General features: G+C 42.0%; 63 protein-coding genes, 2 pseudogenes and 2 riboswitches (2 of these 67 running past the window's edge). Of the genes and pseudogenes, 24 read left to right on the top strand and 41 right to left on the bottom strand.

Features of this window, described 5'->3' with window-relative positions:
• From P7J49_RS00625 to lysS, 6 genes are all read left to right on the top strand, one after another.
• Positions 1–14: the 3' portion of a glycoside hydrolase family 25 protein gene (locus P7J49_RS00625; RefSeq protein ID WP_408551839.1), read on the top strand. 841 nt of this gene lie to the left of the window's left edge; the window shows 14 of its 855 coding nt (coding positions 842–855); its start codon lies off the left edge, out of view; the stop codon is at positions 12–14.
• 23 nt (positions 15–37) lie between these two features.
• Positions 38–133, top strand: a riboswitch (TPP riboswitch).
• A gap of 58 nt (positions 134–191) precedes the next feature.
• Positions 192–740 (top strand): energy-coupled thiamine transporter ThiT, encoded by a 549-nt coding sequence (gene thiT / locus P7J49_RS00620; protein WP_029186321.1) that lies wholly within the window; start codon positions 192–194, stop codon positions 738–740.
• A gap of 102 nt (positions 741–842) precedes the next feature.
• On the top strand, positions 843–1685 hold the full coding sequence (locus tag P7J49_RS00615) for a DUF368 domain-containing protein (RefSeq protein ID WP_408568771.1): 843 nt from the start codon (positions 843–845) through the stop codon (positions 1683–1685).
• Positions 1685–2167, top strand: a complete 483-nt coding sequence (locus P7J49_RS00610; RefSeq protein ID WP_408568769.1) for an aminoacyl-tRNA deacylase — start codon at positions 1685–1687, stop codon at positions 2165–2167. Before P7J49_RS00615 ends, P7J49_RS00610 begins: the two co-directional genes overlap by 1 nt.
• Positions 2168–2169: 2 nt before the next feature.
• On the top strand, positions 2170–2793 hold the full coding sequence (locus P7J49_RS00605; protein WP_002940177.1) for a histidine phosphatase family protein: 624 nt from the start codon (positions 2170–2172) through the stop codon (positions 2791–2793).
• Between the two features lie 89 nt (positions 2794–2882).
• Positions 2883–4373: a lysine--tRNA ligase gene (gene lysS / locus P7J49_RS00600; RefSeq protein ID WP_024380363.1), complete on the top strand. Its 1491-nt coding sequence runs from the start codon at positions 2883–2885 to the stop codon at positions 4371–4373.
• A 272-nt stretch (positions 4374–4645) separates the two neighbouring features.
• Here the strand turns inward: lysS and P7J49_RS00595 are convergent, their stop codons facing one another.
• The 4 genes from P7J49_RS00595 to P7J49_RS00580 all read right to left on the bottom strand — a co-directional run bounded on the left by P7J49_RS00595 (position 4646) and on the right by P7J49_RS00580 (position 8923).
• Positions 4646–5710, bottom strand: a complete 1065-nt coding sequence (locus tag P7J49_RS00595; RefSeq protein WP_408568767.1) for an LLM class flavin-dependent oxidoreductase — start codon at positions 5708–5710, stop codon at positions 4646–4648.
• Between the two features lie 122 nt (positions 5711–5832).
• Positions 5833–7080 (bottom strand): ABC transporter permease, encoded by a 1248-nt coding sequence (locus P7J49_RS00590; protein WP_408568765.1) that lies wholly within the window; start codon positions 7078–7080, stop codon positions 5833–5835.
• Positions 7081–7776, bottom strand: coding sequence for an ABC transporter ATP-binding protein (locus P7J49_RS00585; RefSeq protein WP_029172991.1), 696 nt, complete (start codon positions 7774–7776; stop codon positions 7081–7083).
• Positions 7757–8923 carry an efflux RND transporter periplasmic adaptor subunit gene (locus P7J49_RS00580; RefSeq protein WP_408568763.1) on the bottom strand — a complete coding sequence of 389 codons (1167 nt, stop codon included), beginning with the start codon at positions 8921–8923 and terminating at the stop codon, positions 7757–7759. Before P7J49_RS00580 ends, P7J49_RS00585 begins: the two co-directional genes overlap by 20 nt.
• A 213-nt stretch (positions 8924–9136) precedes the next feature.
• Here P7J49_RS00580 and gorA point away from each other — a divergent pair, with 213 nt between their 5' ends.
• Positions 9137–10486, top strand: coding sequence for a glutathione-disulfide reductase (gene gorA / locus P7J49_RS00575; protein ID WP_044774676.1), 1350 nt, complete (start codon positions 9137–9139; stop codon positions 10484–10486).
• Between the two features lie 50 nt (positions 10487–10536).
• Here gorA and P7J49_RS00570 read toward each other — a convergent pair whose 3' ends face one another.
• Complete coding sequence (locus P7J49_RS00570; protein ID WP_043029068.1) at positions 10537–11274, bottom strand: cyclase family protein; 738 nt, start codon at positions 11272–11274, stop codon at positions 10537–10539.
• Positions 11275–11478: 204 nt separating this feature from the next.
• Here P7J49_RS00570 and P7J49_RS00565 point away from each other — a divergent pair, with 204 nt between their 5' ends.
• Complete coding sequence (locus tag P7J49_RS00565; protein WP_408556120.1) at positions 11479–12018, top strand: biotin transporter BioY; 540 nt, start codon at positions 11479–11481, stop codon at positions 12016–12018.
• An 11-nt stretch (positions 12019–12029) separates the two neighbouring features.
• On the opposite strand, the gene P7J49_RS00560 is transcribed toward P7J49_RS00565, so the two are convergent.
• Positions 12030–12245 carry a YdbC family protein gene (locus P7J49_RS00560; protein ID WP_004194749.1) on the bottom strand — a complete coding sequence of 72 codons (216 nt, stop codon included), beginning with the start codon at positions 12243–12245 and terminating at the stop codon, positions 12030–12032.
• A 91-nt stretch (positions 12246–12336) separates the two neighbouring features.
• Between P7J49_RS00560 and P7J49_RS00555 the strand changes: the two genes are divergently transcribed.
• Positions 12337–12660 (top strand): hypothetical protein, encoded by a 324-nt coding sequence (locus P7J49_RS00555; protein ID WP_408568760.1) that lies wholly within the window; start codon positions 12337–12339, stop codon positions 12658–12660.
• A 212-nt stretch (positions 12661–12872) separates the two neighbouring features.
• On the opposite strand, the gene P7J49_RS00550 is transcribed toward P7J49_RS00555, so the two are convergent.
• Entirely contained in the window at positions 12873–14162 is a 1290-nt protein-coding gene (locus tag P7J49_RS00550) for a peptidase U32 family protein (protein WP_125070748.1), read from the bottom strand.
• 294 nt (positions 14163–14456) lie between these two features.
• On the bottom strand, positions 14457–15386 hold the full coding sequence (locus P7J49_RS00545) for a peptidase U32 family protein (protein WP_002942891.1): 930 nt from the start codon (positions 15384–15386) through the stop codon (positions 14457–14459).
• A gap of 160 nt (positions 15387–15546) precedes the next feature.
• On the opposite strand from P7J49_RS00545, the gene P7J49_RS00540 reads away from it, so the two are divergent.
• The gene (locus P7J49_RS00540; protein ID WP_044690684.1) at positions 15547–15861 is read left to right on the top strand and encodes a DUF3270 domain-containing protein; all 315 of its coding nucleotides are present in this window, start codon (positions 15547–15549) and stop codon (positions 15859–15861) included.
• A gap of 21 nt (positions 15862–15882) precedes the next feature.
• On the opposite strand, the gene nmlR is transcribed toward P7J49_RS00540, so the two are convergent.
• The 3 genes and pseudogenes from nmlR to P7J49_RS00525 all read right to left on the bottom strand — a co-directional run bounded on the left by nmlR (position 15883) and on the right by P7J49_RS00525 (position 17979).
• The gene (nmlR, locus tag P7J49_RS00535; protein WP_408540603.1) at positions 15883–16293 is read right to left on the bottom strand and encodes a stress response transcriptional regulator NmlR; all 411 of its coding nucleotides are present in this window, start codon (positions 16291–16293) and stop codon (positions 15883–15885) included.
• A 99-nt stretch (positions 16294–16392) separates the two neighbouring features.
• Positions 16393–16954: pseudogene (locus P7J49_RS00530) on the bottom strand (phage tail protein).
• 89 nt (positions 16955–17043) lie between these two features.
• The gene (locus P7J49_RS00525) at positions 17044–17979 is read right to left on the bottom strand and encodes a manganese-dependent inorganic pyrophosphatase (protein ID WP_408568757.1); all 936 of its coding nucleotides are present in this window, start codon (positions 17977–17979) and stop codon (positions 17044–17046) included.
• Positions 17980–18116: 137 nt separating this feature from the next.
• Here P7J49_RS00525 and P7J49_RS00520 point away from each other — a divergent pair, with 137 nt between their 5' ends.
• Complete coding sequence (locus P7J49_RS00520; protein WP_408568755.1) at positions 18117–19814, top strand: M3 family oligoendopeptidase; 1698 nt, start codon at positions 18117–18119, stop codon at positions 19812–19814.
• A gap of 28 nt (positions 19815–19842) precedes the next feature.
• Here P7J49_RS00520 and P7J49_RS00515 read toward each other — a convergent pair whose 3' ends face one another.
• Positions 19843–20187 (bottom strand): winged helix-turn-helix transcriptional regulator, encoded by a 345-nt coding sequence (locus tag P7J49_RS00515; protein WP_408568753.1) that lies wholly within the window; start codon positions 20185–20187, stop codon positions 19843–19845.
• 247 nt (positions 20188–20434) lie between these two features.
• On the opposite strand from P7J49_RS00515, the pseudogene P7J49_RS00510 reads away from it, so the two are divergent.
• The 5 genes and pseudogenes from P7J49_RS00510 (at position 20435) to P7J49_RS00490 (ending at position 23926) form a co-directional block, all read left to right on the top strand.
• Positions 20435–20969 (top strand): annotated as a pseudogene (locus P7J49_RS00510) (NADPH-dependent FMN reductase).
• 167 nt (positions 20970–21136) lie between these two features.
• A complete protein-coding gene (locus P7J49_RS00505; RefSeq protein WP_408556230.1) occupies positions 21137–21757 on the top strand; it encodes a thioredoxin in 621 nt (206 codons plus the stop codon).
• Between the two features lie 15 nt (positions 21758–21772).
• On the top strand, positions 21773–22591 hold the full coding sequence (locus tag P7J49_RS00500) for a cytoplasmic protein (RefSeq protein WP_105112662.1): 819 nt from the start codon (positions 21773–21775) through the stop codon (positions 22589–22591).
• A 3-nt stretch (positions 22592–22594) separates the two neighbouring features.
• Entirely contained in the window at positions 22595–22996 is a 402-nt protein-coding gene (locus tag P7J49_RS00495) for a nuclear transport factor 2 family protein (RefSeq protein ID WP_099868566.1), read from the top strand.
• A gap of 87 nt (positions 22997–23083) precedes the next feature.
• On the top strand, positions 23084–23926 hold the full coding sequence (locus tag P7J49_RS00490) for a VOC family protein (RefSeq protein ID WP_105112664.1): 843 nt from the start codon (positions 23084–23086) through the stop codon (positions 23924–23926).
• A gap of 188 nt (positions 23927–24114) precedes the next feature.
• Here the strand turns inward: P7J49_RS00490 and P7J49_RS00485 are convergent, their stop codons facing one another.
• The 3 genes from P7J49_RS00485 to P7J49_RS00475 all read right to left on the bottom strand — a co-directional run bounded on the left by P7J49_RS00485 (position 24115) and on the right by P7J49_RS00475 (position 27527).
• Positions 24115–25257, bottom strand: coding sequence for a glycoside hydrolase family 3 protein (locus P7J49_RS00485; protein ID WP_408568750.1), 1143 nt, complete (start codon positions 25255–25257; stop codon positions 24115–24117).
• A gap of 20 nt (positions 25258–25277) precedes the next feature.
• The gene (pflA, locus tag P7J49_RS00480; RefSeq protein WP_408568748.1) at positions 25278–26069 is read right to left on the bottom strand and encodes a pyruvate formate-lyase-activating protein; all 792 of its coding nucleotides are present in this window, start codon (positions 26067–26069) and stop codon (positions 25278–25280) included.
• A 120-nt stretch (positions 26070–26189) separates the two neighbouring features.
• Positions 26190–27527: a hemolysin family protein gene (locus P7J49_RS00475; RefSeq protein ID WP_408568747.1), complete on the bottom strand. Its 1338-nt coding sequence runs from the start codon at positions 27525–27527 to the stop codon at positions 26190–26192.
• Between the two features lie 115 nt (positions 27528–27642).
• On the opposite strand from P7J49_RS00475, the gene P7J49_RS00470 reads away from it, so the two are divergent.
• A complete protein-coding gene (locus P7J49_RS00470; protein WP_408568745.1) occupies positions 27643–28422 on the top strand; it encodes an ABC transporter ATP-binding protein in 780 nt (259 codons plus the stop codon).
• 15 nt (positions 28423–28437) lie between these two features.
• On the opposite strand, the gene P7J49_RS00465 is transcribed toward P7J49_RS00470, so the two are convergent.
• Positions 28438–28992 (bottom strand): tRNA (mnm(5)s(2)U34)-methyltransferase, encoded by a 555-nt coding sequence (locus P7J49_RS00465; RefSeq protein WP_099776886.1) that lies wholly within the window; start codon positions 28990–28992, stop codon positions 28438–28440.
• A 122-nt stretch (positions 28993–29114) separates the two neighbouring features.
• Here P7J49_RS00465 and P7J49_RS00460 point away from each other — a divergent pair, with 122 nt between their 5' ends.
• Genes P7J49_RS00460 through nadE form a run of 3 tightly spaced genes read left to right on the top strand, consistent with a single transcriptional unit; the run spans position 29115 to position 32110 of the window.
• Positions 29115–29759, top strand: a complete 645-nt coding sequence (locus tag P7J49_RS00460; RefSeq protein ID WP_408568743.1) for a prepilin peptidase — start codon at positions 29115–29117, stop codon at positions 29757–29759.
• A gap of 53 nt (positions 29760–29812) precedes the next feature.
• Complete coding sequence (locus tag P7J49_RS00455) at positions 29813–31273, top strand: nicotinate phosphoribosyltransferase (protein ID WP_408568741.1); 1461 nt, start codon at positions 29813–29815, stop codon at positions 31271–31273.
• Positions 31274–31285: 12 nt separating this feature from the next.
• Positions 31286–32110: an ammonia-dependent NAD(+) synthetase gene (gene nadE / locus P7J49_RS00450; protein ID WP_408568739.1), complete on the top strand. Its 825-nt coding sequence runs from the start codon at positions 31286–31288 to the stop codon at positions 32108–32110.
• 251 nt (positions 32111–32361) lie between these two features.
• Here the strand turns inward: nadE and trpB are convergent, their stop codons facing one another.
• From trpB to P7J49_RS00370, 16 genes are all read right to left on the bottom strand, one after another.
• Positions 32362–33537, bottom strand: coding sequence for a tryptophan synthase subunit beta (gene trpB, locus P7J49_RS00445; protein ID WP_408568737.1), 1176 nt, complete (start codon positions 33535–33537; stop codon positions 32362–32364).
• Positions 33538–34115: 578 nt separating this feature from the next.
• A complete protein-coding gene (locus P7J49_RS00440) occupies positions 34116–34655 on the bottom strand; it encodes a VanZ family protein (protein ID WP_408568735.1) in 540 nt (179 codons plus the stop codon).
• Positions 34652–35764, bottom strand: coding sequence for a 23S rRNA (adenine(2503)-C(2))-methyltransferase RlmN (rlmN, locus tag P7J49_RS00435; RefSeq protein WP_172008247.1), 1113 nt, complete (start codon positions 35762–35764; stop codon positions 34652–34654). Before rlmN ends, P7J49_RS00440 begins: the two co-directional genes overlap by 4 nt.
• A gap of 8 nt (positions 35765–35772) precedes the next feature.
• On the bottom strand, positions 35773–36414 hold the full coding sequence (locus P7J49_RS00430) for a YutD family protein (protein WP_014638483.1): 642 nt from the start codon (positions 36412–36414) through the stop codon (positions 35773–35775).
• A gap of 187 nt (positions 36415–36601) precedes the next feature.
• Positions 36602–37651, bottom strand: a complete 1050-nt coding sequence (locus tag P7J49_RS00425) for a SepM family pheromone-processing serine protease (RefSeq protein WP_014638484.1) — start codon at positions 37649–37651, stop codon at positions 36602–36604.
• The gene (coaD, locus tag P7J49_RS00420; protein ID WP_002939048.1) at positions 37638–38126 is read right to left on the bottom strand and encodes a pantetheine-phosphate adenylyltransferase; all 489 of its coding nucleotides are present in this window, start codon (positions 38124–38126) and stop codon (positions 37638–37640) included. Before coaD ends, P7J49_RS00425 begins: the two co-directional genes overlap by 14 nt.
• Positions 38116–38655 (bottom strand): 16S rRNA (guanine(966)-N(2))-methyltransferase RsmD, encoded by a 540-nt coding sequence (gene rsmD / locus P7J49_RS00415; protein ID WP_408568733.1) that lies wholly within the window; start codon positions 38653–38655, stop codon positions 38116–38118. Before rsmD ends, coaD begins: the two co-directional genes overlap by 11 nt.
• Positions 38656–38961: 306 nt before the next feature.
• On the bottom strand, positions 38962–39684 hold the full coding sequence (locus P7J49_RS00410; protein ID WP_408568731.1) for a serine protease: 723 nt from the start codon (positions 39682–39684) through the stop codon (positions 38962–38964).
• Positions 39685–39740: 56 nt separating this feature from the next.
• Positions 39741–40127 carry a rhodanese-like domain-containing protein gene (locus tag P7J49_RS00405; protein ID WP_004194735.1) on the bottom strand — a complete coding sequence of 129 codons (387 nt, stop codon included), beginning with the start codon at positions 40125–40127 and terminating at the stop codon, positions 39741–39743.
• Positions 40127–40345, bottom strand: coding sequence for a YqgQ family protein (locus P7J49_RS00400; RefSeq protein WP_024382389.1), 219 nt, complete (start codon positions 40343–40345; stop codon positions 40127–40129). The genes P7J49_RS00405 and P7J49_RS00400 overlap by 1 nt, the downstream gene beginning before the upstream one ends.
• A 104-nt stretch (positions 40346–40449) precedes the next feature.
• Positions 40450–41052, bottom strand: coding sequence for a response regulator (locus P7J49_RS00395; protein WP_408568729.1), 603 nt, complete (start codon positions 41050–41052; stop codon positions 40450–40452).
• Positions 41049–42143 (bottom strand): sensor histidine kinase, encoded by a 1095-nt coding sequence (locus P7J49_RS00390; RefSeq protein WP_408568727.1) that lies wholly within the window; start codon positions 42141–42143, stop codon positions 41049–41051. The genes P7J49_RS00395 and P7J49_RS00390 overlap by 4 nt, the downstream gene beginning before the upstream one ends.
• A gap of 8 nt (positions 42144–42151) precedes the next feature.
• A complete protein-coding gene (locus P7J49_RS00385; protein ID WP_408568725.1) occupies positions 42152–42883 on the bottom strand; it encodes an ABC transporter permease in 732 nt (243 codons plus the stop codon).
• Positions 42880–43758 carry an ABC transporter ATP-binding protein gene (locus P7J49_RS00380; protein WP_408568723.1) on the bottom strand — a complete coding sequence of 293 codons (879 nt, stop codon included), beginning with the start codon at positions 43756–43758 and terminating at the stop codon, positions 42880–42882. Before P7J49_RS00380 ends, P7J49_RS00385 begins: the two co-directional genes overlap by 4 nt.
• Positions 43755–43937 carry a hypothetical protein gene (locus tag P7J49_RS00375; RefSeq protein ID WP_408568721.1) on the bottom strand — a complete coding sequence of 61 codons (183 nt, stop codon included), beginning with the start codon at positions 43935–43937 and terminating at the stop codon, positions 43755–43757. The genes P7J49_RS00380 and P7J49_RS00375 overlap by 4 nt, the downstream gene beginning before the upstream one ends.
• A gap of 263 nt (positions 43938–44200) precedes the next feature.
• Positions 44201–44719, bottom strand: a complete 519-nt coding sequence (locus P7J49_RS00370; protein WP_024384587.1) for a Dps family protein — start codon at positions 44717–44719, stop codon at positions 44201–44203.
• A gap of 202 nt (positions 44720–44921) precedes the next feature.
• On the opposite strand from P7J49_RS00370, the gene P7J49_RS00365 reads away from it, so the two are divergent.
• From P7J49_RS00365 to P7J49_RS00350, 4 genes are all read left to right on the top strand, one after another.
• Positions 44922–45134, top strand: coding sequence for a CsbD family protein (locus P7J49_RS00365; protein WP_002942806.1), 213 nt, complete (start codon positions 44922–44924; stop codon positions 45132–45134).
• Between the two features lie 169 nt (positions 45135–45303).
• Complete coding sequence (locus P7J49_RS00360; protein ID WP_408568719.1) at positions 45304–45738, top strand: low molecular weight protein-tyrosine-phosphatase; 435 nt, start codon at positions 45304–45306, stop codon at positions 45736–45738.
• A 131-nt stretch (positions 45739–45869) separates the two neighbouring features.
• Entirely contained in the window at positions 45870–46292 is a 423-nt protein-coding gene (locus P7J49_RS00355) for a hypothetical protein (RefSeq protein ID WP_248019326.1), read from the top strand.
• Positions 46282–48081, top strand: coding sequence for an acyltransferase family protein (locus tag P7J49_RS00350; RefSeq protein ID WP_408568717.1), 1800 nt, complete (start codon positions 46282–46284; stop codon positions 48079–48081). Before P7J49_RS00355 ends, P7J49_RS00350 begins: the two co-directional genes overlap by 11 nt.
• A 207-nt stretch (positions 48082–48288) precedes the next feature.
• Here P7J49_RS00350 and P7J49_RS00345 read toward each other — a convergent pair whose 3' ends face one another.
• The 9 genes from P7J49_RS00345 to xerD form a co-directional block, all read right to left on the bottom strand.
• Positions 48289–48942, bottom strand: a complete 654-nt coding sequence (locus P7J49_RS00345) for a phosphatase PAP2 family protein (RefSeq protein ID WP_029175877.1) — start codon at positions 48940–48942, stop codon at positions 48289–48291.
• Positions 48943–48966: 24 nt separating this feature from the next.
• Entirely contained in the window at positions 48967–49524 is a 558-nt protein-coding gene (locus tag P7J49_RS00340; RefSeq protein ID WP_172088341.1) for an ECF transporter S component, read from the bottom strand.
• 59 nt (positions 49525–49583) lie between these two features.
• Positions 49584–49918, bottom strand: a riboswitch (FMN riboswitch).
• A gap of 49 nt (positions 49919–49967) precedes the next feature.
• Positions 49968–50513 carry a tRNA (cytidine(34)-2'-O)-methyltransferase gene (locus P7J49_RS00335; protein ID WP_024378130.1) on the bottom strand — a complete coding sequence of 182 codons (546 nt, stop codon included), beginning with the start codon at positions 50511–50513 and terminating at the stop codon, positions 49968–49970.
• A 387-nt stretch (positions 50514–50900) separates the two neighbouring features.
• Complete coding sequence (locus tag P7J49_RS00330; RefSeq protein ID WP_408568715.1) at positions 50901–52676, bottom strand: oligopeptide ABC transporter substrate-binding protein; 1776 nt, start codon at positions 52674–52676, stop codon at positions 50901–50903.
• Positions 52677–53172: 496 nt separating this feature from the next.
• A complete protein-coding gene (gene yidD / locus P7J49_RS00325; RefSeq protein WP_044674253.1) occupies positions 53173–53412 on the bottom strand; it encodes a membrane protein insertion efficiency factor YidD in 240 nt (79 codons plus the stop codon).
• Positions 53412–54143, bottom strand: coding sequence for a pseudouridine synthase (locus tag P7J49_RS00320; RefSeq protein ID WP_024375836.1), 732 nt, complete (start codon positions 54141–54143; stop codon positions 53412–53414). The genes yidD and P7J49_RS00320 overlap by 1 nt, the downstream gene beginning before the upstream one ends.
• Positions 54133–54702: an SMC-Scp complex subunit ScpB gene (gene scpB / locus P7J49_RS00315; protein ID WP_024398410.1), complete on the bottom strand. Its 570-nt coding sequence runs from the start codon at positions 54700–54702 to the stop codon at positions 54133–54135. Before scpB ends, P7J49_RS00320 begins: the two co-directional genes overlap by 11 nt.
• Positions 54686–55405, bottom strand: a complete 720-nt coding sequence (locus P7J49_RS00310) for a segregation/condensation protein A (RefSeq protein ID WP_002942755.1) — start codon at positions 55403–55405, stop codon at positions 54686–54688. Before P7J49_RS00310 ends, scpB begins: the two co-directional genes overlap by 17 nt.
• A protein-coding gene (gene xerD, locus P7J49_RS00305) for a site-specific tyrosine recombinase XerD (RefSeq protein ID WP_408568713.1) crosses the window boundary here: on the bottom strand, positions 55405–55515 show its final stretch. It continues 621 nt past the right edge of the window; 111 of the gene's 732 nt are visible here — the last part of the coding sequence; the start codon falls outside the window, past its right edge; the stop codon is at positions 55405–55407. The genes P7J49_RS00310 and xerD overlap by 1 nt, the downstream gene beginning before the upstream one ends.

Below are 55515 nucleotides of genomic sequence, written 5' to 3'. Positions count from 1 at the left end.
CAACACCCGAATAAAATGATACAATTTCACTAATTACATATACACAAAGGAGTGCTTCGGCTGAGATCGCAACTGCGAAATCCTCGAACCTGATCTAGTTAAAACTAGCGTAGGAATTGTGTGCTTTATAGAATGATACTATATTCTGCTATAAACACTCCTTTGTCTGCAATCTACAAAGGAGTATTTTTATGTCCACATCAAAATTACCCATCCTAGCCGAAGTCGCTATTTTTTCTGCAATTGCCCTCGTCTTTGACAAAATCCCGCTCTTTACAATGCCCCAAGGTGGATCCGTGTCTTTAGTCATGCTTCCAATCTTACTGCTTGCTCTACGCCACGGACTAGGGGTTGGGGTTCTTACTGGTGGTATTGTCGGAACCATTCAACTTTTCTACGGTGGCTACTTCCTAAACGTTTTTCAAGTTTTTCTTGACTACGCACTTTCTTACGCCGGAATTGGTTTAGCAGGTTTAGTGGCCCCCACCCTATCCAAACAAAAAGATCTAAAAAATGCTACTCTCATCATTACTCTGGCTAGTTTTCTAGGAGGAAGCATCCGATTGATAGCCACCTTCTTATCAGGAATTATTTTCTACGCAGACTACGCTCCAGACGGTATGCCTGTCTGGTTCTATTCCTTTACCTACAATATCAGCTATATTCTTCCTTCCGCTGCAATTGCCTCTATTCTGCTCATTTTACTCTATAGAGCAAGACCAGGTTTTTACAATCTTTAATCAAAACTGCCTGCTGGATTTTATCTAACAGGCAGTCTTTTTAATTATTTTTACTTGCTTTATGCTATAATAGGAGCGTTATAATACATTTTGGAGGAAATTATGGCTTCTTGGATTTCAAGAATTATTAAAGGTATGATTATCGCACTCGGCTTTATCTTACCTGGTGTCTCTGGGGGAGTACTCGCTGCTATCCTCGGAATTTATGAGCGACTAATTGGATTTTTAGCAAATATTCGAAAAGATTTCAAGGAAAACTTTATTTTCTTTGTACCTGTCGGAATCGGTGGTATTTTGGGAATAGCACTCTTCTCGTTCCCTGTTGAATTTTTGTTGCAGCATTTTCAAGTGCCTGTTTTGTGGGCCTTTGCAGGAGCAATCGTCGGAACCATTCCCAGCTTGGTTAAGGAGTCAACACTGAAAAGTCAAAGGGATAGCCTTGATTGGGCTTGGTTAATTGGGACATTCATCATTTCAGGATTCTTGCTCTACAATTTGAGCGATCTTGTCGGAACACTTCCAGCAAACTTTGCAAGTTTTGTCTTGGCAGGTGCCTTGATTGCACTAGGTATTCTCGTTCCTGGACTTAGCCCGTCAAATCTCTTGCTGATTTTGGGTATCTACACGCCAATGCTAAATGGTTTCAAATCACTTGATTTATTCGATACCTTCCTACCAATCGCAATCGGTGGCGTTCTTGCAATGGTGGCCTTTTCAAAAGCAATGGACCACGCACTGAAGGTTTATCACTCACGCGTTTATCACTTTATTATTGGTATCGTCTCATCTTCTACTCTCCTAATTTTGATTCCACAAGCAAGTAATAAAGAGTCAATTTCCTATGCTGGAGCAAACTTTGTTACATGGATTGCTGCTCTTGTGCTATTTGTCTTAGGAGCATGGCTAGGCCTTTGGATGAGCAAACTGGAGGAAAAATATAAATAATGGCAAAAAAGGTTAAAATAAAGAAAACCTTGGTGGACCAAATATTAGACAAGGCTAAGATCGATCATGATAGCCTTGTTTTAAATACCCTTGATGGCCAACTGCCACCAGGAATTGAAGAACATGAAATTTACAAAACACTGGCATTAACTGGTGATAAAACGGGGCCTGTCATTGGAATCGTGCCAATCACTGAGCACCTGTCTGAGAAAAAATTAGCCAAAATCTCAGGCAATAAAAAAGTCAGCATGATTCCACAAAAGGACTTGGAAAAGACAACTGGCTATGTTCACGGTGCCAACAATCCTGTGGGTATTCGTCAGAAGCATAATTTCCCAATCTACATTGATCAATCTGCCCTTGAACTCGGTTGCTTGATTGTCTCTGCTGGAGAAATTAGTCGCTCGATAAAAATCGATAGCCAAGTTTTAGCTGATTTTGTAAAAGCTGACTTTACCGATTTGATCGAGGGGAGGGACTAGACTTGAAAATCTACTTTGTCCGTCATGGAAAGACTGAGTGGAATTTAGAGGGACGCTTTCAAGGCTATTCTGGAGATTCGGCTCTCTTGCCCGAATCTTATCAGGATTTAGAAAAACTCGGCAAGTACCTTGCTGAAATCCCCTTTGATGCTATTTATTCTAGTGATTTGCAGCGCGCACATAGCACTGCCGTAGAAATTGCAAAAGCCAATCACCATTGCCAAACCGTTCTAACCACACAACAATTACGTGAATGGAATTTTGGAACGTTAGAAGGAAGCAAGATAGCAATTTTTCGTGCCATCTACCCAAAACAAGCCTGGGCACTCAAACATAATCTAGCACTTTTTAACAATGACTTATTTGAAGCTGAGAGCGTTCGCCAAGTAACTCAACGAATGGTGGACTTTGTCCAATCGCTGAAAGGGCAAGACATGGAAACAGTCCTCATCGTCAGCCATGGTACCTTTCTAACCGCTTCTATCCATCGCCTACTTGGTTTTCCACCAGCCCAACTGCGTCGCCGAGGCAGCTTGGACAATGCCTCCATTTCCATTTTGGAAACAACTGACTTTAAACACTTTACCGAACTGGCTTGGAATGATACCAGCTACAAATCTCACTAAGAAAGCAGTTTCCTGTTTTCTTTTTTGCTGATTTTTTCCCTATTCTATGATAAAATGGAAGTAACAGACTTTGGAGGAATGAAAATTTTATGTCAACTGAACATTTTGAAGAATTAAATGACCAACAGATTGTCCGTCGTGAGAAAATGACGGCTCTTGCTGAACAGGGCATTGACCCATTTGGAAAACGTTTTGAGCGTTCTGCCAACTCAGCTGAATTGAAGGCCCAGTACGAAGACAAATCAAAAGAAGACTTGGAAGAATTAGGGCAAACAGCAATCATTGCAGGTCGTATTATGACCAAGCGTGGTAAGGGTAAGGCAGGTTTTGCTCACATTCAAGACCGCGAAGGCCAGATTCAAATCTACGTTCGTAAGGATGATGTTGGCGAAGAAAATTACGAAATCTTCAAAAAAGCAGACCTTGGTGACTTTATCGGTGTCGAGGGAGATGTCTTCAAGACAAACGTTGGTGAGCTGTCTATCCATGCTCGCAAGTTGACTCACTTGTCTAAAGCGCTCCGCCCATTGCCAGAAAAATTCCACGGTTTGACAGACATCGAGACCCGCTACCGCAAACGTTATTTGGACTTGATTACTAACCGCGAGAGCTTTGATCGCTTTGTAACTCGCTCAAAAATCATCTCAGAAATCCGCCGTTACCTTGACGGACTTGGTTTCTTGGAGGTGGAAACACCTGTCCTTCACAACGAAGCTGGTGGTGCTGCGGCTCGTCCATTCATCACCCACCACAATGCCCAAAACATTGACATGGTCCTTCGTATCGCGACAGAACTCCACCTCAAACGCCTGATTGTCGGCGGTATGGAACGCGTTTATGAAATCGGCCGTATCTTCCGTAACGAAGGTATGGATGCGACCCACAACCCTGAGTTCACTTCCATTGAGGTTTACCAAGCTTATGCAGACTACCAAGACATCATGGACTTGACCGAAGGTATTATCCAGCACACTGCCAAGGCTGTTGTCGGCGATGGTCCTGTGACTTATCAGGGCACTGAAATTGCTATCCATGAGCCATTCAAACGGATCCACATGGTTGATGCCATTAAGGAACAAACTGGCGTGGACTTCTGGCAAGAGATGAGCTTCGAGGAAGCAAAAGCCCTTGCAGCTGAGCACAAGGTCCCTGTGGAAAAACACCATACAGAAGTTGGTCAAATCATCAACAGCTTCTTTGAAGAGTATGTTGAAGCAACTCTTATCCAACCAACCTTTGTCTATGGTCACCCAGTAGCCGTATCTCCACTGGCTAAGAAAAACGACGAAGACCCACGCTTCACAGACCGCTTTGAGCTCTTCATCATGACCAAGGAATACGGAAATGCCTTTACAGAATTGAACGACCCAATCGACCAATTGGAACGCTTCGAAGCCCAAGCTAAAGCTAAAGAACTCGGTGACGACGAAGCGACAGGCGTTGACTACGATTACATCGAAGCCCTCGAATACGGTATGCCACCAACAGGTGGACTCGGAATCGGTATCGACCGCCTCTGCATGCTTTTGACAGATACTACTACTATTCGGGATGTGTTGCTATTCCCTACTATGAAGTAAGAAACAGTAGCTTGCTAGTATTATTTTCACTAGATTGTTCCAATCGCTTTCATGTTTCTTGGCGATTGGCTGAAAAGGTCTCCCATACCTTTTCACTCCCGACGATGAAATAAAAATTACAAACTGTTTAACACCGTTACTTAAAACACTCTTGGAAATTCTAAGAGTGTTTTTGCATGCAAAAAATCCCAACCACATGGTCAGGATTTTCAGGAGATTATGAAAAATATTTAGGATTAACTATAGTATAACTCATCCTATCAACTATCTCATCAGTCTTGGGACTGATTCTTTTCTTTTTTTGCAAAGTAATCTCGGACAATCGGTGCGACCTTGGTTCCGTAGAGTTCGATAGCACGGAGGACATCTTCATGTGGCATTGAGCCGATTGGGAGATGGAGGAAGAAACGGTCCAAGTCAAGTGTTTCAATAGTCTTGATAATTTTTTCAGCGACTCGTTTTGGATCTCCGACGATGGTTGCTCCTTCGTCTGTCAGAGAGTAGAGATATTGCGCCTTGGTCATCTCGCTCCAATGTGGGCGGTCTTTGGCAATATTGTCCGTAATTACCTTGGTTGGGTGATAGTACTCTTCTACTGCTTTGTCATGATCATCTGCAATCCAACCCCAGGAATGGGCTGCAACTTTCGTTTTCTTTGGATCATGACCTGAGTTGCGAGCAACCTTGCGATAGGCATCGACTAAAGGTTTAAAGCGATGGGCACCTGCACCAATGAATGCATACACGATTGGCAAGCCTTTCTTAGCAATCTTGATGGTGGACTCTACATTGCCCCCAGTTGCTACCCAAATGGGAAAATCTTCCTGAACAGGACGTGGATAGACTGGCTTATTATCGACAGACTGAGTAAAATGGCCATCCCACTTGAGATTGGTTTCCTTGTCGATTTCCAGAAGCATATCTAGCTTTTCATCGAAGAGTTCTTCATAGTCATGGAGATCATAGCCAAACAAGGGAAATGACTCCGTAAAGGAACCACGACCCGCCATGATTTCCGCTCTGCCATTTGACAAAGCGTCAATGGTGGTATACTGCTGATAGAGCCTTACAGGGTCCATGGAGGAAAGGATTGAAACTGCTGATGTTAGCTTGATATGCTTGGTATTGACGGCACCAGCTGCCAGCACAATCTCAGGTGCAGAAACCGCAAAATCTTCTCGGTGATGCTCCCCAATCCCATAAACATCAAGTCCCACCGCATCAGCTAGTTCGATTTCTTTGACTAGCTGGCGAATCCGCTCGTCGTGGCTGTAAGTTTCCCCTGTTTTTTCTAGTGGAGTTGTTTCGCCAAATGTTGAAATACCTAATTCTACCATGATGTGTTCTCCTTTACATCTCTTACTTATTTGATGGTCTTATTTTATCGCTAACTAGTGATATTGTCAAGGAATTTGCTCAAATAATAAAACGACTAGGAAAACCTAATCGTTTCAATCAATTATTCGTAACGTAATGCCTCAATTGGATCAAGCTTAGAAGCCTTATTAGCAGGAAGAACGCCGAAGACAATTCCGACTGCTGCTGAAAATGCCAGACTTCCTAATACAACCGGTATTGAGATTTCAGCTGTCATCTCTCCCATAACCTTTGTAGCGTTGAGAGTAAACACAATGGCTTGAGCGATAGCTAAGCCGATTGCTCCACCTAAAGTGGTCAATACCATGGCTTCAATCAAGAACTGCATAAGGATATTTCCACGGGTTGCACCCAAGGCTTTTCGAAGACCAATCTCACGAGTTCGCTCAGTTACCGATACCAACATGATGTTCATAACACCGATACCACCTACAAGAAGTGAAATTCCTGCAACAGCACCGATAAACGTAGTGACACCTGACATTTGGTTCTTAAAATCATCTAACATAGCTGACATATCATAGATATCATAACGGGCTTCCTTTAGACCTGTAATGTTGGTCAAGTATGCTGCGGCAGCCTGACCAACCTCAGCAGCTCTACTCACATCTTCTACATGGACATAAAGGCCACTATTTTCCTTGGTACCCATTTCAGCAGCTAGTTGCGTATTGGTCATAATGGCATTTCCGCCTGAGTTGAAACCATAGAGGGAAGTACCTGCTTTGGGATCTTTGTAAACACCAACTACAAGGTAAGAATTGGCATTGACATTGACGATTTGGTTGAGGGCTGCATCGGTTGAACCAAAAAGCTTCTCAGCCAAGGCAACATCCAACATGATAATACGGGAAAATCGGCTGTAATCGTTAGCTGTGAAACGACGGCCAGCCAAGATTTCTAATGCCTTTATGTCAAAATAGGATTGACTAACACCAGTAATAAAGACATTATCAGCTTGCGCATTGCCCGCTGCTACAGTAGAGGTACTTGAAGCACTAATGTAGTAGCCACTGAGCCCATCGATTTCCAAAAGCCCCCTTAACATTGTGTCCGTTACATCTGGCTCCTGTTCTTCAGAAGCCTCGCCAGGAACTGTGTACGTAAATGCACCCTGAGTTCGTTCTTCAGTTCCAACAAAGGGAGTAAAGTAGACCTGAACATTATTCTGATCACCAGCCAGAGACTTTTCAATACTCTTAGACATACCTGTTCCCATTGCTACAATGATCACAACAGAGGCCACACCGATGATAATACCTAACATAGTCAAAAGAGAACGCATCTTATGGGCTAGGATAGACTTGAGGGCAAATTTCCAATTTTCCATCTATACCTCCTCCCTTCTACTATCTTCTGTAATGACACCGTCACGCAAAACGATTTTACGTTTGGCATAGGCAGCAATCTCAGGCTCGTGTGTAACCATGATAATGGTCTTCCCTTCATTATTCAACTCTGTCAAGAGTTCCATGATTTGCTCACCTGTCTTGGTATCCAAGGCACCTGTTGGCTCATCCGCCAAGATAATAGCTGGTGTATTGACCAAGGCACGCGCAATAGCCACCCTTTGTTTCTGACCACCTGATAGCTCAGATGGCAGGTGAGTCATCCGCTCAGCCAACTCCACTTTTTCCAAATAACGTTTGGCTAATTTTTTCCGTTGATTGGCTGGAACCCCTGCATAAATCAAAGGTAACTCAACATTTTGAAGGGCATTGAGTTTTGATAGCAGAAAGAATTGTTGGAAAACAAAGCCAATCTGGTCATTGCGGACGGAGGCTAATTTTTTCTCAGAAAGTTGACTGACTTCTTCACCTTCTAACCAATAGTTCCCTGAACTAGAACGATCTAAAAGCCCGATAATGTTCATCAGGGTTGATTTTCCTGAACCAGACGGTCCCATAATAGCCAAAAATTCTCCCTCTTCCACCTCTAAATCGATATCTTTGAGGACACGAAGTTCTTGGTCACCGTTTTTATAGGATTTATTTATATTGGTTAATCTAATTAGCTGGTTCTTCATAGGCTTCAACCTCTTTTCCTTCTTCAAGGTCTGGAGTTGGAATAGTAATGACCTGATCTCCTGCTGCAATACCTGCTGTCACCTCTTGATTGAGAGCATCTGCATTTCCAAGGGTAACCTCTACTTTTTTAGCCTTCCCTTCCACAATTGTCCATACAAAGTTTTTATCACCTTCTGGCACAACTGCTGTTACTGGAATTAAAATATGATTGGTAGTATTAACCACTTCAATATTCACAGTAAAACCTTGTTTCAATTCGCCCAATTCACTAGTCAAGGCTGCTTTAAAAGGATACTTGGCACCTGAACCACCACTAGTTCCTGTTGCTATACTAGCAGTTTGTTCAGTTGAGGGATAGTTGGAAATATAGGTGATTTTACCTGTCCATGACTTATCTGGATATACTTTGCTAGTCAATTTCACTTCTTGGTCAACTGCAATATTTGCCAAATCATACTCTGTTAAGTTACCTGTAACCTGTAAGCTACCTTGGTTAACGATATGAACCACTGTCTGGCTAGATGTTGAACTTTTTGAGACAGATTTATTCACTTCAACAACCGTACCAGCTACTGTACTTGTAACGGTAGCTTCTTGCAAGGCTGTATACGCTTTATCCACAGCAGCTTGTGCATCTGCGTACGAATCATTCAAGTCTGCCAACTGCATATCTACTGAACGTTGAGCTGCAGCTGTTGCCGCTTCATCTGTTGCAGCATCACCCGTTGTTTGAACAGTCTGACCATTGTTTCTCAAATCATAAATCTGACGTCCAATCTTATCACGCCCACGAACAGCAGTATCCAAAGCAGACTGCAATTCTGTTGCATCATAGCGAATCAATGGTGTTCCTACTTCAACCTGAGTTCCTGGCTCAACTAAGACCTCGCTCAAATCTCCTTTTGAAGGATCATAGTAAACGTATTGTTCATCTGCTGCAGAAATCGTTCCTGTCAATAAGGTCGATGAAGCAATCGATCCCTCTTTAGCTACTGTATAGGTCAAACTGGTCGCAACTTGCTCTGTAGAAGTCGGTGAGGAACCACCTAATACGCCTCCAAATACCAAGGCACCACCAATTAAGGCAATAGCCGCAACACTGAGACCACTGAACAAAGCAATTTTAGCCTTCTTTGTCTTTAACATATGATACTCCTTTTCTAATTCAAAACATATTTATTTTGTATTGTCTTTATAATACACAAATACACGTTTTTTTGCAAGTGTTTTCTTAATTATTTTACAAAAAGTTCGGTATTTTTCCTACTTACAATTTTGTAAGAGAACGTAGCGGATTTTTGATTGATAAGTAAAAAAACGATAGAATGAAGATAATTATCATTTAGAGGAGAAAAACTCATGAAAGAATTTGATATTATTGCCATTGGTGGAGGCAGCGGCGGTATTGCTACTATGAACCGTGCTGCTATCTATGGGGCTAAGGCTGCTGTGATCGAAGGAAGCCACCTTGGCGGGACCTGTGTTAACCTTGGCTGTGTACCCAAAAAAATTATGTGGTACGGTTCTCAGGTAGCAGAAGCCATTCACCACTATGGACCTGAGTATGGTTTTACCAGCCAGGATGTAAAATTTGATTTTGCCACCTTGCGTAAAAATCGCGAAGCCTATATTGAGCGTTCACGCGCATCCTACGGTAATACTTTTAATAATAACGGAGTAGAAGTTATCCAGGGTTTCGCACGTTTTGTGGATAATCAAACGGTTGAAGTCAATGGTGAACTGATTCGTGCAAAACACATTGTCATCGCAACTGGCGCCAAACCGGTAGTCCCTGCTATTCCTGGTAGTGAGCTAGGGATTGTATCTGACGATGTCTTTGCATGGGAAGAATTACCTTCTTCTGTGGCTGTTATTGGTGCTGGTTATATCGCTGTGGAAATGGCCGGTCTCCTACATGGACTCGGTGTCCAAACTGACCTCTTTGTTCGTGGAAATCGCCCTCTTCGTAGCTTTGATACCTACATTGTTGATGCCTTGATGGAAGAAATGGAACGAACCAATCTTCCTCTCCATACAGGTAAAACACCCGTCAGCCTTGAAAAAACAGAGGACGGCCTCATTCAAATTAACTTTGAAGATGGAAGTAGCCATCTTGCCCAAAAAGTTCTCTGGGCAATTGGTCGTAAACCAAATGTGGAGCAGCTCAATCTTGAAGCAGCAGGTGTTCGGTTGACACCGTCTGGCCATATCGCTGTGGATGAATACCAAGAAACAGCTGTACCAGGCATCTATGCCCTCGGTGATGTGACTGGTGAAAAAGAATTAACACCCGTTGCAATCAAGGCAGGTCGCCTTTTGGCAGAACGTTTATTTAACAATAAACCAACCGCAAAAATGGATTACACAACCATCCCAACTGTCGTCTTTTCTCACCCCGCTATCGGAACCGTTGGTCTAACTGAAGACGAAGCGATTGCCCAATACGGTCAGGACAATGTAAAAGTCTATACTTCAGCCTTTACTTCTATGTACACTGCCCTAGAAAACAATCGCCAAATGGCTAAGTTTAAATTAGTAACTGTGGGAGAAAATGAAAAAGTCGTTGGACTGCACGGCATTGGCTATGGTGTCGATGAAATGATTCAAGGATTCTCAGTTGCTATCAAAATGGGAGCTACAAAAGAAGAATTTGATGCCGTTGTCGCCATCCATCCGACAGGTTCTGAAGAATTTGTTACTATGCGTTAACTCAATTGAAAAAGTCCAGACATGAAGGTCAGCACTGTCTGGACTTTTTCTTATGGTAATATAGCAATTGCTCGCACTGGTGAACCCGAAGCCTTCTCCCAATGAGGAAAAGCGATTGAAATCAATGCACCTGTTGGTGATACCTGATCCAAGTTTGCCAATACTTCCAACTGATAAATATCTTTTGATAGGAGATAGTATTCTTCTGGTAAACTTCCTCCGTGTTTGGCTGCAGATACTCCTGAATCGGTATCCAATGTTTCATGGCCAACTGCTTTCACCTGACGTTCTTCAATCAAATATTCTAGAGCTTCATGACTCCATCCTGGTGTACGTTGAACTCCATCTTCGTCTAGATTACGAATGGCATCTTGACTAGGCCAGCGCTTTGACCAATCCGAACGAAAGGCAACAAAAGATTCTGGCGCAATCGGACCATATTCAGCCTCAAAGTCTAAAATATCCTGCTTAGTTATCTCGTAGTCATTATTTGCTATAACAGCAGCTGATTTATCAATAACGTAGAGTGGCAGGAGTAAATCTTTCAAATCAATCTCATCAAGATAACGAGCTCCTTCTACAAAATGAATCGGAGGATCAATATGGGTTCCATACTGCCCCACAACCGTAAATTGTTCGACAAAGAAGCCATCCTTATGAGTAAATAGGGCTTTCTTTTCGAGAGCTGGTAGCGCAGGGAAATGCGGGCTCTTTTCATTGATTTGGTGAGTCAAGTCTACCCAAGTTTTAGATTTAAGAGTACGGTAAATATCAAGTAATTCTGTCATAGAAATTCTCACTTTCTTTTTTTATTATTCTAGCATAAGTATAGGTTGTTTTACATATAATTTGTTGTTTTTTACTATATAAGTTTCTTATTAGCTGTTATAAAAATCACCTATAGAGTTGTTACATCCGATGAAAGAGCATTGACTTTCTTATCCAATCTCACTATAATTTTTGTTAACCATAAAATTTTAAGAGGATAACAGATGAAAACAACTTCTATCAAATCACTTGTTTATATCGCTATTGGAACAGCCTTAATTTCCACCCTTTCACAAATCAGTCTGTCTATCGGGCCTGTACCATTTACATTACAAACCCTAGCTATCGGCTTAGTAGCTTGTCTATACAAACCCAAGGAGGCAATTACAAGTGTCAGCTTATATCTAGTTCTTGGCGCTATCGGTTTACCTGTTTTTGCTGGTTTTTCTGGTGGCTTTGCTGCACTCACAGGACCGACATCTGGCTTTCTATGGGGGTTTCTACTCTACACTATCATCACTTCTGCCCTCACTAAATCAGACTCCTCACCAGTTACAATTTTTCTAGCCTGCCTACTAGGAACTGCAAGTTGCTTCCTTATAGGCTGTTTTGTATTTAAGCTAGTTTCAGGTTCCAGTTGGACTGACACTATCGGATGGACTGTTCTGCCTTTCATTCTTCCTGATTTAGCTAAAATTACACTAGTCATGATATGTCATCGTTTATTGCAACCTGTTATCAAAAAAGAAGCCTATTTTTCTTAGGCTTCTTTCATTTATTTATTAGCAAAGGCATCCAAGAGGACTTGGAATTCCTCATTGCTGAGCGTGATCCCCTTGCCCATCTTGGTATGGTCAGGGCTCCAGGTACGGATGTCATACTTGGCTGGTGCTCCATTAAAAGATACTCGATTAAGCTCCTTGGTCCATCCTTTATCATTTTCAGATAAGACCAATAATTTTTCTTCAATTTCAAATGTAAATTCTGCCATTTGTTACCTCCTCACTTATCTATTCGAAAAAGCTTGTCATTTTTATAAAAATTAGATAATATAATTATATCAAGTTTGAAAGGATTATGCCATGAAGAGGTTTTTAGAAGTTATTTTCGAGCAGATCACCGTCTTTTTAGAACATGGCAAAACTCCTAAGTCTATTGAGCCAGATAGCAAGGAAGATATCAAGAATAACTTGGAGCTGGCTTTATATAAAAAAGCTGCAGTCCATGTCATCTATGGTGATCGTAGTTTCACAGGTGACATTGTGAAATATGATACCGATCGCCAACGGATTATCATGAAAAATTTCAAACGTCAGGTTACCAGCATTATAAAAATCGAGGACATCAAAAAAGTCACCTTGGTTCCAGATAGCATCAAGACTTCTCAACAACAAACAAAATGCTGAAATTTCAGCCTTGCAGATTGAAGAAAAAGTCCATTTTGGACAATTTTCTTCAATCTTTTTTCTTTATGTTGAAAATTAAAAACTCTCAGAAACACCGAAATATCAATGTTTCTAAGAGTTTAATGACTTGCTATCTTTCGCAAACTTCTTCAATTTTTTATATTTTTAAGAGTTTATCTACGTTCTGAGGCTGAAATTTCGGCCTTTTTATTTTATGCACGAATAGTTAGGGATTGTCCATCTTCTTGGTAGAGATTGATAAGGCCTGATTTGCATGCACGAATCATGTCACCAGGATAGATTTCACGGTCCAGCTTAATAGTTAAGAGTTCCATCGGCTTGTTGGCGCGGTCAATCTTTTCTCCATTTGAATCATGCAAGTCCTGAATAGTCGTTTCAAAATGACGGAAACCTGGTCCGTAAAACTCTACTTGGTCACCTTCGTTGATAACATTACGCTGACGAATGGTTGCAGTCATGGTTTCCTTGTCAAAAGCCACTACTTCGGCGATGAATTTGTATTCTGGAATCTTACGGCGGGCTCCAAAGAGTTGCTCATTTTCACTCGGCGGGCTATAGTAGAAACCTGTTGCCAATTCCCGTTGGGCAACCTTCCACATTTCGTCAATCAAGTCTTGTTTGATGGCCTCAAACTTTTCTGGACTTTCCAGATAGGCATCAACCGCCGCCTTATAGCAGTTGGTTACGGTTGATACGTAGTGGACAGATTTCATACGGCCTTCGATTTTCAGGCTATCGACCCCGTTTTCAATCATATCTGGAATATGGTCGATCATACACATGTCCACTGCAGACATGGAGAACTCCTCTGGGATTTCCCCTTTAATCGAACGACGTTCTTCTCCAAATGGAAGGTCGTAGAGATTGTACTTCCAACGGCAAGACTGGGAGCAGCCGCCGCGGTTGGCATCGCGTTTGCTCATGTGGTTGGAGAGAACGCAGCGGCCTGAGTAGGAGATACACATGGCTCCGTGGACAAAGGCCTCAATCTCAACGTCTGTCCGTTTGCGGATTTCAGCCACTTCTTCCATGGTCACTTCGCGGGCCAGAACGACACGAGTCAAGCCCAATTCCTTCCAGAACTCGAAAGTCTCATAGTTGGTCGATGAAGCCTGGGTTGACAGGTGGATTTCAAGGCCTGGTGCTTCGGTTGCACAGATAACAATGAGGGCTGGGTCAGATACGATAACGGCATCCAAGCCCATGTCACGCAATTCGCGGAACCAGGCTCCTGCTCCTTCTTCATTGCCTTCGTGGGTGACCATGTTGGCAGCTACATAGACCTTGGCACCACGGGCATGGGCATATTCAATCCCTTCCCGCATCTCGTCCATGGTAAAGTTACCAGCTCGGCTACGCAGACCGTAGGCCTGACCGCCGACAAAGACAGCATCGGCACCATAATCAATGGCAACCTTCAATTTCTCCAAAGTCCCAGCAGGTGACAAGACCTCGGGACGCTTTAATGTTTGTGACGTCATGTAAAATCTCCTCTATTTACGACGGTTTCCACATGAAACGATATTTTTTCATGTGGAGACCTAGTGCAGAGTTTAGAAAATCGCTCAAAGGCGTTTTCGTGCTCTGACCTTACATAGTAAGTGACAGAGCTAACTCTGCCAGGATAGAATACTGTAAACGATGTTGTTTCACTCGGAAACCTAGTGCAAAGTTTAGAATATCGCCCAAAGGCGTTTTCGTGCTCTGACCTTACATAGTAAGTGACAGAGCTAACTCTGTCAGGTTAAAGTAAATAAATTGTGCGATAAATATTGTTATTTAACCTTATTGCGGTCAAATTCGTAGAAGCCTGTATCCAAGCCACGTTCAGCTGGATGGAGCTTGCGTACCTGTTCATCCAAAAGGAAGGCCTGATCATAAGTGAAGTCGCCTTTTTCAATCAAATCTCTTGCTTGAACAAAAAGCTTAACAATTTCCACAAAGTTCTGACCAGGGCAATAGATACCATCAAGTTTCCAATTATGATAACCATGTTCATCTAATTCTGACAGCTTGGTCATCATATCAATGTCATTGTTGATAAAGATATGGGTACCGTGCTTGTCCTCAAAGATAGAATAGTGACTATCTGGATCACTCGGCTCTGCCAAGAACAACCCGCGTCCACGTGACAAATCTGTCTCATCAGCCTTTGTAAAATTGTAGTAATTCTGTAACAAGGTTCGTTTAGAATGGTGAATAACAGAGGCGCCGTAGACCAAGATTTCCGCTGGCATTTCCAAGTTTTTAGCAATATCAAAGAGTTCTTCTGATGGAATCTCTCTTGCCAAAACAGCCTCTACTGCTCCATGATCTTTCCAGAAGTTGATTTGTCGACTGGAGGTGACAAATACTGAGGTGTCGTAGATTAGCTTAAAATTGTAGCCATCACGTTTATTGATATAGAAAATTCCAGTATCTCCGACAACCAGATAATCAACCTTGATTTCCCTCATTAGCTCCATAAACGGTTTGATATTATCCATCATATCTTGGTGCATGAGGGCATTGGCAGCGACCGTCAATTCCTTCCCAGCGCTATGAACTAGCTCTGCTATTTCCCTGAGTTCATCATAGGTAAAATTTGTTGGGATGCGAAGGGCATGGTCCTCTTCCCCAACATAAATACGGTCAACTCCTGCTGCAAGCAGTTCTTTGACCTGCTCAATACTTTCAGCTGTTGCTGTAATGATAATTTTTTCCATAAAGACAATTATATCAAAAAGAGAAATATCTGATAAGTGACTACCTGTATTTTAATATTCAGACTTTTCTAATTTTTCTCTTGTAACATTATTGTAATATAAATGACATAAAAATTCAGCAATGTTATGGTACTCTTTAAGGAGCAGAAAAGGAGACGATATGGCATTAAGACACTATCAGTCCCATGAGTACCAGTACGAAGAGTATATCCCGAAAGAGAAAAAGGCTAATTTTCAAACCTATCAGGCAAAAAATACCAATAAAGAACGTCTAAAGGAATTGTTGTTTTTTGTTAATATCGCATTTTTTAGTTTGATAACAGTCATCGCTAGTTATGTCTATCTATCCGTAGGCATTCCTGTTTTTGTTGCCATCATATTGGCAAGTGCGACGGGTTTTCTTGGACTACGTTTGGTTCAAATTGGGCTAAAGAAGAAATTTAAACCCAAACAAGTTATAAGAAAAAATAAATAATGAAGTATAAAGGCAGAGAAGTTATCCTCTGCCTTTTTTGAATGAACTACCGCCGTCTGTGAACAATTGATTCTCTGCACCTCTTAATATAGTCTGGTAATTTTCTATTTTATAATCTAAACGATCTAGAGCTTGCTGAATTTCCGACAAGCGTGACCGCAGTTCTTCCTGTTCCTCTTTTAGTAAATCAATCCGGGCTTCCACTGTACTATCTCCTGCCTGCACCAAGCCCATATACTCAATCAAGCGCTCAATAGACATACCAGCACTCCTAAAATAGCGGATAAATTCCAAAATGGCTACATCACTTTCCGAAAAGTTCCTTACTCCAGAAGATTTTCTTGTAATTTTGGGAATAAGTCCTATCCGCTCATAGTAGCGAATGGTATCTGCTGATAGACCTGTTACATCACTAACTTCTTTGATATTCATTCCAGGCTCCTTTCTTTGTTTTCGCTTATTATACACCTTGAAGTCCACTCCAGGTCAAGTCATTATTTAAAAAATCTGGGTTTCCCCAGATTTGCCATCCTATAAATACTCGCCCTTGATAACAAAGAAGGTGCCACGAATTTCGCCTGCTAGTTTAGAGCGTTGGCGGGCAAACTTAAATTTACCTTCAAATTCCTTAGGAATGTCAATGCCGTCTGACAATTTGAAACCGACCGCTCGTTTGCCTCCTTCTTCCAGCGTATAGAGGACATTGACAGCCAGACCATTGTCATATCGTCATTCAGTTTATCTTTTATTACTGCGTTAACTCGCTTTGCCGTACTCCAGTACTGCCTGCAGCTCGTTGCCTAGTACTAAAAGCAAACTGAAAGACTATAAAAGTTGGGCTGGGTTGAAGGAGTGTAGGGGAGTTTGATAGTCAGGGGAGTGACTATCAAAGCACAAAACGCTCTGCCAAGACCTTCTCGATGAAGGGCAGGATTTCAGGCTTCTCTTCTGGTGTGTAAACCACATACTCCTGCTTGTATTTGTTCCAGAAATAGCGGGCTTCATTAGCACGCAAACCTGCCAAGACTTCTGCGACTGGACTAGTTTCCAAGCCTGTCGTTTCGACTTCTTTAAAATTTACTGTATAAGACATTGTTTCTCCTTTAGTGAAAAAAAAGCACCCGAAGGTGCAAGGTAAGACCATTCTACCGACTTCAGATTCGAGGTCGGTGGAAAAATTCATTAGGCGTTGAAAGCATCCGTCAATTGTGGCACCACTTGTTTCTTACGTGAAACGGCACCTGCAAGGAAGGCGTGGTTGTTTTCCAACTTGAAGTTGAAGGCTGCTTCTACCTTGTCCATGTTGCTACCGAGCGCAAGGATTTCAGAGTTTGAGTTAACGATGTCTGTAATCATCAAAACAAAGTCAGAGTAACCATTTGCTGCTGATGCTGCTGTCATAGCTGCTTCGATTTCTGCTTGGCGTTCCAAGACTTCGGCAATGTCCACAGTATTGACTTGGGCTACACGCACGTCATTTCCATTCAAACCAAAGGTTTTTGCATCGATGTCAATCAATTCTTCTGCTGACTTGCTGGCAAGGTTGGTTCCTGCTTTCAAGAGTGCCAAGCCGTATTCTTCCAAGTTCACACCAGCAATTTCAGCCAATTCAGCTGCTACTTGTAGATCTGTTGCATGAGTAGTTGGCGATTTGAGTAAGAGTGTATCTGAAATCAAACCAGACAAGAGGAGACCTGCCACTTCTTTTGGAGGTGTTACTCCATTTTCTTTGAAGGCACGATAAACGATTGAAGATGCTGAACCTACTGGCTCCAAACGCATGTACAATGGATTTGCCGTTTCAAAGTTTGCGACACGGTGGTGGTCAATAACAGCTGCCACTTCTACATCCTTGATGTCTGCGATTGATTGTTGGAATTCATTGTGGTCTGTCAAGATGACTTGGCCAACGCCTTCTGCCTTAGCAGACTCAACCACGCGCGGTGCAGTAACACCAAAATAGTCAAGAGCAAAAGCAGTTTCTTCATTTGGCGTTCCTAGAACTACTGCTTCCGCATCACGACCAAACACTTCACGCTCCAAGTGAGCCCAGCCGTATGATGATGCAATGGCATCTGTATCAGGATTTTGGTGACCAAAAACTAAAAATTTAGACATGTCTACAACCTCATTTTTCTAATAATCTTCTACATTTTACCATAAATAAAGCCCAATGTGAACATGGACGAGTCCAGATTTGCCAAACGTTTTCAAAAAGAGTAAGATAGTAGGTAATAATGCAAAAGGAGAAACCTATGAAATTTTCAGACTATACCTATGTTCGTCCAGATTATGAAGCTATCAAGGCTCAATTTTCTGACCTGACAGACCAGTTGGCTCAGGCAAGTGACTTGGAAACAACTCGCACACTTGTGGTAGCCGTTACAAAATTACTCAACCTGGTCGATACCCAGTACAACCTCTGGATGATCCGTCATACTATCGACATGAACGATGAGTTCTACAATGAAGAAACCAAGTTTTGGAATGAATATTCGCCACTTTTTGAAGAATTGACCACCAACTACTACCGTGTCATTGTCCAGACGCCGTACAAGGAAGAGCTGTCAGACATCTTGCCTCAAACCTTCTTCATGCAGGCAGAAAACAAGCTCAAGACCTTCTCATCTGATGTTATCCCCTTGTTCCAAAAGGAAAATGAATTGACCGATGAGTACAGCAAACTGATTGCTGGAGCAGAGATTGATTTCCAAGGTCAGACCTACAACCTGGCACAAATGGGGCCATTCGGTCAATCAACCGACCGTGAGGTCCGCAAGGCTGCTTCTGCTGCTACAACTGCCTTCTTTGAAAGCAAGGAAGCTGATTTTGATCGTGTTTACGATGAATTAGTCAAGGTCCGCACGGAAATCGCCCACAAACTTGGCTTCAAGGACTATGTGGAATACGGCTACCTCAAGATGAACCGTTTCGATTACAATCGTGACATGGTCAAGGTGTACCGTGAGGAAATCCTCAAGCATATCGTACCGATTGTGCAAAATCTTCGTGAACGCCAAGCCAAACGCTTGCAGGTACCAAGCCTGAAACACTACGACCTCAATCTTGAGTTCTTAGACGGCAATGCGGTCCCACAAGGTGACCCTGACTTTATCGTCAGCCAGGCTCAAGACATGTACCGTGAATTGTCCGCTGAAACGGGCGAGTTCTTTGATTTCATGATTGAGCATGAACTCTTGGACTTGGTCGCAAAACCAGGTAAAAACAGCGGTGGCTACTGTACCTATATCCCTGACTTCAAGAGCCCATTCATCTTCTCTAACTTCAACGGAACCAGCGGTGATATTGATGTTTTGACCCACGAAGCTGGTCATGCCTTCCAAGTCTATCGTTCTCGTTGGATCCAAAGTCCAGAAGTTGTTTGGCCAACCTATGAAACCTGTGAAATCCACTCCATGTCTATGGAATTTATGACTTGGCCTTGGATGGACCGTTTCTTCAAGGAACAAGTGGATAAGTACAAATTCACTCACTTGGCAAGTGCCCTACTCTTCTTGCCTTACGGTGTCTTGGTGGACCACTTCCAGCACGAAGTCTATGAACATCCAGAAATGACACCTGCAGAACGCAAGGCGACTTGGAAAAAACTCCAAGACCTCTACCTACCAGACCGTGACTATTCTGAGTCAGAAGCCCTCAACCGTGGTATCTTCTGGTACCGTCAAGGTCATATCTTTGCTAGCCCGTTCTACTACATCGACTATACCTTGGCCCAAGTCTGTGCCCTTCAATTCTGGAAACGCACGCAGGTGGACCATGATGAAACTGCTTGGGCAGACTACATCCGCATCTGTGATTTAGGCGGAACCAAGTCCTTCTTGCAAGTGGTTGAAGCCGCAAACCTCCAATCACCATTCAAAGAAGGTGCCCTTGAAAGCACCGCCAAAGCTGCGGCCGATTGGTTAAATGCAGTTAAGGATGACAAACTCTAAAACGCAAAAATCTGAATGAACAACTCATTCAGATTTTTTTTGATTTGACAAAGTTGATGTATTTATCCCCAAAAGTTTCGATTTGCTCCAAGACCAACTTAAATTCCTGCCCAATCTCGCTCAGTTCATATTCCACCTTTGGCGGAACCTGTGCATAAACCTTCCGAGTGATTAAACCATCATCCTCCAATTGACGTAACTGCTTGGTAAGGGTTGCTTGGGAAATCCCGGTCAATCGACGGTGCATTTCATTAAACCGAATGGGACCTTCTTCGATATGATGTAGTAATAAGATACTCCATTTCCCTGATAAGACACTCTGAGTGGTCACAAAAGGACACTCCGGAACCGTATGTTGTGTGAAAGTTGCCATAATTTCTCCTTTATTTTCCCTTGATATTACACATTACTTCACAAAAAGATAGTGACTATTCAAAAAAATCGTACTTGTTTTATTTTTAGTACCTGATACAATAATACCATAAACTGCGAGAGCAGGAAAGTATTTTCTCAAAAGGAGCGATACAATGAATATCAATTGCACTATATAATACAAAGGAGTCCCTATGTCACTAATCTCAGTTTTCAAAAATATATTTACAAAAAAGGAAGAAAAAAACATGAAAAACATTTTATTTATCGTCGGTTCACTACGTGAGGGTTCATTCACAAATGGCTAAACAGGCTGAAAGCATCTTAGAAGGTCAAGCAACTGTATCTTATCTTAACTATAAAGAAATCCCGCTTATGAACCAAGATCTTGAAACACCAGTCTTGCCAGCTGTCCAAGCTGCACGCGATGCGATTATGGCTGCAGATGCTATCTGGATTTTCTCACCAGTTTACAACTTTGCTATTCCAGGCACTGTGAAGAACTTGATTGACTGGCTCAGCCGTGCCCTAGACTTGTCAGAAACACGTGGCCCATCTGCACTACAAGACAAAATCGTTACTGTATCATCTGTTGCCAATGCTGGACACGAGCCAATGTTTGCTAGCTACCATGCTCTCCTACCATTTGTTCGTATGCAAGTCGTTGGTGAGTTTACAGGTACAACTGTCAATCCAGAAGCATGGGGAACTGGACAGTTGGTATTGTCAGAAGAAGCCATCGCTGGTCTGCAAGCTCAAGCTCAAGCCTTGTTAGAAGCTTAGATTCTACAGGTCAATATACATCCTTCTATGATCTTTATCGAGTTGAAGTTGATAAAATTGCAGAACTCTGAGATGTTGTTGTACCAATCGAGGAAGATTCCAAAACTTCCAATAGCAATGCTAAATTCTAATCAAAAACCAAGAAATCGAAATGAAAGAAATTTAATATGAAACTATATTACATCATCGATGCTTATTGTGGTTGGACCTACGGCTTTAACCACATTTTCACAAAATTCATGCAAGACCATTCTGACATAGAAATAGAGGTCATTAATGGAGGCTTGTTTGTCGGAGATAACAAAAAGAAAATGGCTGATTTCCAGCAGGCACAGACCATCAACAAACAAATCGAAAGCTATTACCAAATGTCTTTTGGCGATAACTACAATCAATTGTTTAAGGATACGGACTTTATCATGGATTCACTTGGTCCTGCTAGGGCTTACTCCGTTTTGAAAAACTACGTTGAACCACGCCAGCTTGCTCAGCTGACATTAGACATTCAAGCCTTATTTTTTGAAGATGGGTTAGACCTCAATCAAGCAGACAGTTACACCAGCCTAATCGGTACCTATCAGTTACCTACAAAGGCTATGGAAGAACTATCAAGCATCTTGAATCAACCAGAAAATCTACACCCAGACTTTATCAAGGCTTATGAAATGGGGGTAACCTCTTTCCCAACCTTGTTACTCGAAAAAGACGGAAACTTCTTTAATCTTATCAATAAAGTTCGTACAGTAGACGATTTGGAAAAAAATTTCCAAGCAGCTATTACGCAATAGAAAGGGCGACTATCTATGGAAAAACATTATAAGCTAGAAAATGGAACAGAATTACACATCTTTACAAATGATGAATCAAGTTTTATGGTTACGGCGACCTTAATCATTAAAAATGGCAAGGCTCTCCTTGTAGGTTCAGGGTTTAAACAATCAGAAGGAGAGCGAATTGTTCGCTATCTACAAGACGCGCAACTGACATTAGAAAAAATCTTTATCATTCAAGGGGATCCAGACTATTATTTTGCTCTTGAGCCTATCAAAAAATCATTCCCAGAAGTCATTGTCTATGCAACGTCTTATGTTATCGATCATATTTTAAAAACAGTATCAAAAAAATTACAGGTATGGGGAGACTCTTTAGGTAACCAAGCTCCTAAAAATATTATTTTACCAGCGCTCATTCAAGAATCTACATTAGAATTTGAAGGTGATAAATGGGAATTTTTCGGTAGTGAACCAAGTCAAATCAATCTTTGGAATGCAGAAACCAAAACCATTATTGGCGGTATCAATACCTTTAATCAAATTCACCTCTTCTTAGCTGATTCACAAACTACCGAGCAATTGAAAGCCTGGCAAGATCGATTAAAAGATATGAAGGCACTGGATGCCTCTCTCATTATTCCAGGTCATGCAGATAGTGAAGGTTCATTTGATTCTCAAGCACTTGATTTTTCAATTGCCTATATTGAAGTAGCAATCAAATTAAAAAAAGAAGTCAAAGACTCAGCTACTTTTGTCGCTAAAATGAAAGAAAAATTCCCTAATCTTCGTAACGAGGCAGTCTTAGAATTGAGTGCTAAAGTCTTAACCGGTGAAATACCATGGGGGTAATGTATGTCAAAAAATCAATTATATAAAAATATTTTAGATGAAACTTATCTAGCTACTGCACAAGGTCGAATAGAAGATTTCAAGAGCCATTTGGCTGCTGATATCTCTTGGACAGAAGCTGCAGGATTTCCATATGCTGGTACCTATATCGGTCCAGATGCAGTGATTAAAAACGTCCATGCAAGACTAGGTTCTGAATGGACCAATTATAGTGCCACACCTGTTGATTACGCCTTTTCAGGAAACCGTGTCATGGTTTATGGCTACTACAAGGGGACCTACAACCTTACTGAGAAATCCTTTCAAGCAGACTTTGTCCATATTTGCGATTTTAATGCTGAAAATAGAATTACACACTTTATCCAAATCGTAGATAGCGCACTTGTTGAGAAAGCTATGAGATAAAAATCAATTTTCAAAAGTCTATTCGTCACACATTAACTAAGTAACTCGAAAATTCCTATAAATTGTATCAGAAAGCCAGGTATTCCCATGTACAATTCCCAATTTGAACTGGGCCTAGTTGCCCTCAATGTTCGCAATCTGGAACTCCAAAGCCTGTTTTACCAGCAGGTATTGGGCCTCCAAGTTCTGACTGAAAACTCTAAACAGATTGACCTTGGTGTCGGTCAGACCACTCTTATTCGTCTCATTCAAACAGAGCAGAAAGGTGAAGTTAGCCACAGCTACGGACTCTACCACTTGGCCATTGTCCTACCTAGCCGTGAAGACTTGGGCACCATTTTCCGCCACTTTATCGACAATAAAGTTCCCCTCCAAGGCGCCAGCGACCACGGTTACAGCGAAGCCATTTACCTAGCCGACACCGAAGGCAATGGCATCGAAATTTACCGCGACCTGCCTCAAGACACTTGGGATGTCCGCCCGGACGGCCGTATCGTCGGCATTACTGAGCCTATGGATGCTGAGACGATCTATGCTTTAGGGAAAAAAGCTGACGCAGCCTATCAGATGCCGCTTGGCAGTCGCATGGGTCATATCCATCTATCTGTCCGAGAAAGCGCTGCTTCTAGCCGTTTTTACCAAGAAGTTCTAGCTGTCGAGGATAAATTCTCCGTCCCATCTGCAGCCTGGCTAGCCTCAGGCGACTACCATCACCACCTAGCTGTCAACGAATGGGGCGGAAAACATCTCCAAACACGAATAGAAGGTATGCCAGGACTTGCCTACTACACAGTCATCTACTCTAGCCCAGCAGACTTCGAAGCAACCCTAGAACGTGCCTCCGCCGCAAACTTAAAGATAGAAAGAATGGATAGTTCTGCAGCCTTTGTCGATGTGGATGGTATCAAAACTAAGCTTGTTTTAGAATAATACGAAAAGAGGCTGGGCAAAAAGACCAACCTCGCTTCTCAGGGTTCGTGTCAACATCTCAGCGCAGTGGTTGATTGGCAGATTTGTTCGTGTTTTACACTCCAAATCTGACCTAATCAACTGTGCGGGGGCGGGAAGACGAACTCTTTTTTTGACCAGTCGAGTTCTTTCCCGCTCCCTTTCTTTGTTTATTTGATTAAGCCAAGATCATATTTCATTCCCAAAATCCGTTTGACGGATTGGTCAAGCCGCTCCTCTGTTATAGTTCCAGCCTTTACTTGTTCGATAATATAAGGAATTTGACTGGCATAACTTGAAGACAAAATCATATCTGTCCCAGCTTGAATGGTCTGCAAGGCACCTGTATCTTGATCTACAAATTGGACCAAGCCCTGCATATCAAAATCATCCGTCATTATGACACCTTCAAAACCAAGCTCATTCCGAAGGATTTTATTGATTTCAGGTGAAATGGATGATGGGACATCATCAATGGCAGGTACGATATTGTGGCTGACCATAATGGAGTCAGCTCCTGCTTCAATACCAGCCTTAAAGGGGAGAAAATCATTAGCCCGTAATTCTTCTAAACTACGATTGTCATAGACCAAATCCGTATGCGAATCTGCATTGTCCCCATAACCCGGGAAATGTTTCAAAGTCGAAGTAAACTGTTCTTGCTTTAACAATTTGACCAATTGACCAATATAGTCTGCTGTGGTTTTCGCCTCCTGTCCAATGGTCCTGTCGTAGATAAAAGATGATGGATCGGTGGATAAATCCGCAACTGGGAAGAAGCCTGCATAGATTCCCTCTTCCTTTAAAAGACTGGTCTTCTGCTTGGCGTCCGACAAAATCGCCTCAATGCCGCCAGATTGGTACAATTCCAAAGGCGATGGAAAAGGTGTTTCCAGAAGTTGACTAATCCGAGTTACCGTCCCACCTTCCTCATCTGAAGCCATTAATAGCGGTACTTTTGAAAGTGATTGATAAGAAGCAATCTCTTCTTCAACCTGCTCCAGTGTCTTACCTTCAAAATCACTTGCAAATAAGATATAGCCCCCAAAATGATAGGTTTCCAATGCCTCAGTTTGTCCTGTAGATGGCATTCGAGCAAAGATCATCTGTCCGACCTTTTCTTCTAAGGTCATCTGATTTAGATAATTTGCAATCACTTTGTCCCTAGCAGATATTTCTTGGCTAGATGATGTCGTTGCAACTTTGGTTTGCTCCTTTTGTGTTCGCTCTCCCAAAAAGAACAAGCCTAGCATAAGCCCAATAAACAAGAGACAGGCGATACTTGTCCCTAACACATTAAATCTTTTTCGCATCAATCTCCGACCTCTCACGTTTATCCCTTAATTCTATTCAAGTACTCCTGATAGGACTCCGTTTCCATCAAGGCCTTTGCATTTTCCACTCGGGCTTTTGTCGGTGGCTTGGTCCCCTCTAGTGGGTAAGGTCTTCCTAATTCACGCCACTTAAATTCGCCAAGATTGTGATAAGGCAAGACTTCAAACCGCTCTACATTGGTAAGGGTTTTGACAAATTTTCCCAGCTCAATCAAGTCTTCATCTCGGTCTGTCAAGCCAGGCACCAAGACATGACGAATCCAAACAGGCTTACCAATGTCTGATAGATATTGAGCACATTCTAAAATAGTCTTGTTACTATGACCTGTCACAATGCGGTGTTGCTCAGGATTCATTTCCTTAATATCAAGGAGCACCAAGTCTGTTACTTCCATAAGCTGACTATATTTTTCCAAGTAGCGTTCTGTCTTACGGAAAGTCAACGCACAGGTATCCAAAGTAGTGTGAATCCCTTTTTCTTTTGCAAGGGTAAACAGAGCAATTAAAAAATCAATCTGGATGGTTGCTTCACCACCTGAAACGGTAATACCCCCTTCTTTTCCCCAAAACATACGAAAACGCAGGGCTTCATTCAAGACATCTTCTGCCGTTCTCTCAGTCGCTGCTGGATTGACCAGATCCCAAGTATCTGGGTTATGGCAATACTGGCAACGCATGTGACAGCCCTGCATAAAGACTACAAAACGTACCCCTGGACCATCAACCGAACCAAAACTCTCTGTTGAATGAACCAAACCTGTCACTTTACGATAATCAATTTCTGTCATCATCTCATCCTCATCATTTTATAAGACTAGTATATCACAAAAATGAAAACGCTTCTATCATTTACTTTCTTTCTTTCATAACTATCATCTTCCGTAAGAAGAAAGCTAAAAGACTAGGTTGCCCTAGTCCTTATCAGCTTCTTCTTTCTCCAGTGGTGTAATCAAGAGTTTTAATTTTGTTACGCGACCATTTTTTACCTTGTCGTTAATAAGAACTAGATGGTGATCTTTACTATCCACTTCAAAGGAAACTTTCTCGTCTTGGCTCGGAATGGTACCGACCCCTGTCAGATAATAACCAGCAATCGTATCAACGTTATCGCTTTCCAACTCCATCTCAAAATGCTCATTGAAGTCATTTAAGGTCATATTTCCTTGGACGATATAGGTGTTGTCAGCAATTTCTCGGACAAAAATTTCTGTCTTATCGGTCTCATCATCGATTTCCCCAACAATTTCTTCCAGCAAATCTTCCAAGGTAACAAGACCCGCAACTCCACCATACTCATCTAGCAGGATAGCCATCTGATTTTGGGTGTTTCGTAATGATGTCAACAAATCATCCACGAAAATCGTTTCTGGAACGAAGAGAGGCTCCTGCATAATGCGGCGGATGTTGAGATTGTCAAAGCCATTACTGAAAGCTTCTGACAAGATTTTCTTGGTATGAATCAGACCAATGATATTGTCCTTATCGCCATCATAAACAGGGATACGTGAAAAATTCTGCTTGAGGATGGCTGCCATTATGGTTTCTGTATCTTCTTCAATATCCACCATGAAAGCATCCGTACGGGGAACCATGACCTCACGCGCCATCAGCTCGTCCAGTGAAAACACTCCCTGAAGCATTTCGATTTCTTCCGCATCCAAGGTCTGCTCACTCTTGGTTAATATGTATTCAATTTCGTCCCGTGTCATCTGCTCATCCGCATCATCAAAATTCATAGGAGTAATACGGCTGATAAGATTCGTTGCAGCAGATAATAACCACACAAACGGACTCACAATTTTCCCAAGGAAAATAATCACTGGTGCAGTGACTACTGCCAGATTTTCCTTCATATTCATGGCAATCCGCTTAGGGTACAATTCGCCAAGAACGATTGAAACGAAGGTCAACATAGCCAGTGCAAGCCAGTATCCTGCGGTTTGCGCTGTTGTTGAATTCCCCATCCATTTGGCAAATACAGCTCCCAAATCATTAGCCAAGCTGGCACCTGAAAGGATGGAGATGAAGGTAATACCGACCTGAATGGTTGATAGAAAATTGTTAGGATTCTCTAAAACTTGAAGCAAGCGAATATATTTCTTCTCACCGTCTGCGGCCTTTTGTTCTACTCTTGAACGATTTAGAGAAACAAGCGCCATTTCAGAGGCTGAAAAGAAGGCATTGAACAGGGTCAATAAGAATAAAATTAACAGTTGTAAATAGATGGTCTGACTACCAGGGTCTTCCATGATGTTCTCCTAAAAAAAATGATATAATAGCTCTATTATACCATAAATAGAAAATTATGGTAAATGGAATACCCAATTTCTTTTTTACAAGAAAGTTCAATAGATTGGAAAAAATATGATCGTATCAATGAAAAACTTATCCTACACTAGACAGGGTAAAGCTATTTTAGAAGACCTTAACTGGGAATTTAAACAAGGAGAGCGTTGGGCTATTTTAGGGCTCAATGGAGCTGGAAAGTCAACCCTTCTTCGTATTTTAATGGCTGAGTTTTGGAAGACCTCTGGTGACCTGACTGTTCTTGGAGTGGAGTTTGGCAAGGGTGATATTCCTAGCTTACGTACAAAGATTGGTGTGGTTGGCTCCTTTTTGGCAGAGCGTTTTCCAATTGATTTGACGGCGGAACAAATCGTCCTGACCGGAAAATACAAATCCTCCATCCTCTATCGTGAATACGGTCAAGCTGAATTGGATGAAGCCATAGACATGCTCAAAACTATTAAGGCTGAGCACTTGATCGGTCGGACCTATGCTAGTCTGTCACAGGGCGAACGCCAACTCCTGCTCATTGCCCGCAGTTTGATGGAAGAGCCGGCTATTTTGATTTTAGACGAAGCTACTGTCGGTTTGGACCTTTTGGCTCGCGAACGCCTGCTCCACCACATTGACTACATCTGTCAACTCCCAACAGCTCCTGCCATTATCTACGTCACCCATCACGCCGAAGAAATCACTGATAATTTCACCCATGTCCTCCTGCTCAAAGATGGCATGGTCTTGGCACAGGGACCCAAAGAAGACATCCTGACACCTGAACTCCTCAGCGATTTTTATGGCAATCAGGTAGAATTGATTGACTTGGGTGAGGGAAGATTGTTCATTAAGCCGATATTATAAAAAACAAATCCAGCCCTAGTTTGAGCTGGATTTTAATCGTTCCACCATCACCAAAAATGGTGGGGTATTGATTTGGTTGAGAGGTTTGTAGAGCATGGCCGTAAAGACAGTCTGGTCTAGCTGGCTGACAAAGTCTAAGACAGCATCCTTCTCAACCGCCCCACCCTCATGTCCATAATAAATCATGATGGCTAGGCGACCACCAATCACCAGTCTGTCAAGAACTTTTTCAATAGCTTGAAGGGTGGTTGCAGGCAGGGTAATAACTGACTTATCCGCCGAAGGAAGATAGCCCAGATTGAAAATGGCTGCCTTGCATTCCTCCACATACTGGTCGAGGTTTTCGTGTCCTGTCAAAACCAATTGGGCATTGGTCAAGCCAGCTTTTTCTAGTTTTTCAGCCGTTGTGGTCAGGGCTTGTTCCTGAATATCAAAGGCCACCACTTTTCCTGCTCGCTGGGCTAAAAATAGCGTGTCATGCCCATTTCCCATCGTCGCATCGACCGCTAGGTCCTGGTCTGTTAATATCTCATCTAAAAAGGCATGGGCCATGTGTAAAGGTCTAAGCATACTTTCTCCTAATTATCGTCAATACATAAAATCTATCACACCTAGTATAGCATACTTTCCATCTTCAAAAAATTTTTTAAAACATCTAACATTTTTCCTATCCCTTTTGCGAATAAATAGGTATGAAGACAATTATCCTATTTTTCCTTGGAGCTTCTATCGGCTCCTTCTTGGGATTGGTCATCGACCGTTTCCCTGAACAGTCCATTATCGCCCCCTCTAGTCACTGCAATGCCTGCAAGCGACGGCTCAAGGCCTGGGACTTAATTCCGGTCCTATCCCAGCTTTCGACAAAATCCAAATGCCGTTACTGCAAGGCGAAGATACCTTATTGGTATCTGGGACTAGAATTCTTAGCTGGTCTAGTTGTCCTGCTCTGCCATTTTCAAGTCCTAAACCTAACCGAAACCATTCTCATCTTGGCAGGACTAGTTTTGACCATTTACGACATCAAACATCAGGAATATCCTTTTGCTGTCTGGCTTGTTTTTACTTTTATAGCTCTGGTACTCTCCCAGCTCAACTGGCTCTTCTGTTGCTTTTTGCTCCTGGCCTATCTGACTGAAAAATGGCAACTCAATATCGGTTCTGGCGATTTTCTCTATCTGGCAAGTCTGTCACTTTTGTTTGGCTTTACAGAAATTCTCTGGATTATTCAGCTTAGTTCCATCCTAGGTCTGGCCATCTTTTTCATCTTTAAACCAAAATCCCTACCCTATGTGCCTTTTCTATTTTTGGCCAGCCTGATTATCAATATCACTCTCTAAATCGAGCCTAGCTCGATTTTTTTGGTATAATAGAAAGAATAAAGGAGAAAGCTATGACAGTTTTTACAGATGACAGTTTAACCCTGCATACCGACCTTTACCAGATCAATATGATGCAGGTCTATTTTAATCAAAACATCCACAACAAACATGCCGTATTTGAAGTCTATTTCCGTTCACAACCTTTTAAAAATGGCTACGCTGTATTTGCCGGTTTGGAACGCGTTGTAAACTACCTCAACAATCTCAGCTTTAGCCAGACAGACATTGACTATCTGACAGAACTAGGTTATCCGCAGGATTTCCTTGATTACTTGTCCCAATTGGAAATGACTCTCACTGTCCGTTCGGCTAAGGAGGGCGACCTAGTCTACGCTAACGAACCTATTCTTCAAATCGAAGGACCATTGGCACAATGCCAACTAATCGAAACTGCCCTCTTAAACATCGTCAACTACCAAACCCTGATTGCCACAAAAGCTCGCCGTATCAAGGCTGTCATTGAAGATGAGCCCTTGATGGAATTTGGTACTCGCCGTGCCCAAGAAATGGATGCTGCTATCTGGGGGACTCGAGCAGCCTTTATTGGTGGAGCATCTGCGACTTCAAATGTTCGAGCTGGCAAAATCTTCGGCATCCCTGTCGCTGGTACCCATGCCCACGCCTTGGTTCAAACATACGGAGATGATTATAAGGCTTTCAAAGCCTACGCTGAAACCCATCATGACTGTGTCTTCCTCGTTGATACCTATGATACGCTTCGTATTGGTGTTCCAGCAGCCATCAAGGTTGCCAAAGAAATGGGAGATAAGATTAACTTCAAAGGAGTGCGGATTGATTCGGGCGATATGGCCTATATTTCCAAGAAAGTTCGTCAGCAATTAGATGATGCAGGTTTTACAGATGCGAAGATTTATGCATCTAATGACCTGGATGAAAATACCATCCTCAACCTCAAAATGCAAAAGGCAAAAATTGATGTCTGGGGAGTTGGTACCAAACTTATCACCGCCTACGACCAGCCTGCCTTGGGCGCTGTCTACAAAATTGTATCCATCGAAGATGAAGATGGAAATATGCGTGACACCATCAAGCTGTCTTCTAATGCGGAAAAAGTCTCCACTCCTGGTAAGAAACAGGTTTGGCGCATCACCTCCAAAGAAAAAGGAAAATCAGAAGGGGACTACATCACCTTTGCGGACACTGACGTCACACAGATGGATAATATCTATATGTTCCATCCAACTTACACCTACATCAATAAAACCATCGAGAACTTTGATGCACGTCCTCTCCTAGTTCCTATTTTCGAAAAAGGAAAACAGGTCTATGAACTTCCAAGCCTAGCGGAAATTCAAACCTATGCCAATCAAGAATTTGATAAACTCTGGGATGAATACAAACGCGTGCTCAACCCACAGCTCTATCCAGTCGACTTGGCACAAGATGTTTGGAATAATAAGATGAACCTCATCAATCGTATTCGCAAACAAACTCAGACCAAATCCATCTAAGAAAGGTATGTTATGACCCTACAGGAAACAATCATCAAAGAATTAGGTGTCAAGCCAAGCATTGACCCCAAAGAAGAAATCCGTCGCTCCATCGACTTTCTCAAAGACTATCTGAAAAAACACCCATTTTTGAAAACCTACGTTTTGGGAATTTCTGGTGGACAAGACTCGACCTTGGCTGGTCGTTTGGCCCAGCTGACTATGGAAGAAATGCGAGCGGAAACAGGTGACGACTCCTACCAATTTATCGCTATCCGCCTACCTTACGGTGTACAGGCTGACGAGTCCGATGCCCAAGCAGCCCTAGCCTTTATTCAACCAGATGTCAGCTTAACCATCAACATCAAGGAATCAACAGATGCCATGGTGGCTGCAGTCAATGCCAATGGGCTTGCTATGTCTGATTTTAATAAGGGAAATGCTAAAGCCCGCATGCGCATGATTGCCCAGTATGCAGTTGCCGGCGAACGCAAAGGAGCTGTGATTGGAACCGATCATGCATCTGAAAATATTACCGGCTTCTTTACCAAGCACGGTGATGGTGGTGCAGATATCCTGCCCCTCTTCCGCCTCAACAAACGCCAAGGAAAACAGCTTCTAGCTGAACTGGGGGCAGATGAAAAACTCTACCTCAAAGTCCCTACTGCGGACTTGGAAGAAGACAAACCTGGCCTTGCTGACGAAGTCGCACTTGGAGTGACTTACGAGCAAATCGATGACTACCTAGAAGGCAAAACCATCGACCCTCAAGCCCAAACCATTATCGAAGGATGGTGGAACAAAACAGCCCATAAACGCCACCTGCCAATCACGATTTTTGATGACTTTTGGCAATAATACTCTTCGAAAATCAAAATCAGACGTTGTTGACTTGATTTGATGACTGAAAAGCTCCTGTGGAGGTTTTCAGCCTGTTCCCTTGAAATATAAAAGGAACAGTGTTCTATCTGCATCATATTGATACGAACTAGGTTCGCTCTATCTCCAACCTCCAAAGGTTCCCCAAACCTTTGGAACAAGTCTGATTTTGATTTTCATTGAGTATAAAAATTAACCCCTGACGATAAGCAACCGTCAGGGGATTTCTTTTATCTATTCTCCAAATAATCCGCAATAGCCGCCACATCCTTGTCTCCTCGACCGGAAACATTTATAATAATGATTTTATCTTTACCTAGTTGTGGTGCTAATCGAATAGCTTCTGCAATCGCATGAGAAGATTCAATGGCTGGAAGAATTCCTTCTGTACGGCTAAGTGTTAAAAGGGCATTAACAGCCTCATCATCTGTTGCTGCGACATAATGAACACGACCAGTTTCCTTATAGTGGGCATGTTCTGGTCCAACGCCTGGATAGTCCAAACCTGCTGAAATGGAATAAACAGGTGCAACTCCACCATTTTCATCAAAGAGGGAGATTGTCTTCATCCCGTCAACAACACCAACTGTTCCCTTAGTCATAGTCGCTGCATGTAGCTCTGTATCAACACCTTTACCAGCAGCTTCTACACCGATAAGCTTGACTGACTCATCTGGTAAATATTGAGAAAATGCACCGATGGCATTGGAACCGCCACCCACACAGGCAATAACGTAGTCTGGCAAACGACCTTCTTTTTCCAGAATTTGACGCCGAGATTCTAGACTAATAATCTTTTGAAACTCATGGACAATGGTTGGATAGGGATGAGGACCGACTGCAGAGCCCAAAACATAGAAGGCATCCAAATCAGCCATCCATGCACCGAATGCCGCATCAACTGCTTCTTTCAAGGTTTGAGTTCCATCCGTTACAGCATGAACACGCGCCCCCATCATCTCCATTCGGAAAACATTAAGGCGTTGGCGTTTGACATCTTCTGCCCCCATATAAACATCACAGCCCAAACCAAATCGTGCCGCAACAGCAGCAGTCGCAACCCCATGTTGACCAGCACCAGTTTCTGCAATCACTCGAGTTTTCCCCATTCTTTTTGCCAACAGAATTTGCCCCAGCACATTGTTTAACTTATGAGAGCCTAAGTGATTCAAATCTTCCCGTTTGAGATAGATTTTCGCTCCACCAAGCTCCTTGCTCAATGATTCCGCAAAATACAATGGCGTTTCACGACCAGCATAATCTTTCAGATAAGCTTGGTATTCCGCCAAAAATTCTGGATCATTGCGGTACTGTTCAAACGTCTCCTCCAACTGATCCAACAAAACCTGAATTTGCTCTGGTACAAAACTACCACCAAACTGTCCAAAATAACCTTTTTCTGTCATATAATTCCCTCTTTCAACATTCGCTACAAGAGACCAATAAGGTCAAGAGTTTAATTCTTCTTTACTTATCCTTAATTGCTACGCCATCGTTTCATATTGCTTACCTCGTAATGTCTTAAAAGACAATGGAAAAGCCCCCGCATACTGAAAAACAGTATGCGAGGGCGTCAATGACACGGTGCCACCTCACTTATGGGAATTGTCTAGAATCCTCCCATATCTCATCTCCTCTAACAAGGAGTTGCACTGTAAGGTGTGCCAACCGAACTATCATTGTTTTAAGTTCATTTGTGTGACTGTTTTGGCTGATTACTCAAGGGAAGTTACAGCAAACAATCATTGTGAATTTAGGGCATTTTAGGACTAGGCAGTCGGGTGAAGGCAGTACTGATGGTACGGCAAGACCGACTAACGACGTCATAAAATAGACATAAATGCACATCAGCCCATTTCATAAAACTCCGCCACCTGTTCCCAGTACCACAGGCTCCCTGAAGACTTCTGCTTTATTACTTCTTCTGATTTAAAGAGATTATACGGTATCTACTCAATATTGTCAATAGATTTTTTAAAATTTTCTAAAAAATCTGAAAACTACTTTTCGTTCTTCCTTGACAGAATCTACACCACAGTTTATAGGTTGTATAAGCCAACACACCGCCTAATGTATTGGTCCAGAGATCATCAACTTCAAAGACCCGACCAGCATCGATCAGGAGATCCAACAGAAGCTGTGTGCATTCAATAAAAAGACTGATACAAAAACTATAACGAATCACCGCTCGAAGGCTCCGCCATTCTTCCCTAAGAAACAAAAGAAGAAAAATCAGAGGGAAAAGTAGAAAAATATTAGTGATGTTTTGCAAGAAAATCCACCCTAGGTCCGCCAAACTATCTACCTTGTCCCCGTTGACGATGCTGTTGAAAGGAGTTGGTAAAAGATAGAGACGGCCGATTTGAATAATTCCTGGGGTCGAGAAATCCTTATACTGTGGGTACCAAGTCTGTGGTAGAAAACAAAGTAAAACAATAGCCAGAGCATAGGCTCCAGCTAAGGTCTTACAAATCTGTCTTCCTAGCTTGGTCAAGTTTCCATCTGCTTGGAAGATTTTTTTCATGCCTGAATACCTGCCTTGGCTTTGGCTGCGGCGATGCGAGCACGTGCTTTTTCACGGTCTTTCTTGAGCGTATTGGAACGCAATTGACCACAGGCCGCATCAATATCGGTACCATGTTCCTGACGAACGACACAGTTAACACCATTTTTCTTCAAAACATCAAAGAAAGCAAGAGTACGTTCCTTGGTTGAACGACTGTACTGGTCATGTTCACTAACTGGGTTATAAGGAATCAAGTTGATATAAGACAATTTACGGATGTTCTTGGTTAAGTCAGCCAATTCTTGCGCCTGTTCAACCCCATCGTTGACCTCATTAAGCATGATGTACTCAAAGGTCACACGGCGGTTGGTCACCTTGATATAGTCTTCGATTGCCTCGAACAAGACCTCGATTGGATAACGGCGGTTGATCCGCATAATGCTCGAACGAAGGTCATTATTTGGCGCATGTAGAGATACTGCCAAGTTAACTTGGACACCTTCACGTGCAAAGTCACGGATTTTTGGTGCCAAACCTGACGTAGAAACAGTGATGTGACGGGCACCAATTGCCAAGCCCTTGTCGTCATTAACCACTCGCAAGAAGGTCATAACATTATCGTAGTTATCAAGCGGTTCACCAATCCCCATCACAACGATATGGCTAACACGCTCATTCTGATTGCGCTCATCCAAGTACTTTTGTACCAACATAATCTGAGCCACAATCTCACCGCTAGTCAAGTCACGTTGCTTAGGAATCAATCCAGATGCACAGAATGTACAGCCGATATTACAGCCAACTTGTGTCGTTACACAGACTGAAAGGCCATAGTGCTGGTGCATGAGAACTGTCTCAATCAACATGCCATCTGGCAGTTCAAAAAGGTATTTGATAGTACCGTCCTTAGACTCCTGTACAATCCGTTGTTTGAGCGGATTAACTACAAAATGTTCTTCCAACTTTTCAATCAAAGATTTTGGCAAGTTGGTCATTTCCGCAAAAGATTGGACACGAGAACGGTAAAGCCATTCCCAAATTTGAGTGGCACGGAACTTCTTCTCTCCGTTTTCTAAAATCCAATCAACCAGATTGGCTTGACTAAATGCATAAATTGATGGTTTCATATTTCTCCCTATTTCTGGCGGATAACAAAGTTACGCTTCACTTCATTCATCTCACGCTTGCTCTGCTTACGCTCACGTTTTTGAGAACGCTCTGTTTGACTCGCCTTAACACCAGCATTCTTCATAGTAAAATGACGCTGTTCCGACTGTTTGTTTTGCTGCTTCCCTTTTTTCTGACGGTCATTGCGATTACTTTTGTTTTCTTTTGGCGCAATAGGCTCCGTCCGCTGCTGATTTCTGTTCCGATTGCGAGAACGACTCCGCTTCCGACGCGGTCTATCCTCCTCCTCAGCAGGCAAGTCTTGTGGATTCGGATTGGCTAAGACGAAATAAGCACAACCAAAATTACAATACTCCGTCAAATAGTCGTCCAAGCGGCTGATTTTTAAGTCTGATTTAACATTTTTATCGTCTGTATAGAATCCCCTTAATCTCAGCTGCTCATTGCCCCAATCTCCCACAATATAATCAAATTTGAGCATGAGTTGTGAAAAACGTTGACCAAAAATCGTCTGGTCAAAAGCATTCTTGTAATCTTCCAAAAGGTCCAATTCAATATTTTCAGATACAACCTTATCTCCGACACGAGCAAAACTCGGACCAGGGTATTTATTATAGTTATACATTTCAGGTGAAATTTCTTTTTTCATTTGTCCTCCTATCTTATAAAATCTTCATACGTAAAAATCATTTGATTAATGATCTATCTGGTCAGAATCTAAATTCTCACACTTAACCTTATCATTATAACACGATTTATCTGGAAATTCTTCTACTTTACCATTTAGGAGAAATTTCTGACAATTATAATATTATTCTCTAGCAAAAAAGGACGATTTACTCGCCCTTCGTTTTCTTCAAATAATCAATAGCCTCTTGAACAGTTTTCACAGGAACTACCTCAATATCCAATCCTGCTTTCTCCGCTGCTTCTTTAGCTTCCTCATAGTTGGTTTTAGCCTTTGGATCTTCCTTCAAAACTTCCACATCAACTGGATTATTTGGTACGAAAAAGATACTTGCACCTGACTTAGCTGCCGAAATAACCTTCTTATCAGCCCCACCAATGTCACCTACTTTTCCATCCTGCTCGATAGTCCCCGTACCAGCAATAATTCGACCATCACGTAAGTCAGGCTCTGCGAGTTGAGTATAGATGGCAAGTGTAAACATCAGACCAGCACTTGGACCACCAATATCTCCCGTTTGGAAATCAATCGGAATCGAACTTTGAACCTCTGTATGGTCTACGAGAGTGATGCCTATCCCGTTTTTGCCATTAGACAATTTGATAATTTTACCGTCCGCAGATTTTTCCTGACCAGCGCTAATATAACCAACTGTCACATCACTTCCAAGTTCCAAGCCACTCACATATTTTATCAAATCAGGAGAAGACTCAAATGTTTTTCCATTGATACTCACAACAGTGTCGGCAATATTAAGAACTTTTTTAAAGGTCGAATCATCCGCCAAGGCAAGTACATAGACACCAAAGAAATCAAGATTGACTTCTTTTCCTGCCAAGGTCAAACCTTGGTACTTCGCCATATTTTGCGATGTCTCCATGTAAAACTGTGCTATACGAAAATACTCTTCATTGTCGGCCCCTCCTGTCATCTCTTCAGAGGAACGAACTGTCGTATAGGGATCAAACTGAGCCGCGAATAGTTGTAAAGCTGTAGCTTGTTGGACTGATACATAGGTGAAGTTGTAAGAGCCATCCTCTTGGTCTATTTGATTGTTCACCGTTAGTACCTGACGAATATCGGCAGCTCCACCTGGACTTTCCAAATAATAAGGCAGACGAACAAAAACGGCAAACCAAATCAAAAGAGTTCCTAAAACAATAGATGCAATTAAAGTTAACTTCCTATTTTTCTTCATTCTTTCTAATCTCCTCACTAACAATTTCTGGAACATAAGGGCCTATATCCTGTTTGAAATACAGCAATTCTCGAACCTGGCTGGATGATACGAACTTAAGCTCTGGCTTGGCGATTAAATAAATAGTTTCCAAATCTGGCGCCAACTGACGATTGTAAAAATCAAAACTTGACTCGTATTCCAAATCGGTCGCATTACGCAATCCTCGGACCAAATGTGTTACTCCATAGCGCTTAGCTACATCGACTACCAATTCATTTTCAGACAGAACGACCTCGATATTCTCCATTCCTACAAAAAGCTTCTCCAAAATGGCTTTTCTCTCCAAACCTGTCAAGAGTCCTGCCTTTTTAGGATTGGTAAAAACTCCCACATATAATTTATCAAATAGTCCACTCGCTCGTTCAATTAAGTCCAAGTGTCCATTGGTAATGGGGTCAAATGAGCCCGTAAACAATCCAATCTTATCTGACATATACTGTTACCTTACTAATTCCGTAGAGTTTTTCTTTCCATATCCCCAGCTCTGCTATTTCCTCCGGAAGAGAGGCCGCCTTATCCGTTTCGCAGACTACTATAACATCATCTGCTAGTAAGTCACGGCGACAAAGTTCTGTTATCACATCTTCAATTTCCTGCTCTGCATAAGGAGGGTCCAAGAACACCAGGTCGAAAGGCCCTTCCACACTGTTCAAAGCCTGTCTAGCTTCCATTGCTAGAAGCTGAAATTTATCTGCTTCCTTAGTCATTGCAATATTTTCACGGATAATGGCTTGTGCTCGTCGATCTCGCTCAACCAGAACTGCTGACTCCATGCCACGAGATATAGCCTCGATAGATAAACCACCACTGCCGGCGTACAAGTCAAGAACTCTACCACCCTCAAAATAGGGACCAATCATATTGAACATGGCTCCACGGACCTTATCCGATGTCGGTCTGGTTGTTTTTCCATCTAACGTTTTCAGTGGTCTTCCACCATAGCTTCCCGATACAATTCTCATAAGGTATATTATAGCAAAAAATGAAGCTCGTTGCTGAAACCAAGTGCACTTCCTGCTTTCCTTTTTGCACCAACTTTTCAACCTTCTGCCAAATACGCTCTCAACCGCTATAGCAGGAAATCATTCTCACACTATTCAATAAAATGATAAAAATAAAAAGCAAGGAAATTCTGTTTTACGCGAAATTCCTCACTCTTATCGTATGTATTTAAACTAGATCGTTACAAGAAAAAATTAGTGTTGAAATACAAATAGCTATTTTTTCCAGTATGCTAATACGCCATAAAGAACCAGTAGCAAAAAAGCCTACGGATTATCCGGTGAACTCTCGTCAGCTGTTGGAACTGTTTCCACTGACTCAACCAGGCTAGTTGTTGAATCCGTCGTTTCCGCCGGGGTTTCAGAAACTGTTGGAGTTTCTACCACAGGTGCTCCTTCACTAGTCGGAGGGACTGAAGTACTTGTACTAGTTGACGCCACGCTGCTTGTATACTGGCTTGTTGAACTCACACTTTGATTTCCATATATATTTTGATTAGGCACTACATAGGATTCTTGTGAGGTCTCACTAGCTTCAGCAACGTCCGTTGACTGACTAGTCCCTGTTTCAGATACTTTTTTCTCATCAACTACTTTTTGGGCTGCTTCCGCCCTGACCAACTCCGCTTTTAGCTTAGCCTGTGTTTGAGCATCTGTCTGCTGTCCCACTAGCTCTTTTACTTGGTCAATCCGTTTCTGTAATGCTGCTTTTTTAGTCGCATCTGTAACCTTGTTTACTGCAGATTGTGCCTCTGCAAGTTTCTCTTCAGTATGTATTCCTTCTAATACAATGACAGCATTCTCAGCATCCTGAAATAATGTATCAACCGTTTTTTTCTGATTGGGCACTTGCTGTACTGTCTTTGTATCACTTGTTTCGCTTTGAGCATTTTTATACCAACTAGCGCCCAAGCTAATCAATAAAATAAGTCCCATAAAAGAAATAATGCCAATTTCTGCCAATGACAACTTTTCAAATTTCTTTTCCATATTTTTGCCCTTATCCGTCTTATTGCATAAGAAAATACTCTAGCCTACTGACAATGCTACTTAGTCGTTTTTACCTTACCATTCCATCCGTTTAGACCATAGCTTAAAATATAGATTTCGTTAAAGCCCTGTTTCTTCAGATGAAGAGCTGCAGGCGTTACCAACTGACCACGATCATTCTCATAGATTAAGACAGGTCTGTCCTTACGCAAAGCAGCTGTAGACTGGCGCAATTGCTGGTAAGGAATATTTCTCGCGCCTAAGATATGCTTACGATTAAACTCACTCGGGTCTCGCAGGTCAATCAACTGACCTCCGTGTATCTTTTCTGCAAATTCTGCATTATCAATCACAGTCGCTGCACGACGCAATCTCCAGTAATTAAAACCCATCCAGGCTCCCAATACTGCCAAAAATACTAAAAATACCCAAAATGTTTCCATCACTCATTCTCCCTTGATTTCTGATACTCTAATTCCAAACGATGTTCACGCCTCAAAACAAGCTCTGCTTCCATATATTCCAACCGATCTAAGACACCTGCCTGATAGATTCTATTTAATTCTATCTGCATCATTTCAATATCGTAGAGACGATTGCCCATATAGATGATAATACCAAAGCGTTTTAGCAACTGTTGCACATCATATAGTCGTTTCATATAGTAAATTTTAGCAGAATATCCGAAGATTTTCAATATAAAAACTCAAGTGCTGTTTCCCTGCATTCAGCAAAAAAGATTGGGTTCTCCCCAATCTCATTCGTTTATACTAACCAACCCTTTTCCTGTGCCACCTTAACAGCGGCGGTGCGGTTTTCGGCACCTAGTTTGGACAGGATAGAGGTCATGTAGTTGCGGACTGTCCCGTCAGACAGGTGGAGCTGGCTGGCGATTTCCTTATTGGACAGACCCTCTGCCACCAGCTTGAGTAGCTGACTTTCCAAGTTGGTTAAGGGACTGCGTTGGGTTAGGAGAATGTCCATCAACTCTGGCGAATATTCCTTCCGCCCCGCCAAGACCGTTTCAATGGTTCGCATGAGCTCTGCGATGGAGCGTTCCTTGAGTACGTAGGCATCCACATCTGCCTTGACCGCCCGCTCGAAATAGCCCGGTCGCTTGAAGGTGGTCATGATGACAACCTTGACAGGCAAGGTTTTTTCTCGCACCCATTCCAAGACATCTAGGCCCGTCTTTTCAGGCATTTCTATATCTAAGAGCACCACATCTACTGGCTCTTTTTCCAAAAGAGCAATGGCCTGACTGCCATTTTCTGCCTGTAAAACAGCCTCAACCGCATCTTGAAAACCCAAGAGTTGACAGAGGGCGTCCCGTAACATTGCTTGATCTTCTGCGACTAAGATTCTCATTCTACCACCTCCTCAAACGGAATTCGGATGGACAGGCGGGTGGGCTTGGCTAGAGAGATAAATTCCAAACTTCCTTTCACCGTTACCAACCTGTCCTTTATGGTATGCAATTCTTGACCAGTCAACTGGGCAAAGCCCACACCATTGTCTTCGTAGTGCAAAACCAATTCTTGCTGGTCTTTTTCAAAAACCAACCGGCATTTGCTAGCCTGACTGTGCTTGAGCAGGTTATTGCCCAACTCTCTCAGCACCATAGCCAGCTTGTTCTGGACGGACAAGCTGAGCTGCTCTGCTATTTCCCCACCCAAGACGACCAAATCCACTCCTGCCAAGTCCAACATCTGCTGCAAAATCTGAAGCTCCTCTACCACGGTGTGCTGCTTGAGGGACTGGACAATCTGGCGGACCTCCTGCATGGAGTCCTTGGCTAAGGTCTGGAGCTCCGCTACTTCCTTCTTGGCCTGGTCAATCTGGTCGTGGTCTAAAAGTGTCTGGACCAGCTCAGCCTTGACAGACAGCATGGCAAAGACATGACCAAGTGTGTCGTGCAAGTCCTGACCAATACGGTTTCGTTCGTTTTCAGCTAGCAAGAGGTTAATGGACGCATTCTGCTCCTGTAGGCGTTGCTGAAGGGCTGCCCGCTTGGTCTCAATCCAGCTGAAAATCAGCAAGGCCAAGCCGAAAAAGTGAATAACAAGTGCAAAAGCTCTCATCTCAAAGGGAACAGGGCCAAAGAGAGCCCAAAGAATAATGGCCAGTAACAAGATCCCATAGGACAGCGTCCGATAGGTCGGTCGATTCTCTTTATAATACCAGCCCAGCATATTGGACAGGTTGAAGATAAAGAGGGAGAATTGCAGATTGCCCCAAAAGCTCATGACGGCGATATAGCCAATCAGGTAAAACCAAGCCAGCATGGAATAGAGCTTGTGGTCGGTGTAAAAGAGGGAGCAATAGACCAAGGCAAAGAGAATAGTCGCTAGGACAACTGCCGTCGGATTGGGACTATACTGGGCATAGTAAAAAGGAAAATAGAGAAAGACCATGCCCACGAAGAACATGAGTGGTACCTTTCTTTTTTCAAATATCATCTGTTACCTCACTGCTGCTCCGATTTTCTATTCAGTATCAGAGCAATTCCTAAGAAGATTATCGCATAGCCTAGGACAATTAGCAAGGATTTCCAGAGAAAATCTCCCTCTTGAGCATAGGTGGTCACCAGCTGGTTGGCATGGTAGCTGGGCAGGAGTTTGCAAATCCGCTGCACCCAGTCTGGAAAGAGGGAAACAGGCATCCAGGAGCCACCCATGATGGCCAGAACAAAGTAGAGCAAGTTTGCCACAACCGACATGGCCTGTTCAGACTGGATTTGCACCAAGAGCAAGCCAATGGCTAAAAATACGATAGAGGTTACTAAAAGTAAGAGAGCCGAAATTACCCATTCTTGAGCTGTCATCTCTACACCCTTAACTAAGCCACCCACCGCAAAGACAATGGCAATAGAAGACACAAAGCAGAGCAAAACCCGCACGAGTTTGGAAAGATAGTATTGCCAGATTGGCAAGGGCGAATGCTGGATAAAGGTCAACCAGCTATTCTTTCTGTCCTCTGCCAGCATCGTGGGAAAGGTGAAAAGGGCAAAGCCCGACATGGAAAAGCCTGTCATGGTCAGCATGTAGGACTGGATGAAGGCCTTTTGCATGGTCGCATCATCAAACTGGACCGTCGATGAGAAAATCAGGAAAAAGATGACAGGCATGCCGATAGATAGGAGAAAAACTCCCAAACTTCTGGATAATTTAATGCTTTCCACTTGCAGCAATGCTTTCATGATTCTTCCTCCCTTGTCTTGTCAAATAGGCTATTAAGCAGGGTTTTGTTCTGAACCTCTAGGTCTGAAATCCGACAACCTGCCTCCTGCAAACTCGCCCAAACCTGCTCAATAGCTCGGGTCTTGAAGCTGACCGTATCTTGTTTATAGCTGATTTCATTGATTTCAGCCAAGCTCTCCACCACCGCCGCAAAGGTAATCGGCAAAGTCACTTCTTTTTCCTGCTCCTCACTCCGCATGGCAAACGGCGTGGTATCTCTTAGTAGCCGCCCCTGGTGCAAGACCAAAATCCGCTCCGCCGTATGCTCCACTTCCTCGATATAGTGGCTGGTATAAAAAATGGTCACACCCTGAGCCTTAAGTTCATGGACAATCTCCCAAAAACGCTGACGGGTCGATGTATCCATGCCCGCCGTCGGCTCGTCTAAGAAGAGCAACTTGGGCTTGCCAATCAAGCAGATGACGAAAGCCAAGAGCCGCTTCTGACCACCCGATAGCTTGCCTGCCAGCTGATTTTTTTGCTCTGGGGAAAAGCGGAGCAGGCTGTCAATTTCCACATCTGTCAGACTATCCTTGTAGATGGCTTGGAAAAAACGGAGCAATTCCTTGACCTTCAGGTCTGTCGGAATGGCATTTTCTTGTGGTAAGACTGCCACCTTTTCCTTATTAGACTGAGCCTGTGGAGCCAGACCGTCCAACAAAACCTGGCCTTTCGTCGCCTTTCTATCCCCCAACAAACAAGACATGAGGGTCGTCTTTCCTGCCCCGTTTGGACCAATCAAAGCCACACATTCCCCAGACTTGATTTCAAAGGAAATATTGGACAAAATCGTCCGACCTTTGATGATTTTTTCTAATTGATTAACCTGAATCATTCTTGGTCTCCTTTCTGGCACATTACCGCTCCAACAATTCCGATTATCATACTTGCTGGCAAGGACCAAGCCAAGTAGGTCAGCGGTCGCAATCCTTGCCCAAACAAAATGCAGGAAGCATAGACAAGCACAAAGGCTCTAGTGAAATAGGAAATACCTGTTTGAACAACTGCTTTCATAATCGTCTCCTAACTGATGATGGATTGAATTTCTTTTACACATTCAGTATAACCTATCATAAACAACCCCACTAGAAGCCTTTGTCATTGACTCATGTGACAAATGTCATATTATACTCAATGAAAATCAAAAGTAGCCTAAGAAACGAAGTCGAAGATAGATCTGGAGTTCATTAAGGCAGGTTGACAACGGATAATCTTAATTTTCGAAGAGAATTAAATAATGCAGCAAAAAAGAGTCCTACTGTGGACCCTTCATCTATTTACAACTTAGGTGCTTGACCAAGTTCTGCCTGCAGCATCCAAATATGTTTTTCAATACTAGCCTTAGCCACATTGAAAATGTCGTTGGTTACGCTGTCACCTTCTTCATCACTGACATCAAATCCCTTTTGGAAAAGAGCAGCCAGATAGCGGAACACCTCTACCACACGCGCCAATTGCTCTTCAATCGTTACAGTGTAATCACCAGGAACTTCCTTGAGCTGACTATTTTCACTAAACTCTTTAAGGGTAGAAAATGGTGCCCCACCTAAGGTGATTAAACGCTCACTCATCTCATCCAAATAGCCATCAATTTCTTCCATATATTCATCCATCTTTGGATGCCAAATCATAAAGCCACGACCACGCATATACCAATGAACTTGATGGAGGATAGAATGGGCTACTGATAAATCGGCCACCGCTTGATTCAAAACAGCCTTAGAATCAGCCAGTGATGGACGCGGGCTGAAAGACGCAATTTCTGCTGGAGATTGATAATATTTTTGTTTCATCATATATCACCCTTTCTTTTATTTATAATTATTATAAATAAAAGAAGAAAAAATTGCAAGAATTATCCCTCATCCTCCTCTGACCTATTGACAGACAAATTCCTTGCTATATTAACTTATATACGTTAGACTAGTAAGTAAGAATAGTATGTGATTTTCTTTTTAGAAAGTCATCGCCCCATCTGTATATATAAGGAGGGATTTTATGTCAGAAGAAAAATTTGACGCAAAACTAGAACAGCTATCTGGCTCTGCAAAAGAGGTAATTGGTAAGCTGACCGGCGACAAGGAAATCGAAGTTGAAGGACTTGTTGAGAAAGGAATTGGCAAAGCAAAAGAGCTAGTCGAAGATGCAAAAGATGGGCTTGAAGGTGCCATTAACGGCATCAAAAATGCTTTTGACAAAGAAGAGAAATAAGCAAAGAGTTCAATATAGGTAGGATTGCTCGTGCACTGTTTGATAATGAACATTACACTCAATTTGGTCTTTTACCTGTAGCCCGAACAAAAATATGCAAGAGAGGGGAACTCAGGCATTTACCTGTCGAGTCTGCCCTCTCTTTTCTTATGCCACGAAAGGAGAATCTATGAAAAAAATCGTTTTTGTCTGTCTTGGAAATATTTGTCGTAGCCCTATGGCTGAATTTGTCATGAAAGATTTGACAAATCAATTTCATATTGAAAGCCGTGCTACTTCAAACTGGGAACATGGTAATCCTATCTACTCTGGAACTCAGAAAATTTTCCAAAAGCACAATATTCCCTATGACCAGACCAAAACCTCTCAACAAATCTCTCAAGCAGACTTTGAGGAATTTGATGTCATCATTGGTATGGACAGCAATAATATCCGAGATTTACAGAAAATGGCACCAGCACATGCTCAAAATAAGATTTTTCAATTCGCAGAAAAATCCGTACCAGACCCTTGGTATACTGGAGATTTTGACGAAACCTACGAAATGGTAAAGAAAGGTTGCCAAGGCTGGTTGGACAGGTTACAGTCATTTGACCAAGAATAAGATTTTTTATGTAATATTTTTGTAATATTTGTAAAAAAATGGTAAACTATTTCTGACTGAACTGATAATTTCTTACTGTATTCTAGAAAGAACTGATTAGCGTCGGTCAAATCCTATGAAAGAGTAAAACGATGAAAGAGTTCAAATTACCTAGTATAAAATGGCATGATATAACAAGTCATTTCACCCGTCCAAAACTTGAAATCCTCTCCCTTATTATCATCCTCATCTGTGCCCTCTCTGTATTTACAGGGCGAATTGCCAGCAAGCAAGCCATGACTTTCAATAACGGCGCCCTGCAGTACAACGGTTATGTGGTTGCAAATAAAATGAATGGTCAAGGAAAATTGACCTTTGATAATGGAGATATCTACGAAGGACAATTTACAAATGGAATTTTCCACGGTCAAGGAACCTACACATCTGCAAGTGGGTGGGTTTATACCGGACAATTTAAAAACGGCTATGCCGATGGAAAAGGAAAATTGACCACCGAAGGACAAGCTACCTACGAAGGAACTTTTAAACAGGGGATTTATCAATATGAAAATTAAATGGTTATCCGTTATACGTGTGATTGGACTAGTCTTTGTCCTACTCTATCATTTCTTTATCAAATATTTCCCAGGTGGCTTTGTGGGGGTTGACCTCTTCTTTACCCTGTCTGGATATTTGACAACCGCCCTTTTGATTGATGAGTTTGCAAAACATAAAAAAATAGATATTGTCAGCTTTTTCAGAAGAAGGTTCTATCGGATTCTCCCCCCTCTGGTTTTAACGATTCTTTTGGTCCTTCCACTTGCTCTGCTTGTCCGCAATGATTTCATTGCCAATATCGGCAATCAGATAGCCGCTGCGCTCGGATTCATGACAAACTTCTTTGAAATTCTATCAGGTGGTAGTTACGAGAATCAATTTTCACCTCATCTATTTGTGCATACTTGGACACTAGCCATAGAAGTTCAGTATTACCTTGTCTGGGCTGGTTTAGTTTGGTATCTGACTCGCATCTCAAAAAGTGTGGGGCAACTACGTGGATCAATTTTTCTAACATCTATAAGCCTCTTCTCGCTAAGTTTTTTAGCAATGTCTATCTCAAGTTTCTTTGTGGATAATTTCTCAACCATTTACTACTCGAGCTTCACACATACCTTCCCATTTTTCCTCGGTAGTATTCTCGCAACCATCGCTGGTATCGGAAATACAACAACTGCCTTCCAGCAACAAGTGAATACATTGACTATCAAACAAGCTATAGGTCTGTTTCTTGGAGGACTAGGAGTAGAACTTCTTCTTCTCTTTACTCTTCAATTCAGCTCCATCTGGACCTATCTAATTGGTTTTCTTCTATCCAGTTTAGCTACAGCAACTATGATTTTTGCTGCTCGGGTACTTCACGAGAAAACCGAAGATGTCAAAGAACCTGCAATTATCCTCTTCTTTGCAAGTATTTCTTATGGTATCTACCTCTTCCATTGGCCCTTACTCATTATCTTTACACAACTGACAAATGCCACTATCGCTGCGGGATTATCCTTTGTTTTTTCTACTATCCTATCAACTATTTCCTTCTATATTCTAGAACCATATATTGCTGGAAAAGTAGGGAGCTTGTTTGGATTAGCCATAGATTTGGAACCATATAAAAAATGGCTTCTTGGTAGCTTTGCTTGCTTGACCATAGTTGGCTTAGGTATCTGCCTGTTTGCACCAAAATTAGGAAGTTTTGAACAAGAGAGCATGGTTAGCAATCTTTATCAAGCTCAGACCCAACTAAATACAACACGATCTGCCGCTGAAAACGCTAAAGCTACTAGTTTTGAAATTCAAAAAGGAGTTATCATCTTTGGCGATTCTGTTACTGTTCGCGCTAGTTCTGCCATACAGACCGCGCTACCAGATGCACAGATCGATGGAACTGTCAGTCGAAATCTCTCTGAAATTGCTAAATTGATAAATCTTTATAAGCAAAATAATAGCTTGAAAGAGACTGTAGTTGTAGCCCTAGGTACAAATACTACGGATAATTATCAGGAACTACTAGACCAGCTAGTCAAAGATTTTCCTAAAGGACGGCGCCTTATTTTTGTCACTCCTTACGATGGAAACTTCACTCCGAGCGAATCCATTTCTTATCAAACTGGTCAATACGAGAAAGAATTGGCTGAAAAATATGATTACATTTCCATTGCAGACTGGTATCAAGCTGCAAAGGATAATCCACCAATTTGGTACAATACCGACCTTGTTCATTTCAATCTTGAAAGTAATGGAGGCGAAGTCTTCGCCCAAACGATAAAAAATGCTGTTGAAGCCGTTACTGATGGCCCAATCAAAAACTAGATTTATACATCATCATCCTCTGAGAATTTCTCGGAGGATTTTTGTACGATTTTCCGATAAATCCAGCGCGAACTCTAAGAAATGGCGCTGTGCCTGAGCTCAGCCTCAATAAATCTTGTGAAATAAGCCACTTCTACAAAGGACGGAAAAGCGAAGATGACAAGTTAAAACTCCTACCTTTTACAGTAGGAGTTGGTGTCAAATTGACTATTTTTGCTTACTTTGGAAACGCCATTCAAAGCGTTTCTGATCGTAAAATGGATACATCATTTGTAAAAGAGTGACGGCAAGTAGCCAACCGCCGATAATATCTGTCGGGTAGTGAACCCCAATATAGATACGGGATACAGCTACCAGGACAGCAAGTAGAATCAACACGGCTTGTAGCACAAGTCTAGCTATGCCTTTCTTCATCCTCTGGTGAACAATAATAACAACTGCTCCTGCAATCATCATAGTTGATGCAGTATGCCAGCTAGGAAATGAGTAACCGATGGTATCAATCAACCATTCAATACTTGGACGCGGACGTTGGTAGACATATTTCAGGGCTGTGGATGCCACACCCATCGCCGCAAAACTAGCAAGTAGGAAATAAGCTTCTATCTTCCATTTTTTATAGTAGTAAAAGATAGTAGCTAGAATCATGGTAATAGCTAAAATAATAACCGTATTTCCTAAAACAGTAATAGAGGTCCAAAATTGACTGGCTCCACTTGGTAAATTTCCACGAATGGCAGACTGGACAGTTGAGTCAAAACCTGCTAGAGTACTAGGATAAAATTTTACTACATAGCCCAATATCACAAAGGCTAGAGCAAAAAAAGATGCGTTTCGTAAATGGATTTGTTTATTCTTCATACAGTATAGTTTACCTTATAAAGGTTAAACTTTCTTTAAAATAGGTTGGGCTGCTTTGTAACAGATATAAAATATTGCTGAAAGCACAATCCCTTGTAAAAGATTAAAAGGAAGTACCATCATCAAAAGATAGTTAGTCAGACCCAAGATTTCTTTAATATCAAAATTTGCAAAGGCTGCATAAACAGGCACCGCATAAACGTAATTTAATACCAGCATCACTGCTGTCGAACCAAGCGTCGCAATAGCGGCTGCTTTTAAATAATTTTTTATCGCTTGGTCATTTTTCCAGAAATAAGCTACTGCTAAAATGAAAACTGACATAGCTGCAATATTCATCGGTAAGCCAATAATTGTCGATGGTCCCTGATTATTTAAAATCAGTTTGAGAAAAGTTCGTACCAAAAGGATAGCAAAACTAGACTTCATATCTAGAACAAGCAGACCAAATAAAATCGGTACAAGAGAAAAATCCACTTCCAGGAAACTGGCTGTTGGAATCAGCGGAAATTTCAAATACATGAGCAGAAAGGATACTGCTGAGAGAATGGCGATAATCGTCATTTTGCGTGTGTTTGTCATAAGGTTCCTCCAATTTTTGAAAATTGAAGAAGCGTGGAAGAGCAGGCAAAAAGCCTCCACCTCGTCTTCTCCCATCCAGACTTTACTGTCGGTTGTGGAATTGCACCACATCAGCTTTCGCTCGCAGACTGTACGTGTCTTTCTTTCTATTTTATGGCTTCGTTAAGTCGGCTTGACATACCCTTAGTATAGTCTGCACCTCCTTGCCTAGTCCTAAAATGAAACAAAAACACTTTTTTGAGTGTTGCTTAAGATTTTTCTATCAGTCTAGGCGACAAGGCGAAGGCATAACTGGAGTTAGGCAAGCCTGGTCAACGACGAATGAGAGAAAAAGAAAATCAAGAATCAAAAAATCACTGCCGGTCGGGAATCTCACCCTGCCCTGAAGACTATTTCATCATACCAAAAAAGCCTTGCATTTGCAAGAGCTTGGTAAGTTTTCACTATTTTAACTTGTCCCCATCATAGGTGTGAACCAAATCTAGACCAACGAACTGTTGCTGCCGAAGAGCCTCATATACAATCATACACGCTGTATTAGAGACATTAAGACTACGCACATGTTCATCATTCATTGGAATACGGATAGCCTTCTCTGGATGTTCACGCATAAAATCTTCTGGCAAGCCCTTATCTTCACGGCCAAATAAGAAATAATGAATGTTCCCATCATTATAGTCTTCATCCGAATAGGTTTTATCAGCAAATTTAGATACTAAGTGAACACGTCCTTGTTTGCTGGCATAATCCATAAATTCTGCTAAATTGTCATAGAAGCGAACATCTAACTTATCCCAATAATCTAGTCCTGCACGTTTCATCTTACGGTCATCAATTGGAAATCCCATAGGCTTAATGATATGGAGAGGACTATTGGTTGCAGCACAAGTTCGAGCAATATTGCCTGTATTCTGTGGAATCTGTGGTTCAAATAAGACAATGTGGTTTTTGGCTGTTTCTTCTATATACTCTAATGTTTCAATATTCATAAGGACCTCTCTGGTGACATTTCACTAAACACGAATACCCTTCGAAAATCAAATCCAAACCATGTCAGCTGCATTTTACCGTATACCAATACAGTCTGCTGCTTGTTGTCTAGTTTCTTTTTTTGATTTTCATTGAGTAAAAAGACTCGACTGTCTCCTATGGCAAGAAAGACAAAAAAATAGCCACACTGCCCGGAGTCAAGCTCAGCAAACAGCATGGTGAATGATGATTCATTCACTTAACTCACAACAGGTTTGAGTTAAATCAATGAAATCGTGATACTATTGTAGCTTAAAGAAGGCTGAAAATCAAGAGTTTTGCCCCATTTTTTTCAAATTTTCATAGAAAATGAAAAAGGAGAGCAAATAAACTCCCCTTTCTTACATTTATTCTGCTGCAATCCCTTTTTCCGCAGTCAACTCAAGATTTTCATGGCTTAATTTACTGTCCGAACCGATATAAACGTCGTAATATTTAACGCGTTTATTAACGGCAGTAATACTTTCACGTTCAAAGGTTGGAATTGCAAAGGCTTGTTCGAAGGCATATTCTTGCCAAGCTTTGTAGTTTTCAATATTTTTTTGTTCGTCAAATGACTCAGCAGAGGTAATTTTATTTAAAAGTGCTGTGTTTTCATCTGAAACGAAGCGAGTATAGTTGTACATCGCTTCAGGTCCCCACAATGATGTCGGGTCTGGATCTAGGCCGGCAATCCAAGCAGCAAGATAGACATCAATCCCCTCATCATTGGCAGCAATTGATTCATAGAAAGTATTGTACTCAATAGTTCTTCCTGTATAGAGTTCCATATTCAAACCAATTTCTTTCCACCATGTAAGGTATTGCTGTACCATGGTTTCTTGCGTTTCGGTTGATTTCTGTGCTGCAACACTGATGGTAAGCGGTTTTCCATCAGCATCTTCACGCATACCGTCTCCATCTACGTCTTTATATCCTGCCTCATCGAGAAGTTTTTTAGCCTTTTCAGGATCATAACTATAGCCAGCTAGTTCTGAATCGTGAACATCTCCAAAGAAAGAGATAATTAGTGAGTTTGTCGGGTGATACAAACCGTTATATAATTTCTCTCCAATCACCGCATTGTCCAACGCATATCCCATTGCTTGACGCAATTTAACATTATTCATCTTAGCATTAGGATTGGTCACATTCTTACCACTAGCATCATCGTACTTACCAAGATTGAAGCCAATATAATTGTAAATACCATCCAGACTACCTAGCAAAGTAATATTTGATAAGTCCTTGTAAGATTCGTACTGATCTGTTGGCATATCAGCAATATCATAATTGCCTGCTCTCATTTCTGCAACAATCGTATCTGGTGAAACAATATCAATCCTGTAACTATCTAGCTTAACTTTCCCTTTAAAGTAGTACTCATTTGGTACATAGGTCACCGACTCGCCATTGACAATTTCCTTGACCTTATAAGGACCCATACCGACAACTTTTGCCGTACGAGAATACTCACTTGATTCCCAATCTTTGACTGCAATGTCTTTAAAAATGTGTTTCGGCATGACTAAATAAGGTACTCCACCACCAGCATACATCATGGATGGAGACATGTCTTTCACTGAGAGGACTACCGTATAGTCATCAACCTTCTTAACACCTGAAATTTCACTTGCTGTTCCAGCCTGAAATTCTTCAAAGCCAATGATATTTGTATAGGTAGTATCTGCACGAACCCCTGTATAGTCTGGACTAGCTAGTTGTTCGATTGTGAAAATATAATCATCGATGGTGAAGGCTTCCCCATCAGACCACTTATAGTCCTTGCCTGTCAAACTAACGGTAACTGTCTTTGCGTCTACATCAAACTCTGCCTTAGCAAGGCCTGAATCGTCTAACGTACGAGCTGAATCATATCCAAACATAGAAATATCAACCATGCCTGCAAAGGTTGAGTCTACCGCCGTCTGCGATAATTCATCAATTAAGATACCGGTCGAAGGCGCCGAAGCTACCAAGGCATATTTGAGACTTCCGCCTTCAATAGTTTGTCCTTCGTGTGTCACTTCTGATTTAAATGTCAGAGCAACATCACTCGTCTTTTCTTTAGTTTGGCAAGCTGTTAACGTTGCAATAGAAAGCAGACCGATACCAGTTAAAGCGATGTTTTTCATTCTTTTCATATCCCTACCCCATTTATTTATTTTGAATAGTATAGCACGATTTAGCATAAATATGCAACTATCTTACCAACAATATTCGCCTTTGAGTATTCTCACTTTTTTCCATTTTAACTAAAAATAGCAGCGAATAGAGGTAAAAAAGAGTACCTCTTCAGCCACTACTGCTTCTTCATTTTTTATGATAGTCCACTAAGCCCAATACTCAATGAACTCGGATAAGTATAGTCTTGTCTGTAACAAAATGGAGAATCATTTGGTTTATCTTTGATTCCATCGATGAGCGGAGGATGGGCAAAAAGACCAACCTCGCTTCTCAGCGTTCGTGTCAACATCTGAGCGCAGTGATTGATTGGCTTTAACAGTCCAGTGGACTGTTAATATTGAGGCAAACTTGCTTTGCCCTATCTCCAGCCTTAAAAGGTTCCCCAAACCTTTTGAGAGAGTACTAAAGGCAACCTAAAAACCTATATTTATACAAAACAAAAAGTAGGCTGCCCTACTTCTGCTTATTTCTTTTCAAACTAAACCTGTCCGGCACAGGATCTTCCCCACCTTCCACAAAGGGATGACAGCGACCAATTCGAGCCAACCCCATCAAAAAGCCCTTGAGTCCATATTTTTGTAAGGCCTCGATCATATAAGTGGAACAAGTTGGACGGTAGCGACAAGAGGGCGGAAAAAGGGGGGAAATAAATTTCTGATAGAATCGGACCAAGCCGATCAAGAGTCTAGTCATTATTTTTTAACTGGCTTAGTAACAGCCAGGGTATGTAGTTTACTGATGTCTTTCTTATTGAGCTTGCGGTATTCTCCTGGACGTAGACCGGTCAAGTCAAGATTACCAAAGCGAGTACGAGAAAGCTTGTCCACCTGCAGACCTACCGCTTCAAACATCTTCTTAACCTGGTGGTTTCGACCTTCATGGATTGTTAATTCTACAACTGAGCGGTTCTTAACAGGATCCACCTTGATAATCTCGTACACTGCAGGCTTAGTCTTTTTGCCATCAATGACAACACCACGGGTCAAAGGACGCAAAACTTCCTTGTTGGCAACCCCTTTGACACGCGCCAAATAAACCTTGTCAATCTCATTTCGAGGGTGAATCATCTCATCCGTAAAATCACCATCATTGGTCAAAATCAATACCCCTGACGTATCCCAGTCCAAACGACCAACAGGATAAATCCGTTCTTTGACGGTCGGCAACAAGTCCACAACCGTCTTTCTGCCCTTGTCATCTGACACACTAGAAATGACACCACGTGGTTTATTGAGGAGGTAGTAAACCTTCTCTTCATTGTAAATTGGTTGCCCTTCCACTTCCACAATATCACCAGACTTAATAGTCGTTGCCAACTCACGGACAACTTGACCATTTACAGTTACTAGGCCTTGTTTTATCAATTCTTCTGCCTTACGACGACTGGCAACTCCAGCATGGGCAATGTATTTATTAATTCTCATTTTCTAACTCATTTCTTTCTACGAATAGCTCTGTTTCTTCTTGAATCAAATCTATTTCAGACACATCAGGCAATTCTTCTAGACTATTAATTCCCATGTAATCCAGGAAATAATCCGTTGTCACATAGAGATTTGGTCTGCCAAGAACCTCTTTCTTACCGTTCTCACGAATGAGGTCAAAGGCCTGTAATTTACTGATGGCACCACTGGAATTGACTCCGCGAATATCATCAACTTCAATCCGAGTAATGGGTTGCTTGTAGGCTACGATTGATAAGGTTTCTAAAAGGGCTCGTGACATGGTCTGATTGATCGGTGTTTTGGCATAGATACGCAGAAGGTTTGCATACTCTTTTTTAGTGACCAACTTGTAGCGATTGGAGGATTCTAAGAGAGCCAAGCCTGATGCCTGGTCGGCCATGTATTTTTCACTGAGTTTCTCTAATTGCTGACTAACAGCTGTGGGCTGCAATTCCAACATTTCAGCCAAATTACGCAAACTCAAGCCATCCTCACCTGCCACAAAAAGCAGGACTTCGATTTCAGCTAAGCGATTCATCTTCACTCCTTACTAGATAAATATCTCCAAAAGTCTCTGTCTGCTCCAAGACGATTTCATGAACCTTGACCAATTCTAAAGTCGCAAGGAAAATCGTAATCATTTCATTGACATCTTGACTTTCTTGAAAAAGCTGACGGAGTTCAAGGCGTGGACCAGTCTCGAAACGACTGCGAACAAAGTCCATCATGTCTTCGATTTTATATTCATCACGGGCAATGGTCGCATGAGACTGACGGAGGCTTGCCTGTTTTTCAGCCATTACTTTAGAAAAAGCTAGGAAAATGTCAATGACGGTCTTATCCTTGGCTAACTGTACATCATCATAAATCAAATCTAATTTGGGTTTTGAAAAATAGTTGGCCCTTTCATCATGTTGCTCCCCTAATTTCTCACTGAGAAGCTTGAACTTGCGGTATTCTTCCAACTGGTCCAAGAGGTCCATTTCAGGATCATCTTCGGGATCAATTTGCTCAACAACCTTCGGCAATAACCGACGACTTTTGATGACCATCAATTGACTAGCCATGAGCATATATTCTCCCGCTACCTCTAAACGCATGGCTTGCAAGGTAGCAATGTAGGCCAAATATTGCTCAATAACCTCTGTAATCGGAACCTCGTAAATATCTACTTGATACTTGGACACCAGGTGTAGCAGGAGATCAAGTGGCCCTTCAAAATCTTTTAATTTTATATCCATTATCTAAATTTTTCCAAACTCATGCTTGTTTTTAGTCCCAACTGCTTGGCGATTTGGTCCAAGGATTTTCCTTCGTCTACCTGTTTTAGAATATACTGCTCCCGCAATTT

Origin of the sequence: Streptococcus suis (assembly GCF_046032515.1) — a bacterium.
Taxonomy (GTDB): domain Bacteria; phylum Bacillota; class Bacilli; order Lactobacillales; family Streptococcaceae; genus Streptococcus; species Streptococcus suis_AL.
Note: the sequence above shows the minus strand (reverse complement) of the source record. Positions and strands in the feature narration are given on the sequence as shown.

Bases quoted from the DNA above. Each gene is read 5' to 3' on its own strand.
- P7J49_RS00320 (WP_024375836.1), bottom strand. From the start codon at position 54,143: ATGAGAATTAATAAATACATTGCCCATGCTGGAGTTGCCAGTCGTCGT.
- P7J49_RS00465 (WP_099776886.1), bottom strand. From the start codon at position 28,992: ATGCTTAGACCTTTACACATGGCCCATGCCTTTTTAGATGAGATATTA.
- P7J49_RS00400 (WP_024382389.1), bottom strand. From the start codon at position 40,345: ATGAAACGACTATATGATGTGCAACAGTTGCTAAAACGCTTTGGTATT.
- P7J49_RS00330 (WP_408568715.1), bottom strand. From the start codon at position 52,676: ATGAAAAGAATGAAAAACATCGCTTTAACTGGTATCGGTCTGCTTTCT.
- P7J49_RS00505 (WP_408556230.1), top strand. From the start codon at position 21,137: ATGAAACTATATTACATCATCGATGCTTATTGTGGTTGGACCTACGGC.
- P7J49_RS00460 (WP_408568743.1), top strand. From the start codon at position 29,115: ATGAAGACAATTATCCTATTTTTCCTTGGAGCTTCTATCGGCTCCTTC.
- P7J49_RS00540 (WP_044690684.1), top strand. From the start codon at position 15,547: ATGGCATTAAGACACTATCAGTCCCATGAGTACCAGTACGAAGAGTAT.
- P7J49_RS00335 (WP_024378130.1), bottom strand. From the start codon at position 50,513: ATGAATATTGAAACATTAGAGTATATAGAAGAAACAGCCAAAAACCAC.
- P7J49_RS00385 (WP_408568725.1), bottom strand. From the start codon at position 42,883: ATGAAAGCATTGCTGCAAGTGGAAAGCATTAAATTATCCAGAAGTTTG.
- P7J49_RS00580 (WP_408568763.1), bottom strand. From the start codon at position 8,923: ATGTTAAAGACAAAGAAGGCTAAAATTGCTTTGTTCAGTGGTCTCAGT.
- P7J49_RS00355 (WP_248019326.1), top strand. From the start codon at position 45,870: ATGAAAGAGTTCAAATTACCTAGTATAAAATGGCATGATATAACAAGT.
- yidD (WP_044674253.1), bottom strand. From the start codon at position 53,412: ATGACTAGACTCTTGATCGGCTTGGTCCGATTCTATCAGAAATTTATT.
- P7J49_RS00395 (WP_408568729.1), bottom strand. From the start codon at position 41,052: ATGAGAATCTTAGTCGCAGAAGATCAAGCAATGTTACGGGACGCCCTC.
- P7J49_RS00430 (WP_014638483.1), bottom strand. From the start codon at position 36,414: ATGAAAAAAGAAATTTCACCTGAAATGTATAACTATAATAAATACCCT.
- P7J49_RS00340 (WP_172088341.1), bottom strand. From the start codon at position 49,524: ATGACAAACACACGCAAAATGACGATTATCGCCATTCTCTCAGCAGTA.
- P7J49_RS00490 (WP_105112664.1), top strand. From the start codon at position 23,084: ATGTACAATTCCCAATTTGAACTGGGCCTAGTTGCCCTCAATGTTCGC.
- P7J49_RS00410 (WP_408568731.1), bottom strand. From the start codon at position 39,684: ATGGAAAAGAAATTTGAAAAGTTGTCATTGGCAGAAATTGGCATTATT.
- P7J49_RS00310 (WP_002942755.1), bottom strand. From the start codon at position 55,405: ATGGATATAAAATTAAAAGATTTTGAAGGGCCACTTGATCTCCTGCTA.
- P7J49_RS00525 (WP_408568757.1), bottom strand. From the start codon at position 17,979: ATGTCTAAATTTTTAGTTTTTGGTCACCAAAATCCTGATACAGATGCC.
- P7J49_RS00440 (WP_408568735.1), bottom strand. From the start codon at position 34,655: ATGAAAAAAATCTTCCAAGCAGATGGAAACTTGACCAAGCTAGGAAGA.
- P7J49_RS00565 (WP_408556120.1), top strand. From the start codon at position 11,479: ATGAAAACAACTTCTATCAAATCACTTGTTTATATCGCTATTGGAACA.
- P7J49_RS00560 (WP_004194749.1), bottom strand. From the start codon at position 12,245: ATGGCAGAATTTACATTTGAAATTGAAGAAAAATTATTGGTCTTATCT.
- P7J49_RS00360 (WP_408568719.1), top strand. From the start codon at position 45,304: ATGAAAAAAATCGTTTTTGTCTGTCTTGGAAATATTTGTCGTAGCCCT.
- pflA (WP_408568748.1), bottom strand. From the start codon at position 26,069: ATGATGACAGAAATTGATTATCGTAAAGTGACAGGTTTGGTTCATTCA.
- P7J49_RS00425 (WP_014638484.1), bottom strand. From the start codon at position 37,651: ATGAAGAAAAATAGGAAGTTAACTTTAATTGCATCTATTGTTTTAGGA.
- scpB (WP_024398410.1), bottom strand. From the start codon at position 54,702: ATGAATCGCTTAGCTGAAATCGAAGTCCTGCTTTTTGTGGCAGGTGAG.
- P7J49_RS00615 (WP_408568771.1), top strand. From the start codon at position 843: ATGGCTTCTTGGATTTCAAGAATTATTAAAGGTATGATTATCGCACTC.
- P7J49_RS00585 (WP_029172991.1), bottom strand. From the start codon at position 7,776: ATGAAGAACCAGCTAATTAGATTAACCAATATAAATAAATCCTATAAA.
- P7J49_RS00545 (WP_002942891.1), bottom strand. From the start codon at position 15,386: ATGGAAAAAATTATCATTACAGCAACAGCTGAAAGTATTGAGCAGGTC.
- P7J49_RS00550 (WP_125070748.1), bottom strand. From the start codon at position 14,162: ATGACGTCACAAACATTAAAGCGTCCCGAGGTCTTGTCACCTGCTGGG.
- P7J49_RS00350 (WP_408568717.1), top strand. From the start codon at position 46,282: ATGAAAATTAAATGGTTATCCGTTATACGTGTGATTGGACTAGTCTTT.
- P7J49_RS00390 (WP_408568727.1), bottom strand. From the start codon at position 42,143: ATGATATTTGAAAAAAGAAAGGTACCACTCATGTTCTTCGTGGGCATG.
- P7J49_RS00375 (WP_408568721.1), bottom strand. From the start codon at position 43,937: ATGAAAGCAGTTGTTCAAACAGGTATTTCCTATTTCACTAGAGCCTTT.
- nadE (WP_408568739.1), top strand. From the start codon at position 31,286: ATGACCCTACAGGAAACAATCATCAAAGAATTAGGTGTCAAGCCAAGC.
- rlmN (WP_172008247.1), bottom strand. From the start codon at position 35,764: ATGAAACCATCAATTTATGCATTTAGTCAAGCCAATCTGGTTGATTGG.
- P7J49_RS00595 (WP_408568767.1), bottom strand. From the start codon at position 5,710: ATGGTAGAATTAGGTATTTCAACATTTGGCGAAACAACTCCACTAGAA.
- P7J49_RS00570 (WP_043029068.1), bottom strand. From the start codon at position 11,274: ATGACAGAATTACTTGATATTTACCGTACTCTTAAATCTAAAACTTGG.
- P7J49_RS00555 (WP_408568760.1), top strand. From the start codon at position 12,337: ATGAAGAGGTTTTTAGAAGTTATTTTCGAGCAGATCACCGTCTTTTTA.
- P7J49_RS00485 (WP_408568750.1), bottom strand. From the start codon at position 25,257: ATGCGAAAAAGATTTAATGTGTTAGGGACAAGTATCGCCTGTCTCTTG.
- P7J49_RS00345 (WP_029175877.1), bottom strand. From the start codon at position 48,942: ATGAAGAATAAACAAATCCATTTACGAAACGCATCTTTTTTTGCTCTA.
- trpB (WP_408568737.1), bottom strand. From the start codon at position 33,537: ATGACAGAAAAAGGTTATTTTGGACAGTTTGGTGGTAGTTTTGTACCA.
- P7J49_RS00455 (WP_408568741.1), top strand. From the start codon at position 29,813: ATGACAGTTTTTACAGATGACAGTTTAACCCTGCATACCGACCTTTAC.
- thiT (WP_029186321.1), top strand. From the start codon at position 192: ATGTCCACATCAAAATTACCCATCCTAGCCGAAGTCGCTATTTTTTCT.
- P7J49_RS00405 (WP_004194735.1), bottom strand. From the start codon at position 40,127: ATGGAAACATTTTGGGTATTTTTAGTATTTTTGGCAGTATTGGGAGCC.
- P7J49_RS00380 (WP_408568723.1), bottom strand. From the start codon at position 43,758: ATGATTCAGGTTAATCAATTAGAAAAAATCATCAAAGGTCGGACGATT.
- P7J49_RS00610 (WP_408568769.1), top strand. From the start codon at position 1,685: ATGGCAAAAAAGGTTAAAATAAAGAAAACCTTGGTGGACCAAATATTA.
- P7J49_RS00590 (WP_408568765.1), bottom strand. From the start codon at position 7,080: ATGGAAAATTGGAAATTTGCCCTCAAGTCTATCCTAGCCCATAAGATG.
- gorA (WP_044774676.1), top strand. From the start codon at position 9,137: ATGAAAGAATTTGATATTATTGCCATTGGTGGAGGCAGCGGCGGTATT.
- P7J49_RS00475 (WP_408568747.1), bottom strand. From the start codon at position 27,527: ATGGAAGACCCTGGTAGTCAGACCATCTATTTACAACTGTTAATTTTA.
- P7J49_RS00370 (WP_024384587.1), bottom strand. From the start codon at position 44,719: ATGATGAAACAAAAATATTATCAATCTCCAGCAGAAATTGCGTCTTTC.
- P7J49_RS00500 (WP_105112662.1), top strand. From the start codon at position 21,773: ATGGAAAAACATTATAAGCTAGAAAATGGAACAGAATTACACATCTTT.
- P7J49_RS00365 (WP_002942806.1), top strand. From the start codon at position 44,922: ATGTCAGAAGAAAAATTTGACGCAAAACTAGAACAGCTATCTGGCTCT.
- rsmD (WP_408568733.1), bottom strand. From the start codon at position 38,655: ATGAGAATTGTATCGGGAAGCTATGGTGGAAGACCACTGAAAACGTTA.
- coaD (WP_002939048.1), bottom strand. From the start codon at position 38,126: ATGTCAGATAAGATTGGATTGTTTACGGGCTCATTTGACCCCATTACC.
- P7J49_RS00470 (WP_408568745.1), top strand. From the start codon at position 27,643: ATGATCGTATCAATGAAAAACTTATCCTACACTAGACAGGGTAAAGCT.
- lysS (WP_024380363.1), top strand. From the start codon at position 2,883: ATGTCAACTGAACATTTTGAAGAATTAAATGACCAACAGATTGTCCGT.
- P7J49_RS00515 (WP_408568753.1), bottom strand. From the start codon at position 20,187: ATGGCAACTTTCACACAACATACGGTTCCGGAGTGTCCTTTTGTGACC.
- nmlR (WP_408540603.1), bottom strand. From the start codon at position 16,293: ATGAATATCAAAGAAGTTAGTGATGTAACAGGTCTATCAGCAGATACC.
- P7J49_RS00520 (WP_408568755.1), top strand. From the start codon at position 18,117: ATGAAATTTTCAGACTATACCTATGTTCGTCCAGATTATGAAGCTATC.
- P7J49_RS00495 (WP_099868566.1), top strand. From the start codon at position 22,595: ATGTCAAAAAATCAATTATATAAAAATATTTTAGATGAAACTTATCTA.